The organism is Clostridium sp. DJ247 (assembly GCF_014231265.1).
On the sequence record NZ_JABAIW010000020.1, the window covers coordinates 1 to 57671 of the forward strand.

General features: G+C 28.2%; 65 protein-coding genes, 2 tRNA genes, 1 other RNA gene and 1 pseudogene (1 of these 69 running past the window's edge). 56 read left to right on the forward strand and 13 right to left on the reverse strand.

What is annotated here, in order from left to right; genetic code table 11:
• The first annotated feature begins 119 nt into the window (after positions 1-119).
• From HGI79_RS09625 to HGI79_RS09685, 13 genes are all read left to right on the forward strand, one after another.
• Positions 120-983 (forward strand): glycosyltransferase family 2 protein, encoded by an 864-nt coding sequence (locus HGI79_RS09625; RefSeq protein ID WP_185650509.1) that lies wholly within the window; start codon positions 120-122, stop codon positions 981-983.
• 44 nt (positions 984-1027) lie between these two features.
• Positions 1028-2194 carry a glycosyltransferase family 4 protein gene (locus HGI79_RS09630; RefSeq protein ID WP_207725750.1) on the forward strand — a complete coding sequence of 389 codons (1167 nt, stop codon included), beginning with the start codon at positions 1028-1030 and terminating at the stop codon, positions 2192-2194.
• Positions 2195-2217: 23 nt separating this feature from the next.
• Positions 2218-3540, forward strand: coding sequence for an O-antigen ligase (locus HGI79_RS09635; RefSeq protein WP_185650510.1), 1323 nt, complete (start codon positions 2218-2220; stop codon positions 3538-3540).
• A 55-nt stretch (positions 3541-3595) separates the two neighbouring features.
• Positions 3596-4612 carry a glycosyltransferase gene (locus HGI79_RS09640; protein ID WP_185650511.1) on the forward strand — a complete coding sequence of 339 codons (1017 nt, stop codon included), beginning with the start codon at positions 3596-3598 and terminating at the stop codon, positions 4610-4612.
• Between the two features lie 108 nt (positions 4613-4720).
• The gene (locus HGI79_RS09645; protein ID WP_185650512.1) at positions 4721-5335 is read left to right on the forward strand and encodes a serine O-acetyltransferase; all 615 of its coding nucleotides are present in this window, start codon (positions 4721-4723) and stop codon (positions 5333-5335) included.
• Between the two features lie 66 nt (positions 5336-5401).
• Positions 5402-6382, forward strand: coding sequence for a glycosyltransferase (locus HGI79_RS09650; RefSeq protein WP_185650513.1), 981 nt, complete (start codon positions 5402-5404; stop codon positions 6380-6382).
• Between the two features lie 25 nt (positions 6383-6407).
• Positions 6408-7949, forward strand: coding sequence for a lipopolysaccharide biosynthesis protein (locus tag HGI79_RS09655; RefSeq protein WP_185650514.1), 1542 nt, complete (start codon positions 6408-6410; stop codon positions 7947-7949).
• 71 nt (positions 7950-8020) lie between these two features.
• Positions 8021-9058, forward strand: coding sequence for a polysaccharide pyruvyl transferase family protein (locus HGI79_RS09660; protein WP_185650515.1), 1038 nt, complete (start codon positions 8021-8023; stop codon positions 9056-9058).
• 15 nt (positions 9059-9073) lie between these two features.
• The gene (galE, locus tag HGI79_RS09665; protein ID WP_185650516.1) at positions 9074-10060 is read left to right on the forward strand and encodes a UDP-glucose 4-epimerase GalE; all 987 of its coding nucleotides are present in this window, start codon (positions 9074-9076) and stop codon (positions 10058-10060) included.
• Positions 10061-10109: 49 nt separating this feature from the next.
• Complete coding sequence (gene galU / locus HGI79_RS09670; protein WP_185650517.1) at positions 10110-11045, forward strand: UTP--glucose-1-phosphate uridylyltransferase GalU; 936 nt, start codon at positions 10110-10112, stop codon at positions 11043-11045.
• A gap of 235 nt (positions 11046-11280) precedes the next feature.
• Positions 11281-13215: a heparinase II/III family protein gene (locus HGI79_RS09675; protein ID WP_185650518.1), complete on the forward strand. Its 1935-nt coding sequence runs from the start codon at positions 11281-11283 to the stop codon at positions 13213-13215.
• 111 nt (positions 13216-13326) lie between these two features.
• The gene (locus tag HGI79_RS23225) at positions 13327-13473 is read left to right on the forward strand and encodes an aspartyl-phosphate phosphatase Spo0E family protein (RefSeq protein ID WP_313885201.1); all 147 of its coding nucleotides are present in this window, start codon (positions 13327-13329) and stop codon (positions 13471-13473) included.
• Between the two features lie 91 nt (positions 13474-13564).
• Entirely contained in the window at positions 13565-14662 is a 1098-nt protein-coding gene (locus tag HGI79_RS09685) for an acyltransferase family protein (RefSeq protein WP_185650520.1), read from the forward strand.
• Positions 14663-14737: 75 nt separating this feature from the next.
• Here HGI79_RS09685 and HGI79_RS09690 read toward each other — a convergent pair whose 3' ends face one another.
• A complete protein-coding gene (locus HGI79_RS09690) occupies positions 14738-14896 on the reverse strand; it encodes a hypothetical protein (RefSeq protein WP_185650521.1) in 159 nt (52 codons plus the stop codon).
• A gap of 328 nt (positions 14897-15224) precedes the next feature.
• On the opposite strand from HGI79_RS09690, the gene HGI79_RS09695 reads away from it, so the two are divergent.
• The 5 genes and pseudogenes from HGI79_RS09695 (at position 15225) to tnpB (ending at position 20184) form a co-directional block, all read left to right on the forward strand.
• Entirely contained in the window at positions 15225-15377 is a 153-nt protein-coding gene (locus tag HGI79_RS09695; protein WP_185650522.1) for an aspartyl-phosphate phosphatase Spo0E family protein, read from the forward strand.
• Between the two features lie 92 nt (positions 15378-15469).
• Entirely contained in the window at positions 15470-15712 is a 243-nt protein-coding gene (locus HGI79_RS09700; protein ID WP_313885204.1) for a DUF1016 N-terminal domain-containing protein, read from the forward strand.
• A gap of 903 nt (positions 15713-16615) precedes the next feature.
• Entirely contained in the window at positions 16616-18286 is a 1671-nt protein-coding gene (locus HGI79_RS09705; RefSeq protein ID WP_185650523.1) for a ribonuclease J, read from the forward strand.
• 405 nt (positions 18287-18691) lie between these two features.
• Positions 18692-19090, forward strand: coding sequence for an IS200/IS605 family transposase (gene tnpA, locus HGI79_RS09710; RefSeq protein ID WP_185650524.1), 399 nt, complete (start codon positions 18692-18694; stop codon positions 19088-19090).
• Between the two features lie 9 nt (positions 19091-19099).
• Positions 19100-20184, forward strand: a pseudogene (gene tnpB / locus HGI79_RS09715) (IS200/IS605 family element RNA-guided endonuclease TnpB).
• Between the two features lie 266 nt (positions 20185-20450).
• Here tnpB and HGI79_RS09720 read toward each other — a convergent pair.
• On the reverse strand, positions 20451-20615 hold the full coding sequence (locus HGI79_RS09720) for a hypothetical protein (RefSeq protein ID WP_185650525.1): 165 nt from the start codon (positions 20613-20615) through the stop codon (positions 20451-20453).
• A gap of 382 nt (positions 20616-20997) precedes the next feature.
• Positions 20998-21240: a hypothetical protein gene (locus HGI79_RS09725; RefSeq protein WP_185650526.1), complete on the reverse strand. Its 243-nt coding sequence runs from the start codon at positions 21238-21240 to the stop codon at positions 20998-21000.
• A 1373-nt stretch (positions 21241-22613) separates the two neighbouring features.
• Here HGI79_RS09725 and HGI79_RS09730 point away from each other — a divergent pair.
• The 3 genes from HGI79_RS09730 to HGI79_RS22475 all read left to right on the forward strand — a co-directional run bounded on the left by HGI79_RS09730 (position 22614) and on the right by HGI79_RS22475 (position 23420).
• Positions 22614-22772 (forward strand): hypothetical protein, encoded by a 159-nt coding sequence (locus HGI79_RS09730; RefSeq protein WP_185650527.1) that lies wholly within the window; start codon positions 22614-22616, stop codon positions 22770-22772.
• A complete protein-coding gene (locus HGI79_RS09735) occupies positions 22745-22984 on the forward strand; it encodes a hypothetical protein (RefSeq protein ID WP_185650528.1) in 240 nt (79 codons plus the stop codon). Before HGI79_RS09730 ends, HGI79_RS09735 begins: the two co-directional genes overlap by 28 nt.
• A gap of 79 nt (positions 22985-23063) precedes the next feature.
• Positions 23064-23420: a hypothetical protein gene (locus HGI79_RS22475; RefSeq protein ID WP_207725752.1), complete on the forward strand. Its 357-nt coding sequence runs from the start codon at positions 23064-23066 to the stop codon at positions 23418-23420.
• Positions 23421-23771: 351 nt separating this feature from the next.
• Here the strand turns inward: HGI79_RS22475 and HGI79_RS09745 are convergent, their stop codons facing one another.
• Positions 23772-25058 carry a recombinase family protein gene (locus HGI79_RS09745; RefSeq protein WP_185650529.1) on the reverse strand — a complete coding sequence of 429 codons (1287 nt, stop codon included), beginning with the start codon at positions 25056-25058 and terminating at the stop codon, positions 23772-23774.
• Positions 25059-25468: 410 nt separating this feature from the next.
• Here HGI79_RS09745 and HGI79_RS09750 point away from each other — a divergent pair, with 410 nt between their 5' ends.
• From HGI79_RS09750 to HGI79_RS09760, 3 genes are read left to right on the forward strand one after another with little or no spacing between them, the layout of a single operon-like run.
• The gene (locus tag HGI79_RS09750; protein WP_241428183.1) at positions 25469-26572 is read left to right on the forward strand and encodes an AAA family ATPase; all 1104 of its coding nucleotides are present in this window, start codon (positions 25469-25471) and stop codon (positions 26570-26572) included.
• Positions 26572-28953: a S8 family peptidase gene (locus tag HGI79_RS09755; protein WP_185650530.1), complete on the forward strand. Its 2382-nt coding sequence runs from the start codon at positions 26572-26574 to the stop codon at positions 28951-28953. Before HGI79_RS09750 ends, HGI79_RS09755 begins: the two co-directional genes overlap by 1 nt.
• 42 nt (positions 28954-28995) lie before the next feature.
• A complete protein-coding gene (locus HGI79_RS09760; RefSeq protein ID WP_185650531.1) occupies positions 28996-29805 on the forward strand; it encodes a hypothetical protein in 810 nt (269 codons plus the stop codon).
• Positions 29806-30126: 321 nt separating this feature from the next.
• Here the strand turns inward: HGI79_RS09760 and HGI79_RS09765 are convergent, their stop codons facing one another.
• The 6 genes from HGI79_RS09765 to HGI79_RS09790 all read right to left on the reverse strand — a co-directional run bounded on the left by HGI79_RS09765 (position 30127) and on the right by HGI79_RS09790 (position 35350).
• The gene (locus HGI79_RS09765; protein WP_185650532.1) at positions 30127-30663 is read right to left on the reverse strand and encodes a hypothetical protein; all 537 of its coding nucleotides are present in this window, start codon (positions 30661-30663) and stop codon (positions 30127-30129) included.
• A gap of 4 nt (positions 30664-30667) precedes the next feature.
• Positions 30668-31252, reverse strand: a complete 585-nt coding sequence (locus HGI79_RS09770) for a ComF family protein (protein ID WP_185650533.1) — start codon at positions 31250-31252, stop codon at positions 30668-30670.
• 382 nt (positions 31253-31634) lie between these two features.
• A complete protein-coding gene (locus HGI79_RS09775; protein ID WP_185650534.1) occupies positions 31635-32924 on the reverse strand; it encodes a transposase in 1290 nt (429 codons plus the stop codon).
• Between the two features lie 404 nt (positions 32925-33328).
• Positions 33329-34345 (reverse strand): phospholipase D-like domain-containing protein, encoded by a 1017-nt coding sequence (locus HGI79_RS09780; protein ID WP_185650535.1) that lies wholly within the window; start codon positions 34343-34345, stop codon positions 33329-33331.
• 206 nt (positions 34346-34551) lie between these two features.
• Entirely contained in the window at positions 34552-34899 is a 348-nt protein-coding gene (locus HGI79_RS09785; protein ID WP_207725753.1) for a hypothetical protein, read from the reverse strand.
• 37 nt (positions 34900-34936) lie between these two features.
• Positions 34937-35350 carry a helix-turn-helix domain-containing protein gene (locus HGI79_RS09790; RefSeq protein ID WP_185650536.1) on the reverse strand — a complete coding sequence of 138 codons (414 nt, stop codon included), beginning with the start codon at positions 35348-35350 and terminating at the stop codon, positions 34937-34939.
• 607 nt (positions 35351-35957) lie between these two features.
• Between HGI79_RS09790 and HGI79_RS09795 the strand changes: the two genes are divergently transcribed.
• From HGI79_RS09795 to HGI79_RS09845, 12 genes are all read left to right on the forward strand, one after another.
• Positions 35958-36104, forward strand: a complete 147-nt coding sequence (locus HGI79_RS09795) for a hypothetical protein (RefSeq protein ID WP_185650537.1) — start codon at positions 35958-35960, stop codon at positions 36102-36104.
• A gap of 129 nt (positions 36105-36233) precedes the next feature.
• A complete protein-coding gene (locus HGI79_RS09800; protein ID WP_185650538.1) occupies positions 36234-36758 on the forward strand; it encodes a helix-turn-helix transcriptional regulator in 525 nt (174 codons plus the stop codon).
• A gap of 93 nt (positions 36759-36851) precedes the next feature.
• Entirely contained in the window at positions 36852-37211 is a 360-nt protein-coding gene (locus HGI79_RS09805) for a DUF6075 family protein (RefSeq protein ID WP_185650539.1), read from the forward strand.
• A complete protein-coding gene (locus tag HGI79_RS09810) occupies positions 37211-37351 on the forward strand; it encodes a hypothetical protein (RefSeq protein ID WP_185650540.1) in 141 nt (46 codons plus the stop codon). The genes HGI79_RS09805 and HGI79_RS09810 overlap by 1 nt, the downstream gene beginning before the upstream one ends.
• A gap of 152 nt (positions 37352-37503) precedes the next feature.
• The gene (locus HGI79_RS09815; protein ID WP_185650541.1) at positions 37504-38574 is read left to right on the forward strand and encodes a hypothetical protein; all 1071 of its coding nucleotides are present in this window, start codon (positions 37504-37506) and stop codon (positions 38572-38574) included.
• A gap of 57 nt (positions 38575-38631) precedes the next feature.
• Positions 38632-38772, forward strand: coding sequence for a hypothetical protein (locus HGI79_RS09820; RefSeq protein ID WP_185650542.1), 141 nt, complete (start codon positions 38632-38634; stop codon positions 38770-38772).
• 26 nt (positions 38773-38798) lie between these two features.
• The gene (locus HGI79_RS23230) at positions 38799-38924 is read left to right on the forward strand and encodes a hypothetical protein (protein ID WP_278046698.1); all 126 of its coding nucleotides are present in this window, start codon (positions 38799-38801) and stop codon (positions 38922-38924) included.
• Positions 38925-39079: 155 nt separating this feature from the next.
• Positions 39080-39424, forward strand: a complete 345-nt coding sequence (locus tag HGI79_RS09825; RefSeq protein WP_313885202.1) for a DUF898 family protein — start codon at positions 39080-39082, stop codon at positions 39422-39424.
• Positions 39425-39958: 534 nt separating this feature from the next.
• Positions 39959-40111 (forward strand): aspartyl-phosphate phosphatase Spo0E family protein, encoded by a 153-nt coding sequence (locus HGI79_RS09830; RefSeq protein ID WP_313885203.1) that lies wholly within the window; start codon positions 39959-39961, stop codon positions 40109-40111.
• Between the two features lie 98 nt (positions 40112-40209).
• Positions 40210-40407 carry a BhlA/UviB family holin-like peptide gene (locus HGI79_RS09835; RefSeq protein WP_185650590.1) on the forward strand — a complete coding sequence of 66 codons (198 nt, stop codon included), beginning with the start codon at positions 40210-40212 and terminating at the stop codon, positions 40405-40407.
• A gap of 51 nt (positions 40408-40458) precedes the next feature.
• Positions 40459-40665: an N-acetylmuramoyl-L-alanine amidase gene (locus HGI79_RS09840; RefSeq protein WP_241428184.1), complete on the forward strand. Its 207-nt coding sequence runs from the start codon at positions 40459-40461 to the stop codon at positions 40663-40665.
• Positions 40662-40940 (forward strand): hypothetical protein, encoded by a 279-nt coding sequence (locus tag HGI79_RS09845; RefSeq protein ID WP_185650544.1) that lies wholly within the window; start codon positions 40662-40664, stop codon positions 40938-40940. Before HGI79_RS09840 ends, HGI79_RS09845 begins: the two co-directional genes overlap by 4 nt.
• Positions 40941-41006: 66 nt before the next feature.
• Here the strand turns inward: HGI79_RS09845 and HGI79_RS09850 are convergent.
• Together HGI79_RS09850 and ndk are read right to left on the reverse strand one after the other, a co-directional pair.
• A tRNA-Leu gene (locus tag HGI79_RS09850) sits at positions 41007-41093 on the reverse strand.
• A 240-nt stretch (positions 41094-41333) separates the two neighbouring features.
• Positions 41334-41747, reverse strand: coding sequence for a nucleoside-diphosphate kinase (ndk, locus tag HGI79_RS09855; RefSeq protein WP_185650545.1), 414 nt, complete (start codon positions 41745-41747; stop codon positions 41334-41336).
• 366 nt (positions 41748-42113) lie between these two features.
• On the opposite strand from ndk, the gene HGI79_RS09860 reads away from it, so the two are divergent.
• From HGI79_RS09860 to ssrS, 13 genes are all read left to right on the forward strand, one after another.
• Complete coding sequence (locus HGI79_RS09860) at positions 42114-42806, forward strand: iron-sulfur cluster assembly scaffold protein (protein WP_185650546.1); 693 nt, start codon at positions 42114-42116, stop codon at positions 42804-42806.
• A gap of 21 nt (positions 42807-42827) precedes the next feature.
• A complete protein-coding gene (locus tag HGI79_RS09865; protein ID WP_185650547.1) occupies positions 42828-43829 on the forward strand; it encodes a GGGtGRT protein in 1002 nt (333 codons plus the stop codon).
• Between the two features lie 217 nt (positions 43830-44046).
• Entirely contained in the window at positions 44047-44703 is a 657-nt protein-coding gene (locus HGI79_RS09870; protein WP_185650548.1) for an ATP-binding cassette domain-containing protein, read from the forward strand.
• Positions 44700-45461: an ABC transporter permease gene (locus HGI79_RS09875; RefSeq protein ID WP_185650549.1), complete on the forward strand. Its 762-nt coding sequence runs from the start codon at positions 44700-44702 to the stop codon at positions 45459-45461. The genes HGI79_RS09870 and HGI79_RS09875 overlap by 4 nt, the downstream gene beginning before the upstream one ends.
• Positions 45462-45694: 233 nt before the next feature.
• Entirely contained in the window at positions 45695-48340 is a 2646-nt protein-coding gene (gene polA / locus HGI79_RS09880) for a DNA polymerase I (protein WP_185650550.1), read from the forward strand.
• A gap of 60 nt (positions 48341-48400) precedes the next feature.
• Positions 48401-49024, forward strand: coding sequence for a dephospho-CoA kinase (gene coaE / locus HGI79_RS09885; RefSeq protein ID WP_185650551.1), 624 nt, complete (start codon positions 48401-48403; stop codon positions 49022-49024).
• Between the two features lie 23 nt (positions 49025-49047).
• Complete coding sequence (locus HGI79_RS09890; protein WP_185650552.1) at positions 49048-49608, forward strand: lytic transglycosylase domain-containing protein; 561 nt, start codon at positions 49048-49050, stop codon at positions 49606-49608.
• A 123-nt stretch (positions 49609-49731) separates the two neighbouring features.
• Positions 49732-49814, forward strand: a tRNA-Leu gene (locus tag HGI79_RS09895).
• 31 nt (positions 49815-49845) lie between these two features.
• Positions 49846-50016, forward strand: coding sequence for a hypothetical protein (locus tag HGI79_RS09900; RefSeq protein WP_185650553.1), 171 nt, complete (start codon positions 49846-49848; stop codon positions 50014-50016).
• Positions 50017-50228: 212 nt separating this feature from the next.
• Positions 50229-50384 (forward strand): hypothetical protein, encoded by a 156-nt coding sequence (locus HGI79_RS09905; protein ID WP_185650554.1) that lies wholly within the window; start codon positions 50229-50231, stop codon positions 50382-50384.
• Between the two features lie 57 nt (positions 50385-50441).
• On the forward strand, positions 50442-50801 hold the full coding sequence (locus tag HGI79_RS09910; protein WP_185650555.1) for a hypothetical protein: 360 nt from the start codon (positions 50442-50444) through the stop codon (positions 50799-50801).
• A gap of 111 nt (positions 50802-50912) precedes the next feature.
• A complete protein-coding gene (locus HGI79_RS09915; protein WP_185650556.1) occupies positions 50913-51563 on the forward strand; it encodes a hypothetical protein in 651 nt (216 codons plus the stop codon).
• A 784-nt stretch (positions 51564-52347) separates the two neighbouring features.
• Positions 52348-52539: non-coding RNA, 6S RNA (gene ssrS, locus HGI79_RS09920), on the forward strand.
• A 113-nt stretch (positions 52540-52652) separates the two neighbouring features.
• On the opposite strand, the gene HGI79_RS09925 is transcribed toward ssrS, so the two are convergent.
• A complete protein-coding gene (locus HGI79_RS09925) occupies positions 52653-53021 on the reverse strand; it encodes a hypothetical protein (protein WP_185650557.1) in 369 nt (122 codons plus the stop codon).
• Positions 53022-53515: 494 nt separating this feature from the next.
• Between HGI79_RS09925 and HGI79_RS09930 the strand changes: the two genes are divergently transcribed.
• From HGI79_RS09930 to radC, 7 genes are all read left to right on the forward strand, one after another.
• Positions 53516-53986 carry a chemotaxis protein CheX gene (locus HGI79_RS09930; RefSeq protein ID WP_185650558.1) on the forward strand — a complete coding sequence of 157 codons (471 nt, stop codon included), beginning with the start codon at positions 53516-53518 and terminating at the stop codon, positions 53984-53986.
• Between the two features lie 68 nt (positions 53987-54054).
• Positions 54055-54492 carry an ACT domain-containing protein gene (locus HGI79_RS09935; protein ID WP_185650559.1) on the forward strand — a complete coding sequence of 146 codons (438 nt, stop codon included), beginning with the start codon at positions 54055-54057 and terminating at the stop codon, positions 54490-54492.
• 143 nt (positions 54493-54635) lie between these two features.
• Positions 54636-55136, forward strand: a complete 501-nt coding sequence (locus tag HGI79_RS09940) for a GNAT family N-acetyltransferase (RefSeq protein WP_185650560.1) — start codon at positions 54636-54638, stop codon at positions 55134-55136.
• A 140-nt stretch (positions 55137-55276) separates the two neighbouring features.
• Positions 55277-55987, forward strand: a complete 711-nt coding sequence (locus tag HGI79_RS09945) for an SPOR domain-containing protein (RefSeq protein ID WP_185650561.1) — start codon at positions 55277-55279, stop codon at positions 55985-55987.
• A gap of 188 nt (positions 55988-56175) precedes the next feature.
• Positions 56176-56436 carry a DUF4321 domain-containing protein gene (locus tag HGI79_RS09950; RefSeq protein ID WP_185650591.1) on the forward strand — a complete coding sequence of 87 codons (261 nt, stop codon included), beginning with the start codon at positions 56176-56178 and terminating at the stop codon, positions 56434-56436.
• 11 nt (positions 56437-56447) lie between these two features.
• On the forward strand, positions 56448-57023 hold the full coding sequence (locus HGI79_RS09955; RefSeq protein ID WP_185650562.1) for a Maf-like protein: 576 nt from the start codon (positions 56448-56450) through the stop codon (positions 57021-57023).
• 13 nt (positions 57024-57036) lie between these two features.
• Positions 57037-57671, forward strand: partial view of a DNA repair protein RadC gene (gene radC, locus HGI79_RS09960; RefSeq protein ID WP_185650563.1) — the 5' portion only. Its footprint extends 52 nt past the window's final position; only the first 635 of its 687 coding nucleotides appear in the window; it begins with the start codon at positions 57037-57039; the stop codon falls past the right edge of the window.

Here is a 57671-nt window from a genome sequence, read left to right on the forward strand (position 1 = left end):
AAATGGTATTTAGATAATCAAGAGTGGATGAAGAATGTAACCTCTGGGGATTATCAGAAATATTATGAGAAAATGTATAAATAATAATTTAGTAAAATATCGAGTATAAGGAGAAAGATATGGTATCTATTATTATACCTACTTATAATAGAGCAAGCACATTGAAGAGATGTATTGAAAGTTTATTAGATCAAACATATTCAGACTTTGAAATAATAATAATAGATGATAACTCAAGCGATAACTCAGAAGCAATAATAAAAAATATAGGTGATCCAAGAATAAAATATTTAAGGCATGGAAAAAATTTAGGAGCTAATGCAGCTAGAAATACAGGAATAAAACATGCAGTTGGTGAATTAATTGCATTTCAAGATAGCGATGATGAATGGTTTAACAATAAGCTTGAGATACAGATAAAAGAACTAAAAGAAAGTGGAGCTGATATTGTAGCAAGTTCATTCATTAGATACATGGAAGGAAAAAGAACGGTTCTCCCAAAAGAAAATATTAATGATGAAGAATTAAGCAAGAGACTATTATATAAGAATTATATTAGTACTCAAACTATTTTAGGTAAAGCTAATTGCTTTAAAGATAATGAATTTGATAAGAAGTTGCCTAGATTTCAAGATTGGGAGCTAATGATAAGATTATCACGCCAATATAGAATACATTTTATAAAACAACCTTTAGTAAATGTTTATGTACAAAAAGATAGTATTACAAAGCAACCGCAGAAAGCTATTGATGCAATAAATATAATAATGAAAAAACATAAAGAAATTATAAATGAAGATAATAGAGCTTTAGCAGCATTTAGTAGTTTATTAGGAGATATTTATTTGCAAATGAGGGATTTCAGTAAGTGCTATTATTATGAATCACTTAAATATAATAAAATAAATTATAAAACTTATATAAGATTGATTATCTATATAATAAAAAAGATACAATTTAATATTAGCAGTGTGAAATTATAGAACATTAAAGAGGAGTAGGTAAATTGATTAAAATTTGTTTTATTATGAATAATATATTTACTTTAGGCGGAGTTCAAAGAGTTGTATCTGTATTAGCTAATGAGTTAAGTAAAGAACATGAAATAGATATATTATGTATTTCAAAGGAGAATAAAACTAATCGTGCTTTATATAATTTAGATGCAAAAATAAATGTAGAGTTTAACTATAAATTGAACAAAACAAATATATTAAGCAAGGTTTTAGGAAAAATAGTAAAAGATATTAATAAAAAGACTGGAATATTGAACAAAGAGAAATATTATGAAAAATTAAATAGTATCTATTTTCCAGATAAGGTAAAGAAAAACTTTACTAAATATTTAAATGATAAACAATATGATATAGTTATAGGGGTTGAAGGATTATTTAGTATCTTATTAGGCTCTATTAAAGAAAATTTAAATTCAAAAGTTTTAGGTTGGCAACATAATTCTTATGATGCATATTTAAGAAATACTAATAGATATTTTTGGAATTTAGATATATTATTTGATAAGTACATAACACGACTTGATAAGTATATAGTACTAACTGATAATGATAAAATTACATTTAAAAAAGAAAAAAATATAGAGTGTGATGTAATATATAATCCACTTAGTTTTGAATCTAATGAAAAATCTACTTGTAGCAAAAAAAATATTTTGTTTGTTGGAAGATTAGTAGAACAGCAAAAAGGATTAGATTTACTTATACAAGCATTTAACAAAGTTTGTTTAAAAAATAAAGATTGGATATTAAAGATAGTTGGAGATGGATCTGATAAAGAAAAATTAGAACAATTAATTGAAGGTTTAAAATTAACTGAAAGAGTTAAGATTGAACCACCTACAAATAATATAAAAGAATATTATTTAGACTCTTCAATATTTGTTTCTTCATCAAGATGGGAGGGGTTTGGACTGGTAATAACTGAAGCTATGGAGTGTGGGCTGCCAGTAGTTGCATTTGCTAATTCGGGTCCAAGAGAAATAATAACTAAGAATTATGAAAATGGAATATTAGTGCCCTGTGAAGATGTTGATTCATTAGCTAATGCAATACTTGATTTAATAAATAATGAAGAAAAAAGAAAAAAAATATCTAAGTTAGCTATAGAAAGAGCAAAGGATTTTTCATTAAGCAAAATATCTAAGACGTGGAATGATATTTTTAATGCACTAATTTAAAATATTAGTATTGGAGATATAGAATGAATATAAAAGCTTCTATAGTATTAGTTATAATAACTATCATTATGTTTATTTTAAATAATTCAAATTATTTGAAAAATAAGAAATATATAAATGTAATAATATTACTATTTTCAACATGTTTAGCCATATCAGTTAAGATTGATTATAATCAATATATAATCGGAAAAAATGAATATGTACATATACCATTAGCGTTATTTTTAATTGGGATAATAGCTATTTTTACTATTAATCATAATACAAAAAAAATAGGCTTAGATAATATTCTTATGATAATTTTCTTAATTACTATTTTTATATCTTATGGAAGTAATCAAATATATGATGTAGTTAGTTTTTGGACAATTGTTTCAACTTATTTAAGTATTTTTTTTATTGGATTCATATTTAAAAATATTCAAGAGTATGAATATTACAATATAACCAATTTCTTTAGTTATATTGCAATTTTTAATGGGATATTAGGAATAGCACAGTTTATAACAAATAGGAAATTGTTATTTGGACAATTTAATGATAATATTTACTACTTGCAAGGAAGTGAACTTGTAAAAAGAGTGGTTGGAATAGCTGGTACAAATAATGCTGGAGGAAATTTAGGATGTATATTATTTGCAGTAGTATTTTTTAATTATTTGAAAAGAAAAAATACTGTGAATCTAACGGCACTTATACTTACTTCTATTTTTTCAATATTAACATTAACTAGAATAGGATATTTGGGAATAATTATTGTATTATTTGTTAATTTTATAATGTCTAAATGGAATTCAATGAGTAATATAGTAAAGAAAATGTTGATAATTGCTATGTGTGCAATAATAGTAGTAATAATAATAGTTACTTTTGGTGATAAAATTAACTATATACTTTTTGAACAGAGAGGTAATACTCAAGATTCTAGAAAAATTCAATTTGATTTTATATTTAATAACATTATGAAATATGTTGGCTTTTTCGGTGGAATTGGAGCAGGGCAATACAAATATTATGCATACTATTTTATTGGCTATAATGACATAGATATACATTCTGAATATTTAAATATTATGGTGGAAAATGGGGTATTAATGTTCATATTATTTATTGTTCTAAATATATATTTGCTAGTACATGCATTTAAAAAATGTGATGATAAAATTGAGCAAGCATTTATAGTAGGATTGTTTTTAGCAAATTTAGTCTGTTCTAATTTTAATCCTAATCAATACTACATAATAAATAATTTATTATATTATTTACTAATATATTGTTTTGTTTATAAGAAGAAATCAAATCTTAAATATAAACTTAATCTTTCAATGGAATCAAGTTTGTAATTGTAATAGTAGATAAATTTAATATAAACAATTTTAGGAATCTGGGGGTGATTTATTGATTAAAGTAAGTATAGTAATACCTATATACAATGCAGAAACTTATTTAAAAAAGTGTTTAGATAGTGTAATTGGGCAAACACTTCGAGAAATAGAAATTATATTAGTTAATGATGGATCTTCTGATAATAGTATAAATATATGTAAGGAATACTCTAAAAATGACAAAAGAATTAAAATAATAGATAAAAAGAACGAAGGAGTTTCTAAGGCAAGAAACACAGGTATTCTATATGCTAAGGGAGAGTATATATCATTTATAGATTCAGATGATTGGATAGAACATAATATGATTGAAGAACTCTATAACTCGGTAACAGCAAATAATGCAGAATTTTGTATGTGTAACTATGTTAAAGAAAATGACGGTAAAAGTCTATGCATAGATTCTAGTATACATAAAAAAGTTTTGGAAGGAAAGGATATAAAAAATTACTTACTGCTTCCACTAATAGAAAGAGAAAATAATGAAAATCAACACATTTTGGGAGACTTTAGGTCACCTTGGAGCAAACTTTTTAAAAGAGATATAATAGAAAAGTATAATATAAAATTTGAAAAAGATTTAATTATAGGAGAAGATTTTATATTTAATCTAGAGTTTCTAATTCATACAAATAAAGCCGTTATAAATCAAGGATTTTATTATCATTATTTGATTAATACTAATTCTGCAACTATGAGGTATAAAAAAGATTGTTGGAAATCAATCTATAGAAATATCATTTTATATTTAGAAGATTTTTTAAAAAATAATAGTTTATATTTAGAAGCTAAAGATAAAGTAAGTAAGTTAATTGTAAAATATTTTTTAATTTCCATAATGAATGAAGGGAGAAAGGATAACCTTAAAAGAAGAGTGGAAAAAATAAATACTATTAGAGAGATGTGTGAAGACAAAATTATTATGAATTCTCTTAAAAGTGTTGATTTAAATTTATATGGAAAAAGAAATAATCTTATTTTATTTTTAGCAAAGTATAAACTTTCATATTTAATTTACATAATAATATGATATTTATCTAGAAATAAACAAGGAAATATATGAAAAAAACACAGCATATGTTTACAGTTATAAAAATTGTAAAAAGTAGGTAAAACAATCTATTGTAGGGAGTAGAATATGGGGTACAAAGATTTAATTTACACACTATATTGTGATTTCTATAGACAAACAGGACAAGAGCTTACAACAATAAAAGTATTTAAGTATATATTTTCAGTTTCTGTGGAACCAGGATTTAAATATATATTTTTAATGAGAATATGCAAATATTTTCACATGAAGAAAAAAAATATTATAGAAAAAATATTATTTAAAATTTTAAAATTTAGATTTAGAAAATTACAGTATAAATATGGCATAGATATACCTTATGTTACTGAAATAAAAGAAGGTTTTCTTATTAGTCATTTTACAGGAATATTTGTAAATAGTCATGTGAAAATAGGTAAAAACTGTTCAATTTTGCAAGGGGTAACCATAGGAAATAATTTATATAAAGGTAGGGAAAGTTTGGCTGTAATAGGCGATAATGTTTTTATTGGTGCGGGAGCTAAAATTATTGGTCCAGTAACTATAGGTGATAATGTAACAATAGGAGCAAATACAGTAGTAACTAAGGATATACCAGATAATAGTGTTGTTGCTGGAAACCCAGCACAAATAGTGTCTAGAAAAAAATCAGTTGATATAAATAGAAACTATAAGGTGAGAAATGAGTTTTTGCTTCACTAGAAATCAATTTATAGAAATACAATATAATACTATTACTTTAAATTAGATATATTGTGGAGGGAGTTAATGAGTAAAATAAGTATAATAGTTCCTATATATAATGTAGAAAAATATCTTGAAAAATGTCTTAAGTCAATATTAGGACAAACCTTTAAAGATTTTGAATTAATATTAGTTAACGATGGCTCACCTGATAACTGCGGATGTATATGCGATATATATTCAAAACTTGATTCTAGAATTAGAGTTATACATAAAGAAAATGGAGGGTTAAGTTCTGCAAGAAATGCAGGGATAGATCTGGCAACTGGAGAGTATATTGGATTTGTAGACAGTGATGATTGGATAGATGTAAATATGTATGAGAGTTTATATTCTATAGCAAAAGAAACTGATGCTGATATAGTTCAATGTAGATTTAAAGAGTCATATGATGAAGAAATAAATAATATAAAGAATAACACTAATAAATTTAAATGGGTGGACAAGTTTGATGCTTTAAATAATCTTATTGCTTATGGTGAAACGCATGTTCAAATGGTAGTAGCCTGGAATAAACTATATAAGAAAAATTTATTTAATGGAATTAGATTTCCAAATGGTAAGATACATGAAGATGAATTTACAACATATAAACTTTTGTATAAATCAAATAAAATAGCTCTAACAGAAGATGAGTTATATTATTATAGACAAACGCCTAATAGTATAATGAATGCTAAGTTTAATAAGAAGCGTTTGGATTATTTAGAAGCCTTAAAGGAAACTCTAAGTTTTTTTAAGGAAGTAAATAATCAACATTTATATGATATGACTACAATTAGATATGTTGATAGCTTAAAGAAATATTATTTTAAATGCAAAGAACTGCTTGAAGATAACGAACAAGCTTTGAGAAAAATTAAAAATAACTATAATAAAATTTTTAAAGAATATATATGTAATAGTAGTTTTGGGGTTAAAAACAGGTTAGGAGAAATATTATTTTTTATAAATCCGAAGGTTTATAAAATTCTGCAAAGCTTAAGAGGAAAAGAAACATATTAAATATATAACATTAGGAGTAAGTAAGGTGAAAAATAAACAATTAGCAATAAATATGATAGCTAATATCTTTGCATTTATTGTGAATATAGGTATTAACTTCTTTTTTACACCATATTTAATTAGAACTATAGGAAAGGAAGCTTACAGCTTTTTTCCACTAGCAAATAACTTTATAGGATACGTAAACATAATTGCAGTTGCGTTAAATTCTATGGCAAGTAGATTTATAACCATTAAAATTCATGATAATGATGACGAAGGAGCAAATCGTTATTTTAACTCTGTATTAATGAGTAACACAGTTCTTGCATTAATACTGACATTACCATCAATGCTTTTTGTACTATTTATAAATAGAATTCTACAAGTTCCCATTGAAATATTAAGAGATGTACAATTCTTATTTGGATTTGTATTTTTAGGAATGATATTAAGCATCTTAACATCAGTTTTTGGAGTTGCAACATTTGCTAAAAATAGATTAGATTTGTCTTCTAAAAGAAGCATTGAGTCAAATTTTATTAGAGTTATAAGTTTAATCCTGATGTTTAGTTTGCTCAGTCCTAGTGTTGCATATATTGGTATAGCAAATTTTATAGTCATTATATTTATATTAATTACTAATATATACTATACCAAGAATTTATTACCTGAAGTTGCAGTAGATAAGAAATATTTTGATTTTAGGGCAGTTAAGGAATTGCTTTCATCTGGAGTATGGAACTCAGTAAATCAGTTAAGTGTTGTGTTATTAACTGGATTAGATTTACTAATAGCAAATATTTTTATAGGGGTAACAGCAGCAGGAGAATATTCTATAGTTAAAACTGTTCCTAATTTTATTCAACAATTAGTGGGAATGTTAGTAGGAGTTTTTATTCCACAGTTTACAATATTATATGCACAAAAAAAACACGAAGAGCTTTTAGATAATATTAATAAGTCAATTAAATTTATGGGTTTAATTATAACAATACCTATAGCTTTCCTAATTATATTTGGAGATACTTTCTTTAGTTTATGGGTTCCAGGAGAAAATTCCAGTAAATTATATTTGTTGTCAAATTTAACTATTATTCCAATGATAGTTACTGGTAGTATTAATACTATATTTAACGTCTATACAGTAACTAATAAATTAAGAATTCCAGCTTTAGTTCTACTTACAACTGGAATTATAAATACAGCTGTAGTTTTTATACTCCTTAAAATAACTAATTTAGGAATTTTAGCAATTCCAATAACTTCATTTATTATAGGATTATTGAGAAACTTGATTTTTACTCCAATATATGCTGCAAGATGTCTAGAAGTAAAGTGGAATACATTTTATAAAGCTATAGCTAGAGGTTGTATTTGTGCATTAACAATGACGGTGTGTTGCTATATTTTCAAGTATAGTTTTGCCATAAATTCATGGATTATGCTTTTAGTAATAGGTGGTATATGTTCGATAATTTCTTTAATTATTAATATGTTTATTGTATTTAAAAAAGAAGATAGAAATGAAATTATGAAAAATATCTTCATATTATTACATATAAAGAAAAGTAAAATTAAAAATTAATAAGAATATATAAGTTATGGTTATACACTAGTATAGAATTAATTTAATCATAAAAAATGGAGGGAATAAGTTTGGGATTAAAAGAAAAGATAAAAACCATAGTTAACATTATATCTGGCATAAGAAAAATAAATAAATATAAAGAATATAAGCATCAAAAAAAGATTATATATTTATTGTTACCTTTACATGGAAATATGGGAGATCAAGCTATTGCATATGCAACTTTAAAATTTTATCAAGAACAATTTCCAGATTATAAGATTATAGAATTCCCTAGAGATAGTATATATTCAGAATATTTTGCTATAAAAAATTGTTTAAATAAAGATGATATTATTGTTTTACATGGTGGTGGTAACATGGGTAATCTATATATACAAGAGGAGAAGCCACGACGTTTTATTATAAATAATTTCAGAGATAACATAATAATATCTATGACTCAAACAATAAGCTTTACAAATGATGAATTTGGTAGAAAAGAAAAAGAAAAAACTCAAAAAATTTATAATAAAAATAAAAAATTAATTTTATTAGCTAGAGAAGATACTTCATATAATGAAATGACTAAATTATTTAGTGCAAATGTAATTAAGGTTCCTGATATAGTATTTTACCTTGCAGATACAATGGATAGTGATAAAAATAGAACTCTTATTACTACATGTTTAAGAAACGATAAAGAATCTATTTGGAAAAATAAAAAAGATAAATTTATAGGAAGATTGAAAGACGAATATAATGATGTATTTATCTATGATACTGTGATAAATAGACAAGTTACAGTTAAATCTAGGATACCTGAGTTAAGTACTATGTGGGATAAGTTTAAAAAGTCAAAAGTAGTAGTAACAGATAGATTACATGGGATGATATTTTGTGTAATTACTAAAACGCCATGTATAGCGTTAAAATCTCTAGATCATAAAGTAGTAGAAAGTTATAAGTGGATTAAAGATTTAGACTATATAGAATTAGTTGATGATTTAGACTTTGATAAACTAAAACCTATTATTGAGAAATTTAAATCGAAACAAGTTAATAAGAAATTAGGATTTAAATGTAAATATTATAATAAATTGGTTAAAACATTGAAACAAGTATAAAGGGAGAACAGTTTTATGAGTATTTTAGTTTGTGGAGGAGCAGGCTACATAGGAAGTCACATGGTAGCTGAGCTCTTAGAAAAAGGTGAAGATGTTGTAATAATAGACAATTTTCAAAAAGGTCACAGAGATGCCATACTTGGTGGTAAAGTTTATGAAGGAGATTTAAGAGATAAAAAAATATTAGATAAAGTTTTTACTGAAAATAACATAGAAGCAGTTATTGATTTTGCTGCAGATTCTTTAGTAGGTGAAAGTGTAATTGAACCATTAAAATATTTTAATAATAATGTTGGTGGTACTATAAATTTATTAGAAGCAATGAAAGATTATAATGTTAAAAATATAGTCTTTTCATCCACAGCGGCTACCTATGGAGAACCGGATAGAGTACCTATAGAAGAGGGAGATAAAACTTTTCCAACTAATCCTTATGGTGAGTCGAAACTAACAGTAGAGAAAATATTAAAATGGTGTGATAAAGCATATGGAATTAAATATACTGCTTTAAGATATTTCAATGCTGCGGGAGCACACGTAAGCGGTAAAATAGGAGAAGATCATAAACCAGAATCTCACCTAATTCCAATTATACTTCAAGTTGCTTTAGGACAAAGAGATAAAATAATGATTTATGGTGATGATTATAATACAGAAGATGGAACTTGCATAAGAGATTATATACATGTAACTGATTTAGCTAATGCTCATTTGCTTGCAGTAAATAGATTAAAAAACGGTGGACAAAGTATTATTTGTAATCTAGGTAATGGAACTGGATTCTCAGTAAAACAGGTTATAGAAGTATGTAGAAAAGTTACAGGATGTAATATTCAGGCTGAAGTTGCACCGAGAAGAGAAGGTGACCCAGCTATTCTTATTGCTTCAAGTGATAAAGCTATGGAACAATTAGGTTGGAATCCTAAGTATAATTCAATTGAGACTATTATAGAAACGGCGTGGAATTGGCATAAGAATCATCCTTATGGATATGAAAAGTAATCATTTATTAAACTTATTTTATAAATAATAAAAGAGAGGGTGTAATATAATGAAAGTTAAAAAGGCAATAATTCCAGCAGCGGGATTAGGTACAAGGTTTTTACCAGCGACAAAAGCTCAACCAAAAGAAATGCTGCCAATAGTAGACAAACCAACAATTCAATACATAATTGAAGAAGCAGTAGCTTCAGGTATTGAAGAAATACTAATTATAACAGGTAGAAATAAAAGGGCAATAGAAGATCACTTTGATAAATCTGTTGAGCTAGAAGACGAGCTTAAAAACAATGGTAAAGAAAAGTTGCTTGAATTAGTACAGAATATATCTAATATGGTTGATATCCATTATATAAGACAAAAGGAGCCTAAAGGTTTAGGACATGCTATAAGTCGTGCTAAAACCTTCGTAGGAGATGAACCCTTTGCTGTTATGCTAGGTGATGATATAGTTGATAGTAAAGTACCATGTTTAAAACAACTAATAAACTGTTATGATGAATATAAAACCTCCATATTAGGAGTACAGCCTGTTGCTGAAACACAGGTATCTAAGTACGGTATCGTAAAGGGTATGGAAATTGAAGATAAGGTTTATAAGGTGAAGGATTTAATAGAAAAACCTAAGGTAGAAGAGGCACCATCTAATATAGCTATTCTTGGGAGATATATAATAACTCCTAAAATATTTGAAATACTTGAAAAAACTAAACCTGGTAAAGGTGGAGAAATACAGCTAACTGATGCACTAAAGGAGTTAGCAAAACGAGAAGCTATGTATTCATATTGTTTTGAAGGAAAAAGGTATGATGTAGGAGATAAGTTTGGATTTTTACAGGCTAATATAGAATATGCTTTAAAACGTAATGATTTAAGAGAAGATCTCATCGCTTATCTTTCAAATATTAAAGAAACTAAGGATTCTAAAATAGAAGAATTTTATAACAAAGAGACTTTAATAGAAAAAGAAGCTGCATTATCTAAATAAAATATAAGCTTACTTTTGACTAAAAATTAGATGTCAGACATATATGAATTAGGTAAGTAATTATATATACTTAAGATTTAGAATAACTTTAATAAACCTAAATTTACACTATATTAATGTAAATTTAGGTTTTGTTTTCATAATGTCAATTCACCATCTTTAAGTGATATTTTTTACTCATTATATACAATTCATGTGTTCCATTTTAGACTTTGGAGGTATAGTAATTATAATTATGAAGAAAAATCGCTTTAAACTAATTAGTTTACAACTCATCTGTACAGTTCTTTTAATGATATCTTCTGATTTAATTGGAAGCATTAATAATTTTAATTATATCCAAAGTAGTAATGCTAATGTAGTTATTAAAAGTATTAAAGAACATCCAAGAATTATTGCTAGTAAAAATGATTTTAATAATCTAAGAAGAATCATAAATACTGATGATCATGAAAAACTATGGAATAAAAAATTGAAAGTTTCTGCAGACAAAATACTTAGTGATTCAACAGTTAAGTATGAGTTAGAAGATGGTATAAGACTTTTGCCTATAAGTAGACAGGTACTGGAAAGAGTGTATATTTTGGCAATTATGTATAAATTGCATGGAGATAGTAAATATAAAGATAGATTGTGGAAAGAAATTGAAGCGGTAAGTAAATTTAAAGATTTTAATCCTAAACATTTTCTTGATACAGCAGAAATGATTAATGCACTAGCTATTGCATATGATTGGCTTTACTATGATTGGAATTATAAACAAAAAGAAATCATGAGAAATATGATAATACAAAACGGTTTGAATCCTGCTCTAAAGTTATATATGAGTGACTCTAATGATAGTTGGTGGAAAAATAGTGAAACAAATTGGAATCTTGTTTGTAATGCTGGTGTTGGCGTAGCAGCTTTGGCCATAGCAGAGGAAGAGCCAGTAATGTGTAATACCATTTTAGAATATGTAATAAAATCTACTCCAAATGGTATTAAGGGATATGAACCAGATGGAGCATGGAATGAAGGTACAGATTATTGGCAGTATGGGACCGTATATTTAAGTTTACTACTTTCATCAATGGAAATTGCATTAGGAACAGACTTTAATTTATTAAGTAGTTCAGGATTAAAAAAAACTGGAGACTTTATAATTCAAGCATCTGGACAAGAAAAATATAGTTTTGGATATGGAGATAGTAGTGGAAGGAAAGTTTTAGGACCAGAACTGATGTGGTTAGGTAAAGTATATAATAAGCCTTATTATATATGGAAGAGAACCATAGATGCAGATAGTAGTCCAACACCATTAGATATGTTGTGGTATGCTAGTAAAATTTATAGTAATACTAAGAGAATTGAAATGCCTTTAGATAATTATTTTAGAAGGTCAGAAATAACAACTTTTAGAAGTTCATGGAATAATACAACGGGAATATTTGCAGCAATTAAAGGGTTTAACTTCGAAAACAGAAGCCATACTGATCTTGACACTGGAGATTTTGTAATACAAGCTAATGGTGTACAGTGGGCCGAAGAACTAGGAAGCGATAACTATAATTTATCGGGATATTTTAGTACGAATAAAAATAACTTAAATCGCTGGGATTATTATAGAAAAAGAGCAGAAGGGCAGAATACCATAGTTATAAATCCCAATAAAGGACCTGATCAAAATCCTAATGGAGTAACCAAAGTAATTTCTTTTAAGAGTATGTCAGATAAAGCATTTTCTATAATTGATACTACACAAGCATATAATGATGCAATTAAGACTTTAAGAGGATTAATGATATTTGATAAAAGAACAAAAGTTCTGCTCCAAGACGAAATAGAGCTTAAAGATTTTGGAGATGTTTGGTGGTTTATGCATACCAGTAAGGATATATCCTTAGAAGATAATGGACAGACTGCCGTATTAAGTGATGGAAATAAGAAGCTTTGGATTCATATTATATCTCCAGATAAAAATTTAAGATTTACTGAAACAGCTGCAAAACCTCTTAATTCCTCACCAAATCCAATAGGACAAAGTAAAAATGAGAAAATAAGAAAGCTTGTCATTCATGTAAATCATGTAAAGAAATTAAATATTGCTATAGTATTTGTTACTGAAGATAACAATACTAGAATTAATAATATTCCCAAATTTACACCTTTATATTTATGGGATAAGTAGCAAGCTTAAGATGGCAAGTCTTTCCGAGCTAAGCTAGTATTCGCTAGAGTAATGTTAGATTAAAATAATCGGTATCAAGAAGTATTTAGATAAAAAATGGAGGTGCTTATAGTGGAAGAAGAATTACTTAAAAACATAGAAAAAATAAGAGACTATATGCATGACTTGATAAGCGAAAAAGGCAGTTTAACTGATCTAGAAGTGGTATTAGCAAGCCAAATGCTAGATTGTGAATTGAATAAGTACAATAAGTTGTAACTAGAACTTTAGTATATATAAATAGAATAATTATTATGAAATAGAGTTCAAATTATGAGCTGGATTTTTTCGTATAAAAGGGGGAAATTAAATGGAAATTCCAAGAAAAAAAGCATATCTTAATAATATATCGTTGTTAAGAGTCTTTGCTATTTTAATAGTTGTTTTAGGACATAGTATGATTGTTTATCAATACAAGTGGGGCATTTATACACCAGTTGTTAAATCTAGTTTTTTTAATGCATTAAAAACTTACATTGACACATTTCAAATGCCACTTTTTATATTTATTTCAGGGTATGTATATTATTATTCTAGAAAAGAGTGTGGGAAGTATAATAATTCTATTGAGTTTTTAGTTAGTAAGGTTAAAAGATTATTAGTGCCATATATGTGTATTGCATTAATATATGTATTACCAATTAGAATGTTTACTAGTTATAAAGGTTACTATGGAAATAATGTATTTGAGATAATTTATAAGTATTTTATTACTGGATTGGATGTTGGACACCTATGGTATTTATTAGCCATATTTGAGATATTTATAGTTTTTTATTTATTTGAATCTATAATTAATAAAATAGGTATACCAATTAGTTTTGTTATTATAGCTTGTGCAAATATAATTAGTTTTAAATTTCCAAATATATTTCAAATTTCAAGCTTAATACATTATTTTATGTTTTTTTATTTAGGCTATATTGTTAGGAAGTGTGAACTAATTTTTACTAATAAGTTAAAAGAAAAAAATAAAATATATTTAACTGTAACTTTGTTTATTTTACAGATTCTATTTTTATTTATATATTTGAAATTCCACAATACTAGCATAATTAGCACATTATTTAAAAATATAATTTATTTATTAAGTAATATATCTGGAACGCTTTTTTATTTTTTATTTTTATCATTAATAACTTTTAAGCATAAAAGTTTAAATAGTAATAAAGTTTTAAAATATTTAGATAGAGAGAGTTTTTCAATTTATCTTTTTCATTCCCCACTAATTTACATAATATTAAAGTATACTGCAAATAAAAGTATTTCTCCATTTTTAGTAGTACCATCAATATTTATTATTATTTTATCTGTCTCACTTATTATATCTTATATAATAAATAAGACAAAGGTATTAAGATTTATGATTAGTAATCCAATAAATAAAAAAAACAGTATGAAGATTTAATAGAAGTATATAAGAAGGTAGAAAAAGTATCTGCAATAGATGACAATGTTTTTATTGGAGCAGGTACTAAAATTATTAAGAACTTGGTCTAACCAGGTTCTTTTTAAGTACATCTATAGTATCAACAAGAGTGTTTAAAGATTTGGAATCATTAGCAGTAGCTAGTTCAATAGAATCTAGTCTTTCAGTAAGAGTCTTATTATTCTTGTCTTCAGAGAAATAAATATAAAGCATATAAATGGGGATTTGAATATAGAGCTTAGAAATAAATATAAAGACAAAGTAAGATAGGCTGAGCGAGTAACGGAGGTACTATTCCAGTAAGGAGTAGTACCTTTTTAGTTAACTCTAGGTGCTTGTTTTTATTATGAAATTATATTATCTAACATATTTTTTCATCTATTTAGAAAATATTCAAAATTTTATCAAAGATAATTGAAATTTTATGTTAAATGTTGTATAATTTAATTATAATTAGAAAATAATTATAAGTTTATAATAGTTAAAACTTTATAGTAGTTTATACTATAAAATATTCATATAAAAAATGGGGGTGCTTATAGTGAAAGAAGAATTAATTAAAAAAATAGACAGAGTACGAGACTATATGCATGACTTGATAAGCAAAAAGGACAGTTTAACTGATCCAGAAGTGGTATTAGCAAGCCAAATGCTAGATTATGAATTGAATGAGTATAATAGGTTATTTAACTAGAACTTTAAAATACATAAATAAAATAATTATTATACAATAGAGCTCAAATTATGGGTTCTATTTTTTCGTATAAAAGGTGGGAATAAAATGAAATAGTTAATGCTATAAATAAGAGTAAAAATAAAGTTGCGACAGCAGTTAATTCTGAAATGGTTATACTTTATTGGAATATAGGAAGAATAACAAAAACAAAAATACTTAAGACTGCTAGAGCTGAATATGGAAAATCAGTAACTAAGAAATTAAGTAAAGAGTTAACAAGAGAATATGGAAAAGGATATTTTAAAGAAGCACAAATAGCTATATCTATTATGGATGAAGCTATAATTAAATAAGCTTTATAGGTAGAAATGTGGCTTATAGAGTATATGATTCAAAGATACAGGTAAAAAATAAAAAAATTTGCTTATATTTAATTGAATTAGGTAATTAAGTATAGTATATTACTTATAAGAGGTGATAAAAATGTTATCACCAAAAGTAAATTTTGATACTATGAATAGGAGAGTAAAGAGGGGGGATACTAGAGAGTTTCGGGAAAAATTATAGAATTCTTGCACTTTATCCTAGCTGTTTTAATTAATTTATACAATACTAACTGGTAATTATGAAAGAAGATGAATGAATATAAATTGATCTAATTATTGAAGCAAGTACATTATATTTATTCAAGTTTTTTCATATACAGTAAATAATAAAATTGAGTTTGCATTATTCTGTAATGAAAATATAGTTTATCTATTAAAGGCTGTTTCATTATAGTAATAGATATTGTATAAAGAAAAAAATGCGTTGAGAAGATATATTAATATAAAATGGAATTTATTATTGATACAGTAACACTAAATTAATTTTTACTCTTTTGCAACATTGAATAATTGTTTTTTATTTTATATAAAAATGAAATTAAACTGTCAGGGGAGAGGTAGACTCTGATAATTATTAATGAACTGCATAGAGAAAATTATTTATAGAGAAGTTTTTTGCTTTAGTGATACTGTTAATCGGGTTTCTAGTAAAAAATATCCACATTTGATAATATGTGTGGATAAAAGCAATTGTATAAAATTTTAAAGAAATATTAATTATTGTTCCTAATATTATAAAGGGACTTGTTTGGTAATGTGGTTAATGAAATAAACTTAAGAATTTATTTGAAAACTTTATAAATTATAATAAAAATTTAATGGTAAAGGGACTTTAAGTAAGGTCAGCTTATTTACCAGATAGGAGATTATATGATAACAAAAAATAAAACTAAGGTAAAGGTGATTCCACTAGGAGGTCTAGGGGAGATCGGGAAGAACATTACAGCTATAGAATATGATAATGAAATAATTGTCATTGACTGTGGTTTAGCTTTTCCTGACGCGGAAATGTATGGTATTGATTTAGTTATACCAGATATAACATATTTATTGAATAATAGTGAGAAGGTAAAAGGCTTTGTGTTAACCCATGGACATGAAGATCATATAGGTGCTCTCCCATATGTTTTAAAACAACTAAATGTACCGGTTTATGGCACAAGGTTGACCTTAGGATTAGTAAAAAGTAAGTTGGAAGAACATAATATGCTTTCTGACTGTGCTCTTTTGGAAGTTAAACCAGAAGAAGAGTTTAAAACTGAAAACTTCAGAGTTGAATTTATACGAACCTGTCATAGTATTGCAGATGCCTGTGCACTAGCTATACACACTCCAGAAGGTGTTATAGTTCATACTGGAGATTTTAAAATAGAGTATACTCCTATAGACGGAGAAGTAATAAATCTTCAACGTTTTGCAAAGCTAGGAAATCAAAAAGTACTACTATTAATGGCAGATAGTACAAACGCCGAGCGTCCAGGTTATACAGTTTCAGAGAGACTAATAGGTGAAAATTTAACTAAAATTTTTGGCGATGCAAAGGGTAGAGTAATTGTTGCTTCTTTCGCGTCAAATATTAATAGAATTCAACAGATTATTAATTCATCTTTGTTTTATGGAAGAAAAGTGGCCTTTAGTGGAAGAAGCATGGAGAAAATTTCAAGCATAGCTATGGAATTAGGTTATATGCAATTGCCTCAAGATCAACTTATAACTGTAGATGATATTGATAAATACCCTTCTGATAAAATAACTATTATAACCACAGGAAGTCAAGGAGAACCAATGGCTGCACTTTCAAGAATTGCATATTCAAACCATAAAAAAATTACTATTGAAAAAGGTGATTTAGTAATTATTTCTGCTTCACCAATTCCTGGAAATGAAAAACTTATATCGAAACTCATAGATGAACTTTTTAAGAAGGGAGCAGAAGTAATTTATAATGCTTTAGAAGAAGTCCATGTTTCGGGTCATGCTTGTCAGGAAGAGTTGAAATTGATGCATACTTTAGTTAAGCCTAAATTTTTTATGCCTGTTCACGGTGAATATAGGCATTTGAAACAACATGGATTGCTAGCTGAAAGTTTAGGAATGGATTCGAAGAATATATTTATATTAGAAACTGGTCAGGCACTAGAGTTAAGCAGAGCTAATGCTAGAAAATCGGGAAGAGTTACTTCAGGCGCGGTTATGATAGATGGTCTTGGTATTGGTGATGTAGGGAATATAGTACTTCGAGATAGAAAACATTTGTCGCAGGATGGTATATTAACAGTGGTTGTAACAATAGATAAAGCATCATTTAGTATACTTTCAGGACCTGATATTATTACAAGAGGATTTGTTTATGTAAAAGAATCTGGAAATTTATTAAATGAAGCAACAGAAGTAGTAAAAGCAGAGTTAGATAAATGTATGGAGAAAAAAATTACGGAATGGTTAGTAATAAAGTCTAATATAAAATATTCCTTAGGAGAATTCTTATATAATAAAACAAGAAGAAGACCTATTATTTTGCCAATAATTATGGAAATCTAAATAGAATTTACTATACTTAGTATTATTTGCCTTAAAGCACTCCATAAATGTGAGAAAATCACTTAATTATGGAGATTTTTTTTGTATTTTTCAGCAATTAGATTATTTATCTCTTTGATGCAATAACAAGTATCTATTAATTTAACTTTGTGCCGAAGGAGTGGCATCGTTAGTATCCGCACTCCTTAAAGTGGCTTAAAATCAAGTGTTAGGCTAATTATAGTAAATATATAAAAGAGTTATTCAGCCTTAAAAAGAGTGATTGCTCTTAAATTTTTTTAGAATTTTAACCTAATGTGCGGAATTCTCCTGTCCTCTGTAGGCGGGAGATGGATAGCACTTGCCGACAGGCAACAAATGTGGTAGTCTATATTCAGTTGCATATGCTGAAAGGTAGTGTTATCAATGAAATTAGACAATAATAATCATTCAGTATTCTTACTAAATTATCATTTAGTATTAGTCGTAAAGTATAGACGAAAAGTCATAGATAATACAATATCGGATAGATTAAAGGAAATATTTGAGCATATATGTCCTAAATATAATATTACTTTAGAAGAATGGAATCATGATTTAGACCATATACATTTGCTTTTTAGGGGTTCCCCAAATACTGATATATCAAAATTTATTAATGCTTATAAAAGTGCTAGTAGTAGATTGATAAAAAAGGAATTTTCACAAATAAGAAAACAACTATGGAAGGAATATTTTTGGTCAAGAAGTTATTGTCTTATAACAACTGGTGGTGCTCCTATAGATGTAGTTAGAAAATATATTGAAAACCAAGGAATGAAGTGAGGTGATATTGTGCTGAAAGCTTATAAATATAGGATTTATCCTAATTTAGAACAAGGAATATATTTAGCAAAAACTTTTGGATGTACTAGATTTATTTACAATAAAATGTTAGCAGATAGAATTAAGTCCTATGAAAATAGAGAATTAGAAATTAAAAATCTAAAATATCCAACACCAGCACAATATAAAAAGGAATTTCCATGGCTAAAAGAAGTTGATAGTTTAGCTTTAGCAAATGCTCAACTAAACTTAGATAAAGCATACAAGAATTTTTTAGAGATAAGTCTATAGGATTTCCTAAGTTCAAAAGTAAAAAAACTAATTATAATAGTTACACAACTAATAATCAAAATGGAACAGTATATATCGAAAATGGCTATATAAAGTTACCAAAATTAAAGTCTATGATTAAAATAAAACAACATAGACAATTAAATGGAATAATTAAGTCTTGCACTATATCACAAGTGCCTAGTGGTAAATACTTTATATCAATATTAGTTGATACTGAAAATATACAACTTCCTAAAAATGATAATAAAATAGGCATAGATATGGGACTAAAAGATTTTGCTGTATGCTCTAATGGTGATATATTTGATAACCCTAAATGGTTTAGAAAATCTGAAAAAAGGTTAATAAAACTTCAAAAAGACTTATCAAGAAAACAAAAAGGTAGCAATAACAGACGTAAAGCTAGATTGAAAGTTGCAAAGATACATGAGAAAATAGCGAACCAAAGAAAAAATTTCTTACATGAAATCTCAACTAAAATTATTAGAGAAAACCAATCAATAGTTATAGAAGATTTGCGTGTAAAAAATATGCTAAAGAATGAAAAGTTATCAAAAGCGATAAGTGAAGTTTCTTGGTCAGAGTTTAGGACAATGCTAGAGTATAAAGCTAGTTGGTATGATAGAGAATTAGTCATAGCTCCAGCAAATTATGCTAGTAGTCAGTTATGCTCTGAATGTGGATATAAAAATGGAGATGTAAAAAATCTAGCACTAAGAGAATGGACTTGTCCTAATTGTGGAACACACCATGATAGAGATGTAAATGCTAGTAAAAACTTACTAAAGTTAGCTGTATAATATGGTAATTATCTGAGGTTGGAACGACCTTATTAGCGTGGGTAAACTTGCTCCACTAGGAGTATTGACCACGAAGCCCCCACTTCAACGAAGTAAGTGGGGAGTAGTTCACATATAAAGCTGGCAGAGATAAGGTACAGGCCTTGCAAAGTGAAATATCAGCTCTACAGAGTATTTATTGGAGACAGGAGGATATATAAAAAAGAGGATACATATCTAAAAATATATATCCTCAGATTATTTAAAAATCTATACTAAGTTAAATGTTACCAGAATCTCCTATGAGGGAAAAACGGGAAAAATGGAAAAAATGGAAAAAATAGAAAAAATGGGGAAAATCTTCTACGAGGGAAAAAGAATGGATTGGGATTGCCTCCCCAATAACCATCTTCTAAATAATAACCATCTTCTAAATAATAATCATCTGGCATAATAGTCACCTCCTATATTGAAAGACTGATTATTTAAATCAGCCTATGTTCTTTAGTAAAACAAATGGGACTATTATATTTAACTTATACTTTATTTATATTCTGTTATTTTGAGAATGTTACTCCAAAGTAATATTTTTTATATAGGTTAGTAGAACTATGAAAATAATAATTATGAGTTGTCCTAATAGGAGTTTATGATCCTCAAATAAAATTGGAGCTAGGTATAAAGTAGATAAAGTAACTGCATCTAAATATATAACTAAAGATGGAGAAGTAAGTAAAGAGGATGCTGTAGTAATAGAAAAGTAGGACACATAAAGATTAACTGCGAACGAATATATTGATAGTTTGGAAAAAAAACACATAGATTGTCTATGTGTCAAAGATCATTTTTGAGTTGATTAATTTGATTTTGGAGATCTTCAATTTGCTTTTGTTTTTCTTCTAAAGACTTAAGATTTTGTTGTTGAGCTGCAATAGAAGATATTATAGATCCAACTGCAGATACGAAATTACCCAATACGTTATTTTCATCTGCTGATCTTTCTTCTGAAAGTGCAAATGCAACTAAATTTGCCAAAGCAAGCAATTCTTTAGGACTTAGTGAATCAAAAAGTGACATTATAACTCACCTCGAATTAATATATTATATTCAGATGATTTGGGCGTAGTTACACTTAAGAGACTGTATTTCAAAATAATCTAATAACGTACTTCAATTATTAAATCTATGAGAAATCTTGGTGTATTAACTATAGTAGTTATAGGAATAACAATAGCATTATTTAGAGCTGCAGATAAAAAAAACCTAATGGTGTATGTGATATAGAGTGTGAAGATTGTAGTGAAAATGATTGGTGTGCACTATGCAATATGAAGGAGGACAAGTAATGAAAAATAGAGTAAACATACTACAATGACCTAAAAAGTCATGTAGAAAACGCAATAAGTGATGTAACTAAGTTAGAAACAGCTCTTATAGATATAGGGGATAATGATTAATGAACTAAGCATAAATTTATTTGGCATAGATGGCATGAAGTTAGATATGATATAAACATGATAAAAAGATGATATTTTAATGATAATATGGACATGTTAAAATGATAGTGTGGAAAATTAGTTAAATAATTCCAAGGGATGTGTTGCCACTTAGGGATTACATACTGGTGGCAACAGTACTAATAAGCACTTAGAAAAACCTAGGGGCTTATTTTATTTATAAAATACTAAAAGTAAAGTTTAATTTTTAATAACTTAATAATTTATTAATATTTTATTTGATAATATTGCAATAATCACTAGTATAATGTATAATAAGAATTGTCCTAAGTTAACATAACTTAGAGGAAACTAAATGAAAATAGTAATTCAGTCCCTTTAGAAGCATTAGTAGGAATACTAGTGCTTATTTATTTCACAAAATATTAATAGTATTATAATAAAAATTACATAAATTGGTATTAATATGTATATGAGGGCAAAGCCGCAATACCTCAACGTATCCTTATTAAAAGCATCAGTAGAAATACTGGTGCTTATTTGTTTACAAAGAATTCTTATAAATGAAATAAATATGTAACAATTGTATTTTATAATAAAGTTGTGGGTTTTCATTAATCGTATCCCTGCGCGTATGTATGCGAAGTCCTTTTTAGTGAGGCACTTGGTTAACTCCAGGTGCTTATTTGTTTACAAAACCTTAGGAAAGTAAATAAATAATATATAATAGTCCCCCTGTTATATATATAAATAAGCATTGGTAGAAATATCAGTGTTTATTTTTATTCAAAAATAGTTATCAACAACATATTGTGTATAATGTGGATAACTAATACTATATATTGAGTAAGGAAGTGAGAATATGCTAAGTATCTATACAAGTTATAAATGTAGGACATGTAAACTAGAATTTGTATTACTAACAGAAGATGTAGACAAGATGGCAAAAGGTAGATATTTAGCAGGTTATCAGATAGTGTAGTTAACAATGATATGGCAAAAAATATAGGTAGTGCAGTAATAGATGATATATTATATAAATTAGCTTTTAGCAATTTTAAATTAATAGGAGATCCTGAGATAAAATCTATTAGAGTAAAATCTGTTACATATTCTAGTAGTGATTGCCCAGCAGAGGTTATAGTATTCTAGCATCTATTATACCTAATACTGATAATAAAGAACAAAAAAATGTAGATCGATTTATTAGGGAGGAATTAAAGAAACAAGGTATAGCTATAGAAGAAAGAGATAGTACGAAGTGGAGCTTTAAAACGACTGTGTTAATATGGCTGAGAAATGAAGTAGGGCATACAACAAAAGAGCCTGTATCTAAATTGATGCAGGCTTTAGTTAAGATGTAATAAATGTAAATGTTATGTAACAATTTTCCGATATAGACATAACATGATATAGTAATGAAGTTATAAAAGGAGATTATAGATGAATATGAATTACATGATGCCTCCATGTATGAATTATATGAGGCCTATGAGGAGTCCTTGCGATAAGCACATGATGCCAACGATGAGCCCTGGTGATAGCCACATGATGCCAAACATGAGCCCTTACGGTAGCCACATGATGCCAACAATGAGACCAGAGTATTTTCTAGAAAGAGTTCGCCCTCTAGTTAGATATGGGCTAAAAGAAGCAGAATTTACAAATCCAAAACATGCAATGACTGAAGTAACTTTAATTGCTTATCTAATGGGGATGGGATATGATATTAATACGGCACGTACATTAGTTGAATCTTGGGAAATAGATGAGGTATTTCCGGAAGAAAGAAAAATATAGATCCATAGTATATAAAGAAACAGACTGGGTATTCTTTTCCGAGTTATTAACTTTTTAGGTTGTTAACAAAATAAATGAAAAGAGGTTGCTAGAATTTTATCTAACAACCTCTTAACCGTTAATTTAACTTAGTGCCGAAGGAGTGACACAAGGGTTATCCACACTTTTTTTATAGTGGTATAGAATCAAACTTTAAATTAACTTCTATATCATCTTCATAAATTATAACAGAATCTACATAACTTGCAATGAATTGTTTTACCTCAATTAAGTCCTTATTAAGCACATGGATTCTTTGCTCCTGAAGCTTCTTATCTATTTGCTCAGGAGTTACTGCTTGTGACTCTAATTTTATTTTAATAAGCTCATATTCATATTTAATTCTTTTAGTTCTTCATCCAGTTCAGAAAGTCTCGTCTTAAAAATAGGTTGATCATAGCCTTTAGCTATAGCAGCTACTATATTATTTTGTTCAAAATTTATTTCATTGATTTTTGATTTTAGTGAATCGAGTTTTTTAGCTTCTGACTGTCTTTTAGTTTTTAAATAGTCGTTGAGTTTATGACTTAGATCAAGTAGGACTTTTTTACTAAAGATGTTATTAATTAAATTATTAAAAACTATTTCTTCTAAAGCATCTTTTTCTATTTCTTTATTTCCACATCTTCCATTGCATCTATACATAACATATATCTGACCACTGCCATTATGCTTCCTATTACCGCAATAAGGCTTACCACAGCAGCCACAATAAATGAGTCCACTAAGTAAATATAATTCTTTAGCCTTAGTTGTTCTTTTCTTTAAACAAAGCTTTTCTTGCACCTGTATAAAGGTTTCAGTATCTACTATTTGTGGTATGCCACCAGGGATAGAAATAACTTCATCTTCAGATTTTCGGGAGCGGTTATTTCTTTTACCATCAATGTTTCTGGAGTTTCTTTTATTAAAAGTATATATACCAACATACTTTTCATTACTAAGAAGATCATGGAGGGTAGGCTCTGTGAAGTTACCGCCAAATCTTGTTTTAACTCCAAGATTAGTAAGAGTCTTAATTATATCTTTATACTTTGTACCATCAAGAAACATCTTAAATATCATCTGAACATAAGGAGCTTCATTTTCATTTACTATATAAGTCTTAGTTATAGGATCTACAGAGTAACCAAAGAGAACATGTCCACCATTAAACTTACACTTATAAGCATTCTCTCTCAAACCCTTCATAGTCTCTTTAGCCAAGTTTAGAGAGTAATATTCAGCAAAGCTCTCCAGTATACCTTCCATGAGCTGACCTTCAGGAGAATCGTCTATAGACTGTCCTGAGAACACAACTTTTACATTACATTTCCTTAAACTATATTTATTAATAGCGGATTCAATTCTGTTTCTAGCAAATCTATCTACCTTATGGCATACAACTACATCAAATAAACCTAGCTTAGCATCCTTAAGCATTTGCTGGAAGGCTGGTCTATCATCTGTTTTACCTGATATAGCTTCATCCATATAATCTTTTACTATTTCTATATTATTTTTCTTAGCATAATCATGATTAAATCTTATCTGTGCCTCTATACTTTCTTCTCTCTGCATAGTAGAGCTAAATCTATTATACGTAACCCCTTTTAACATACAGGTTCCTCCTAATCAAAAAATAATAAAAACCCAATACACAAGTGTATGGGTTTCGTGGAATCTGTATCTTAAAAGTGAAAATAACTTTCGTGGGTTTCTTTATATTAGGATAGCAGAGGGGCTTACTTATGTCAATAAAGAAAAACTTTTTAGATAAGATTGATTTCAGTTATAAATTTATGCTCTATAAAATAAGTTATAGACCTAATGTATCTAATTCGTTCTAAAGAATAATACTAAATTTTATACTTATAATATTTTTGATTATGTACAATAAAAACACATAATGCGTTAAAAAAATAAGGTTATGTGTTAAAAAAATGAGGTTAAGCGTTAAAAAAATACATGAAAGTGTATATTTTCTCTTGGGTTTGTGATAATATATAGGAAGATAGAGGTGAAAATAAATGAAAATGATACCAGAATTATTAAAAATTATTGAAGGAGGTTTAAATAAAGACACAAGTTTGGTAAAAAGTTATGCTACTTTAATGGCTGAAAAATTTGAAAAAAGTGGTGAAGAAAAAGTGGCTGAGAGGATAAAAAAAGTATTAGAGAAGTCTTCTATACATCCTGTATACTTGGATGAATTTGTTTCAAAGCCAGTTGATAGAGATAGTAGATTAGAAATGGTAGATGTTGAAATTACACCACCAATTCCAGAAAAAATTGTTCTACCTAAACATATAAGCAATCAGGTAGAAAATTTTATTAGTTCTTTAAAGCATAGAGATGAATTTATCAAAATGGGTATAGATTTACCAGAATCATTATTATTATATGGTCCTCCTGGATGTGGAAAGACAAGTGTTGCTAGATACATATCCAACAGGACACAACTTCCTTTAGTTGTAGCAAAATTAGATGCATTGGTTTCATCACTACTTGGAAATACGGCAAAAAATATAAGTAAAATTTTTAATTATGCTAAAAATAGACCTTGCATTTTATTTTTAGATGAATTTGATGCTATTGCAAAAGCCAGAGACGATAAGCATGAAGTGGGTGAATTAAAACGTGTTGTAAATAGCCTTTTACAAAATATCGATGAATTTAATAAGGAAAATATATTAATTGCTGCAACTAATCATGAAAATATGCTAGATCCAGCAATTTGGAGAAGATTTTCAAATGTTATAAATATCTCCTTACCTGATGAAGAAGAAATTATACAATTACTATTTATGTTTCTAAAAGAAATAGATGTTGAGTTTAAGGATGATGCAAGACAGTTAAAGATTATAATAAAAAATTTAATAGGTTTATCACCAGCTGATATTAAAACTCTTTGTTATAATACTATTAAAAACATTATAATAAATAATCAAAAAAGTTTAAGTTACGGAGCATTTTTATATAATATTTATTTGCATAAAAATATTTCTTTTTCAGATAAAGAAATAATTAATTTTCTATATGAAAATGATGTTAAACAAAAAGAAATAGTAGAGATACTAAATGTTTCTATAAGACAAGTTAGAAAGGAAATCAAAGGTGGAGGTGAAATTTAATGAAAGATAACAAATTGCCTATCAAAATTATAAGTAAAAGAGAAATTGTTGATGAAAGAAAAACAGAAGGTGGGGGTGGAAGTGAACCACCGAGTTTTGTACTAAGTGGGAAGAGCCTCAAGCTAAAGGCCGAACTGTTACAAAAAGATTTGGTTAACTTAAAAAATGATGTAAAAGAAAGTTTTCAAAAATACAGAGATTTGCCTGTAGTTATGAAGGCTAAAATTAATGAAGATGCAACAGCCAAGTCACATAGGGAAGAATTACAAAAATTAATTGTAAATAACGATGCTACTAGAGTATTTGGACTAAGTGAAGATTATGAATTATTGGTGAGGGTTGATAATTTAGCTGAACTTAATAATATTGAAAGAAATATCAATGACCTTGATAGAAATTCCTTAGCAATATCAGGCATTGAATATATGAAAATTTTTCAACCTGTTGTTGATTTAAGTAATATTGATGAAACTAATAAGGATAATAATTATAAAATTAGATTACAAGATTTTAATAATAAGCAGTTAAATGAATATGTAGAAAAAATATTTTTGCAGATACTTAAAAATAATAACATAAAGTTTTTGAATAAGACAAAATATACGAAAAAGTTAGTTATATATAAGGTTACTTGTGATTCCATAGATAGCTTGGAAAGTTTAGCTGATTTCACCCCTGTAGCTTCAATCGAGCCAATGCCAAAGTTTGCAGTTGGAACAGATAGTTTTTTTGATGACAGCGTATTTGAAGTACCAAAATATGAGGACGAAGTAAAATATCCAACTGTTGGAGTCCTAGATTCTGGAATAGATAGGTTAACTCAATTAGGTCAATGGACTATGGAAGAAGGTTTTACTAGTGTTCCTAGTAAATATGCAGATTATTCTCATGGAACGTTTGTTGGTGGTATTATAGCATTTGGAGACTTATTAGAAGATAAAAAATATACAGGTGTAAATGGATGCAGGTTATTTGATGCGAATATAATACCTGATAAAACCAAATTTCAAATAGATGAGGATGATTTGGTAGATAGTATCAGGGAAGCTATTGATGATGCTAATATTGAACAAGGGCTTAATATAAAAGTTTGGAATCTATCACTTGGATCAATTATTGAGTGTTCACTAAATAAGTTCTCGGATTTTGGAATAGCTTTAGATAGTATTCAGAAGGAATATGATATTCTAATAGTTAAATCAGCTGGAAATTGTAAGAACTTCTTATCGGGGAAGCCAGTATCGAGAATCGCAAGGGGAGCAGATTCAGTCCGAGCTCTTACAGTGGGTTCTATTGCTCATGAAAAATCTGTAAATGATCTTTCAGATTTAAACCATACATCACCTTTTAGTAGGATAGGACCAGGACCAATGAATATTATCAAACCAGAGCTGGTGCATTATGGTGGAAATGCTGGAATTAAAAATGGAAAGCTTTGTTTTTCAGGAGTTAACTCTTTTTCAAGAAGTGGAAATGTTATAAAAAATATTGGAACAAGTTTTTCTACCCCAAGAGTTAGTGCAATTGCTGCTAGTTTATCAAATAAAATAAATGAAGAATTTGATCCACTATTAACTAAAGCTTTAATGATCCATTCTGCAAAGTATCCAATAGAAGTAGAAATGGATATAAATGATAAATTAAATGAATTAGGATTTGGAATACCTAAGACTTCTGACGAAATTTTGTTTAATGATAAGGATGAAATAACTTTAGTAATTAGGGATAGTTTGACAAAAGGTGAATATATAGAAATTGCTGATTTTCCATATCCCAAATCACTAGTTGACGAAGGATCAGCATATGAAGGACAAGTTTTTTTAACTGTAGTTGCAGATCCAATATTAGCAGAAAGTGAGAATGCTGAATATTGTCAATCAGATGTTGAAGTTAAATTTGGAACTTATGATGAAAAAGAATTTAGAGATACTAGTATTCCAAGAATAAAAAATGAACTTGGAATAGTTGGAAACAAGAATTTATTAACTTCTAGCTTATATAGTAAGAAAAAGTCTCCTAAGGATAAAAAAGAATTTGCAACAACAGAAAGAATGAAAATAAAATATAGTGATAAATACTATCCGGTAAAAAAGTATGCGGTTGATTTATCAGAATTGACAGCTGCTAATAAAGAAAAATATACTGAGACACCAAAGTTATGGTATATGAGGATAGAAGGATTATACAGAAAGTTTGCAGAAGAATTAGGTAAAATAAAAAAGCAGACTTTAACCCAAGAGTTTTGTGTAATTTTGACAATTAGAGATCCTAAGAAAAGAGGAAAGGTTTATGAAGAAGTTGTAGAACATTTAGATTCATACAATTTCATTCATAGAGATATAAATGTTACTCAGAATATAGATATATCTATAGAAGATTAATAAACTTAGTTTCACAAAACATTGATCATTGGAGGTAAACTTATGATAAATCCTGTTATATCATATATTTCTCAGAATGCTGCTGATATTATAAAAGATATTATATTTGCATTTATTGGCGTGTTTCTTGGAATAGTTTTTACGCCTAAAGATTCGGATCAAACCAGAAGTAGTAATATAACATTAGTCCAAGCTAAAATAATAATTCAACAAATGATTTTATATGATAACACACAAACAAATACTCAACAAGTCTCTAATAACCCACAAACTTCTAACAATAATGATGATTCTTTATTTTATATAATGATTGCAGTAATATTTATATTATATACAAAATATCACATAGTGATGATAAATTATTTTACTGCGTTTACATTATTAGCTTTAACATGTACAATCACTATAGCTATTAAGCTACATATGAATAATAATCTTGATAAATTTAATAAACACTGGCTAATATTATTATTTTTTATTATTTTAATTGATTTTGCAAATCTAGTTCTGATGTCAAAACAGAGTGTTATAACTGGCGGAAATATTTCCTCATTTCTTAAGGTTTTATACTATGTTTTAGGTTTTATTATGTCTATAATTCCTAATATATTTATGATATTAATTTTAATTCATTTATTTGCATTTAACTCGTTCATTGTTAGAAGAGGAAAGATCTCTTTATATTTTTTAAAAAAGACAAAGTCGTTTACTAATTCACCTAAAGCATCAACAGCATTTATCACACTTTTTTCTATTTTAACAGTAGCACTTTCTTCAGGAGTTGCCTACAATCTTATCACTTACTTAAATGAAAAAAATGTTAATAGTTTTATAAATAATTTTTCTAGATAAATTATGTGAAATTTATAGATTTAGGAAATTCAAAAGCCAAAGGTAGTTTATCTTTGGCTTTTGAATTTATAACATAAAATATAGTTTTTTAAAGGATTCATATAAAGTAAAATACTTAACAACTAATAAGAATATAGAAAACATAAATAGTATTGGTATAAACAAACTAACTGAAATAGTAAAAAAGAAGGATAAAGAGCAAATGTAAAATTTACTTTTAATCCTTTCTTGAACGATATAGTTATTTTAAACACTATAGATAATTAAAATTAAACATTATTGCAAATATAAATTTTAAATTACCTGTTATGTGAAACTAGATTATAACTTAATATCCATGGATAACTGAGAAGAACTATTTATAAACTCATTAAAAATTTGTTTAATACTTATATCGCATTTACATATTAATTCGCCTATATCATTTATTGATTTAATTGTGTAAAAAGTTTTTTCGGGTATGAAATACACTAAAATATTTTTATTTAACATAGCAAGATTGATTATATTATTAAATGTGCCTTTACTTTTTCCATTCCATATCATAAATCCGTAATCAGCTGATTTTGCCATTTCTAAGTCTTTTGCAGCATAGTAATCAAACCCTTTTTTATCTGAGCTAACTTCTACTTTAATTACTTCCCATTTTCCAATGTTGTTCCTTGCATTTCCTTTAGTTGCATAAACTTTAATTCTATTATAATTTAATTCATAACAAAACTTTTGTATAGCTTTATCAACACCATTAGCGTCTCCGACTAATATAGTAAAATTATTAAAAATGATATTTTTTAGTCGTTCTTTTACATGCTTATTTAATAGTGAAACAGCTCTGGGACCTGCTATAAACACATTCATTATATCACCTTCTTGTTTTAGTCATTGTTAACACATAAATGTTTAATATATTTGGGTCAGTTCTTAATACTTTACATGCTTCAGTTAAAGTTGCACCTGTTCTAAAAAGATCATCAATAAGCAATATACTTGCAGTTCTAATGAATTTCTTGTGTTTAGATATAGAACCGGAAATAGCATTATATTTCTGGGAAACGTCAACATTTTTTGATTCTAAATCAGTATCTTTAGATAATATATCACATGTTACTGGTATATTCAATTTTTTTCCTATACTTTTGCTTAATTCATAAACAGGTTGAAAAGGTCGATTTTTTCTAGATGGAGGTATAGGTATTATTATATCTACTTTTTTATTTACATCCCAGTTCAAAAGAAAAGTACATGCTAAGTCTGTTATTTGTGAAATTTTATCTTTATTTTGATGATATTTTAAATCATAAACGAGCTGACCAATATCGCTTCTTACTGTATCAAATTGTGGACGTCCAAAAGCATCATCACCAAGATAATTACTCGATATAGTATGAAAATCTAATGCATAACCTTCATTCCAGTTTCCTGTTATAATAATTGGATTAATTGTCATTTCATGTTCCCCCCTACATTTATTTGAAAAAGAATTATTAATTGCATAAAATAGCAAATTAATTGAAATATTTACTATGCACACTATAATTCTACATAAAATGTAAAAGTCCTCTAAAAAGGATAAATAGCAATCTAAATTACTATTTATCCTGGATTTTATTATCTGTTATCTTAAATACCTAGATTTCGTACAAATATAAAATTCATATTTGTATATAATTACCTGTTATTATTATCAAAAATATCCCATAGACATCCAATATTTTAGGTGGAGCCTGCTGGAATAATATGATAAGTCTAAAAATGACAACACTAAAGAAAACTAAAATTTAGTTTCTAATTTTGGATTATATTGTATGATTGAGCTACTTTATTTGACTTCATATATTAAAAGTGAGCTGTTCATATTTAGGGGTGCAAAGTGCGTTAGCAATTAGAGTTGATAGCTTTGTTAACGGTGGAATATTAACTTTAATTCCTTCAGCAGTTCTTTTAACAAAGCCTTTTATATTACCAATACTTTTAACTAAAACTCTTACCCCTACGGTTTCAAGTTGAGTTCCATATAAAACTATGGATTTAAACTGGCTTATCAGATTGTGAGTTATAAATACTAGCCATAAGAAACTATAGATACCATAAAACTTTGAAGTTCTAAGGTTTTTTATGTTATATACATTCTTAGCCATCTTGAAGAAAGCTTCTATAGTTTGACGTTTATTATAAAAGTGAAATAGTTCTACTGAACTCATCTCGCGTTTACTTATATTGCTTACAAGTAAAGAGTATTTTAATTTCCCTTTTTTAGATAACGTCTGAACTATAATATACCTAACACCGTTATTTTCAGGAAGCTCATATACCCATGCAGCCTTATCGGCTTGAGTGTATTCTGAATAAGATATATTTTTTGCAAGGTTCTTAGCCTTAACAGTAGAATATCCTTTGGTAATAAACTTTAATTTAGGAATGGAAAGTAACTTTTCAATATTCTCCAATGAACCAAAGCTACTATCTGTTCTTAAAATTAAATTGCCCTCACGAAGTTGATCCTTGTATTTAGATAGAATAGATGTTAGTAAATCAACATAGTGCTTATTACAATGGGTACTTCCTAAATCTAAGAACATGGCTACTGTTTCAGAATGTTCTCCTGTAAATGCGGCAGCTAGTTGATAACCACTTTGATTTTTCTTTTTAGCAAAGTAACCTTTTTCAGCTAACTCAAAAGTCTTACCATTAGCAATTAGCCCTGTTTGGTCACAGTCTACGACCACTCTTTGAGTGGAGTGAATAGAATTGTTGTGTTCCATAAAAAGCTGGTGATGAATATTTTGCAACTGACTAGTACTGTCAGAATCCATACGTGTAAGTAATAAGTTAATTTGTGATTGGTCTGGAATTTCATCCATATCAAACATATTTGCAGCAAGCTTTTCTACACCAAGTTTTTCATTGATATCTTTTGTGGTTTCACAACCAATTACTATAGACATCATAGTAATAATAAGCTTTTGATAAACTGAATACTTTACCTTTTTCATTTTAAGTTTAAAATTTTCAAAGGGCTTAAAAAAGTTGATTTTCAAACCAAACTGCATAACTGCAACTAGCCAAGTGGAAGTAGTTTCTTCTTTACAGTTATCTTGAGAATAGGTAATATTATTCATAGGGATAGTACCTGCCTTTCTTTAGTTTTTTGTGGTAAGAAAATTATACTTCAAGGCTTGGTATTATCCTTTATTTATTTTTTGGAAACTAGTTTATGGAAAACTATTAAGTTTTGTTTGTACAAAACTTAGGTAAATAATTATTAAGTAAGAAAATTATATATTTGCTTAGATCTTTGATATATTTTATAATTTTAACAAACTCGCTATGATACTCTACCTAGAATATTAAATCTTAATTGAAAGTATATATAATCATTTTAGAAGGTTTATTATTTAGGGGACTAGATATGAATATTCATAAATATCTTATCTTATATTATGAAAATAAAATATAGTTACAATTCTAGCATATATTAAAATAATAGCTAAAAAACCTATTTTATATACAAAAAAAATTTTAACTAAAGAATATCTTTTAATTTTACTGAACTAGACTTTCCGCCCAAATTACACATATATGAAAACTCATCCAATAGATAGGCATTCATAAAATCCTTTATAAAGCAGTTAACACAGATATTTTTTTCTTCTCCAAATTTAATACCATACGGTTCTTTTGGATTTCTTGTAATCTCTTGAGTTAAATAAATAACTTCATTTTTTCCACATACATCACATGTACATATATAACTTTCTTCACTAGGATTGCTACAGCACCACATACCTAATTCATCGTAATAAATGTTATAACTTTCCCAACCGATTTGATTAAGTATATAGAGTTCATTTAATTTATCTCCAATACAATCATAACAGTAAGAGTTTTTATCTTGTCCACTTTTTAATATTATGTATGCATTATTTTTACCACAGCTTACACAAGTATGAGATTCTCTACTACATTCAGCTGTTAAGTATTTTCTCGGATCGTTAACTGTACAAAATTTATCTTCATCTAGGGTTACTATATAATGACTCAGTGGATCAGTTAACTTAGAATTACATAGGCTACACTTACTACCACGTATTTTATCTATACCTCCCATAATCCAAAGTCTTGTGAATTCACGCTCCAACTCTTTTACAATTAAAGGTTCATCAATTCTTAATGCATATTCCCAGTTATCTTCTGTAGCTGCCTTAGTAAAATTATATGATCCAACGTAAGCTATGTTATCTAGTATTATGAATTTATGATGCATATTGCTATATGAAGTTTCATCTCCCAAAATCACAGTATGAATATCATATTTATTTGCAATTAGATTAGATATTCTTTGTTTATATTTTGTATCTAGCTTATTGAAAATAAATCTTGCATGATATGCTGCAGATTCTTCCATTGCAGTAAGAAAATCTTCATCACTAAAATATGCCATGCAAACGAGAATTCTATATTTTGTATTCTTTATATCATTTATTATATTTTCTTTTATTTCACATTTAGATCCCGGTCGAGTGAAATATATTTCTAGCATAAAAAACTCCTTTCAATATTTTGTATAGGATTATATTATAACATGTACATACTTCCATATATGACTTATAGTTCTATATATCACAAAAAACCTTCATAAAAAGACAAAAAAGAATAAATAGCAATTATAAATTTACTATGTATCCTTCTTCGTATTACGAGTCAACTCCGCATAAGTCTCAATAGAAGACCTTATAATCTTTAACATCATTTTACATATATGTATTTAAGATCCAATGTCATCTCGTCAGCATCTCTCTCTATATATGTACGATGCATATCCACACCTATAATATATCCCATCTCAGGCATATCAGAGACTATATGTTTTATTTCATGTACAAAAGTATGACATTGAGTTTCATAACTTACATTTCCATTTAAAATTAAATGATAATTATTACGCCTACTTAAATACACAAAACCTAATACACTTGCAGGCATATTAAATGCTACAGAGGTTTTAACATTATACGCATTCATAACCTCATGAAAGGGGATATCCTCATTTAAAAGCGATTTTAACAAAGCTTTATCAAGTATTTCTATAGACAATAAAAGCCACCTCCACGGATGTAATAATTAAAAGATATTAGCCATCATTTCTATCTTCTTCATCTTCAATTGCTTTTATAATTCTCATTATTTGCTTTATATCCTTCGGAGCTAGATCTTTAGTTTGCTTAAAAAGTAGTTTTAAATCTTCTCTCTCTTTTAATACGTCCCAAAATTCAGTTAGTTCTTTATCATCATCTAAAGCATTGGATATTTTATCTGTGGAACTATTTCTTACGTCGGTAAGTCCCATTAACCAGTCTAGAGATACATTATAATCAAGAGCTATTCTTTTCTTTAATTCATCATCAGGTTTACTAGATCCTGATTCATACTGAGATATTGTTGACTTTTTCAAATTATACGGTTTCCCAAATTCTTCTTGTGTTAAATTGTTTTCAGTACGAAGCATCTTTAATCTTTTTCCTAATATATTTTCATTATCATTCATTTTTATCCCTCATTTAGTTTAAAAATATTAAACTTTATATTTTTAATAATAGCATAAACAAAATAAATATTGCATAATAGTTTTAAAAAATTAAACTTTAATATGAAAAAGTATTGACGGTTTGAAAAACTAAAACTAAGGAGGTGATAAAATGAATTTACAACTTCTAGCTAAAATAAGAGATAAGAAAGGATTTTCTCAAGAGTATATGGCAAAAAAATTAAATTATTAAAGTAAAGGAAGCTATTGTCTTATAGAAAATGGTAAATCAAAAGTTACAGTAGATTTAGCTGTAAATATAAAAAATATATTAAATTTGAGTGAAGATGAATTTAAAGCTATTTTTTTTGAAAATAAAGTTCTAGAAACTCAAACCGAAGTGATCACACAAACTCAATTAATATAATGAAAGTTTAAAAAATAATTCATAAGTAAACAACTTTTCAATTCATAACCTTAAAATTCAATTCAAAAGGTTATAAAAATAAAGTCACATCAAAAACAACATAAAACTTAAAAACTAAATATGATTTAAAAATTTAATAAGGGTTTCGTGGAACAAAGTAAATATCTTAATAAAACATTTTATAAAGCGAGGTACTTTACAGTGAAAATAATTTTAACAAGAGATGGAATTGAAAAAAGTAAAGAAAATACAGGGTGTGTATTTGATGAAGGCCCTGCAATAAAATTCTTAGCTGAACTTTTTAAAAATAAAGAAATAGAAGTTAAAAGAGAGGCTAGAAATATGTAGTCCACGCTGAAAGGCATTTGGAGGACTACGGAGGGAGATAGGAAGTTTTTAAGAACTGTATCTAACTATATTATAAATGCTTAAATTACAAATAACTATGAATTGAATTGCAGAAAGAAGGGAAAAAACTTGTATAAAGATTCTAGAAAAAAGGCTGGTTTAAGTATGGAGGAAGCTGCATTTAGACTTCATATATCAGCTAGAACATTAAGTAACTATGAAGATAACAAGACCATTCCTTCACCAGAAGTAGCTTTATTTATGGCAAAAGAGTACAAGCAACCATTTATAACTCAGTTTTATTGTAAAGAGTGCTGTGCCATTGGAAGAGCTTACAGTTATGAAATATTAAACAACATAGATTTGGATTTATCCAGTGTTTTAATGAGTTTACAGACAGAGGTATATGAAGCAATGCAGGTATTACCTAAGATGTTTAAGCTTATAAGAAATAAAAAACATAGAGAAGATTTTACAGATGGAGAGTGGAGAGAGTTTATTACAGCCTTACATGAATGGATTGATTTAGAACATAACATTGAGTGTTTAAAAGTAGTTTTTAATCAGTTTTCAGATGTGGCCACCATAATACAAGAACACAATAAAAAGTGTATTGATAGACATTATGCAGATAAAAACAAAGCAATGGTATAAAAAAAGAGCACTTTGCAGAGTGCCCAAAAACAAATTTTCGTTATCCCTATTATAAGGGAATATAAATTATTAATCAAGAGAGGAGATCTTTTTATGAAGTTTCTTTCAAAAGAACATGAAGAAAGATTTAATCAATGTATCTTAAAAGATAGAACAGCATCTACAGATGTAGAAAGATATGCATTATTTTATATACTGTCAGGAAGTAAGGATATATGGAGAAAAGGTGTAGAAAAGTTTTATAGCTTTGAGAATCAAGGCATCTTAAAGAGCGGTTTAAGAATTGACTTATGCACCAGTAGCAGAGCTTCAATAAAGTTAGCCTTTAACCTTTATAATGGAGCAACCATAGGTAAGGATATATCTGTTATGGATATATTCACATCACTGGATACAGAAAATAAGAAACTAGCTTTAACAGCAATAGAATACAGAGTTATGGGGTGTAAGTAATGGCTGAAGTATTAGAAAACATTATAGATATGATGCACAATGCTCCAGATAAAAGATTAGAACTAGCATACGTTATTGAAAAGTATAGAGAAGATGGAATTATAACTTTTCTTCCTTTTAGAGCAGTTAAAACTACTTGAACAGGATATTAAAAGAACTGTTAAAACAAAGAGCTGAATTAAAACTTATATGAGCTAAGGTATATAGTTTTTGTACCTTAGCCCTTATAGTATGGCATACAGTAATAGGTCGCAGATTAATACTAGCAATTTTAGGATAGGAGAGGATTTTTATGGCTCAATTTAGATATGTTTATACAAACTTTTGGGAAGATCCAAAGGTAAGTGAAAGTTTTACACCAGAGGATAAGCTTTTCTTTTTATACTTACTTACCAACCCACATACAACTCAAATAGGAATATACAGAATAACTAAGAAAGTTATAGCCTTTGAAATGGGTTATTCCATTGAATCTGTAAATAGTTTAATGGTTAGATTCCAGGATCATCATAAGATCATTAAATATAATGATGAGACTAGAGAACTAGCAATTAAAAATTGGGGTAAGTTTAACCTTAAAAATGGTGGTAAACCAATAGAAGACTGTGTAAAAAAAGAATTTAAAGAGATAGAGGATAAAGCTTTATTACTTTATGTTTTAGACAGCATTAATAATATAAAGATAAAACAGCTTTTTATTGAGGAATTAATTAAGTATGGAGTAATAAGTAATCCTAATAATACAGATGATAATGAAGTTGTTCCTAGTGACGTTAACGAGGGGTTACACGATAAGGATAACGGTACGTGTTACGATACGTCGCCCATAGGTGGACAAAAAGAAAACAAAAAAGAAAATGAAAATAAAAAAGATAATATATATAATAATTTTCAAAATATAAACAATCCTGTGAATATTGTGGATAATGTGGATAACTTAAATAAAAATTGTGACTTAAATTCATCAGATGAATCATCTGATACTCGAAGCACTGTACCCTATGATGAAATTATCAACACTTTTAATAGTATTTGTGTAGCTATGCCTAAGGTTGAGAAGTTATCTAATGCTAGAAAAAGAACTTTAATAGCTCACTGGAATGAGTATAGAGACATAAATGTTTTTTCTAAGTTATTTATTAAAGCTCAACAAAGTGATTTTCTTTCAGGAAGAAGTGGAAGATGGCAAGGCTGTAGTTTTGATTGGCTTATAAAAAGTTCAAATATGATTAAGGTGTTAGAAGGCAACTATGATAACAAGGCACAAGTAGTCCAAGATCCTAAGGGTGGAACTTTTAATAATTTTAAACAAAGAGATTATGATTTTAAGAACTTAGAAAAGCAGTTGTTAGGATGGCAATAAAGCTATGGTAGCTTTAACTGATCTTGAAAACAGTTATTAAAAACCTTGGATTAGGTATTGGATTATGCTCTTAGTATGCAGGATGCTATAGGTTATAAGTATCCAGAGGAACTTAACTTGTTAAATGCCTGTAGGATAGTTGGAACTTTAAAAGAGCAGGAGAGGCTTAAAGATAAAGCTAGAATAGGTACAAGCTAGTAAATTCTTTTAAAGAAGGTGTAAATATGCGGTTCTATGATAAGTTTAAAAACATTCATGAGATATTAAAGCTGTATGGATGCAAGGCAACCTATAAAGAACATGGAGAATATTCGAAAGAACTTGTCAGCGTATTAAACGTAGAGCCTTAAATAAAATAATAATAAGTGTATATGGAATATAAACTATAAAGAGTTGCTTATTCGAATCCCAATACCATATTTTGAGGTGTTTTGTAAAAATAATATAAAAATAGAGGAATTTTTATATTTTATAACGAATATGGGATATAAAAGGGGGTGAAAATGTGAGTGAAGTAAGTTTAAATGTAAATATTAATAATTCAACATCAACTCAATCATATTTTGATGGAGGACTTTTACAATTAATAGGATATAACATATTAGGAATTATAATAACAGTATGTACACTAGGAATCTGCTTTCCATGGGCAGTATGTATGCAAATTAAGTGGAAAATAAAGCATACAGTAATTGAAGGAAGAAGATTGAGGTTTGATGGCACTGCTATGGGTCTATTTGGACTATGGATAAAGTGGTGGATATTATGCATAATAACCGTTGGAATTTATTCTTTTTGGGTAGGAATATCGTTAGAAAAGTGGAAAACAAAACATACATATTTTGCTTAAAATAGAATAAACATCAATCAATTATCTAAAAGTGTACTAGTATAATTGCTAGTACCTTTTTATTTGTAAAATAACATTTTTTATAAAAGTTAAAATAATAAAAAATAAGCTTGCTTGTAAGGTGTGGTTTATAAAAATTAAATGGAGAAGTTATGTAATATGTGTATGTAATATAGTTGTTTTATTGACGTAATAGTGTCTAGCTAGTGGCTGTTCAATAGGTATGACTTATTAGTATAATGTTATTGTGGAAAAAATAAAAACAGATGTGCAACAATAGGGATTACATATTGGTGGTACAATAAAGCACTTGGTTAACTCCAGGTGCTTATTTTTATTATGAAATCATGGTAGCTACTATATTTTTGATTTATTTAGAAAATATTCGAAATTTTATGAAAAATAATTGAAATTTTATGTTGAATGTTGTATAATTTAATTATAACTAGGAAATAATTATAAGTTTATAATAGTTGAAATCTTATAGTATTTTATACTATAAAATATTCATATGAAAAAATGGGGGTGCTTATAGTGAGAGAAGAATTACTCAGAAAGATAGAAAAAACAAGAGACTATATGCATGACTTGATAAACAAAAGAGGAAGTTTAACTGATCCAGAAGTGGTATTAGCAAGCCAAATACTAGATTGTGAATTGAATGAGTATAATAAGTTATTTAACTAGAAATTTAATATACATAAATAAAATAATTATTATGCAATAGAGCTCAGATTTTGGGCTCTATTTATTTTTGCAAAAAAGGGGATGAAAATATGTGGACCATGAATGAATCTGAAGCGTTAAAACTAGTTGCAACGCAGGGTGTATTTGCTCTGCTTTTTTGTTACTTACTTTTTTATGTACTTAAAGAAAACTCAAAGAGGGAATCAAACTATCAAAATATTATTAAAGACCTTACTAATCTTCTACCAAGTATAAAGCAGGATGTTGAGGAGATTAAAAATAAAATATTTAAATAGGCTTTAACAATTCACAAGTAAAAACATAGTTTAAAGAGGAGGGTGATTTTTATGAGTAAATTTGCAATTGATCCTGGTCATGGAGATGTAAATGGGAACTTAGGAGGGGACGGCGGAGCAGTAGGATATTTAAATGAGCAAAACTGTGCATTAGATGTAGCAAATAAGGTTATATCTAAGCTTCAATCTTTGGGGCATGAAGCATGGAATGTAAGACCTTCTAGAGCTTCAAGTGTTACGGATAGCTTACAAAGATGAATGATTTATTAAAACAAATAATTGCAGATGTATGTTATATAGGAGTTACAACTATAGCTGGAATAGCTACTTACTATGGAAAGAAATTTATAGATAGTAAACAGGATCTTATAGAAAAACAAAAGGAAGCTTTAAAGCAGCAGATAGGAGATGCACAATATAAGAAAGATGTAGATACTGCAAAAAGGATAGTAAGCTCAGGTGATATTTTCGACATAATAAAATCTGTAGTTGCTGATATGAATAAAGATAAAGAGAAAAAGAAAACAGCTTAAAATGTAGTCTGTACTATTTCACAAAAAATAAGAAATCCACACTTTATAAAAAAGTGTGGATAACCATGGTGCCGAAGGCGGGACTTGAACCCGCACGTTGTTGCCAACGACGGATTTTGAGTCCGTTGCGTCTGCCAATTCCACCACTTCGGCAAGGAACAAAACTATAATAGCATATAGAATAAACATAGTCAAGGGGTAAAATTCATTACAAAGTATTTTATATAAAGTGAAATTTCAATCAGATAGGGTTTTAACCCAACTAAACGAATAAAGAGACGTAGCCACCCTTTACTCCAAATTTGGAGAAGATAGGAGTATTAGAGTGGGTAGTCATCGGATAAACTATGTCATAAAATTCTTAACACTTTTAATTATCAACTTTTAAAAATGTTAAATATCAATTTCAGGAAACCAAAGTTTAAGTTCTCTTTCTGCACTATTAGGACTATCAGAAGCATGAACTAGATTCCTATTTTTTTTATTACCAAACTTTCCTCTAATGCTGCCCATGTCTGCATCTAAAGGATCTGTAGCACCGTTTACTTTTCTAGTTAAATTAATAGCGTTTTCACCTTCGATAATCATAGCAATAATTTTGTCTTCTGTAAGATAACTTATCAAATCATTAAAAAATGTTTTATCTTTATGTTCTATATAGTGTTGTTCTGCAGTATTGTAACTTGCTTCTATCATTTTTAGAGCTGATATAGTAAGATTTTTTTCCTCATAAAAGTTCACTATTTTACCTATAAGTTTTCTTTTCACTCCATCTGGTTTAATTAATACAAGGGTTTTTTCAAACATGCAACCACCTCCTTATTTAATGTATATGAAGGATATTGTATCATAAATTACAAAGGTTTTCATAAAATTTTTTATTATTTAGATTATATTGGTATAAATAGTATAGTTATTACTTATTTATTAATAATATTTATATTTTGTCAAAATTTTATGTATATAGCTTTTGTTTCAATTTTTCTACAAAATCTATTGTGATAAGAACCTAGATTTGTTAAAATGTAATTGTAAAAGAAATTGTTTTTTTATGTATTCGTGGGAACGAATTTAACCCAGTGGGTTAAAATAGTACATTTAGAACTTAACACCTAGTAATAGGAGTTTGTTCTGAACAACAATAATTTTATCAAGTAGGAAGGAGAATAAAAAATGATTTATTCAGCAGAAGTTGAAGGAATGAGTTGTGTAGCTAAAGGCCCAAATCATGGACCAGCACCAATTCCACAAGAAGGAAAATGGGTACAAGCTAAGGAAGTAAAGGATATATCAGGTTTAACACACGGAGTAGGTTGGTGTGCTCCACAACAAGGTGCTTGTAAGTTAACTTTAAATGTTAAAGACGGAATTATAGAAGAAGCATTAGTTGAAACAATAGGATGTTCAGGAATGACTCACTCAGCAGCTATGGCATCAGAAATACTTCCAGGAAAGACAATACTTGAAGCGCTAAACACAGATTTAGTTTGTGATGCTATAAATACAGCAATGAGAGAACTATTCTTACAAATAGTATATGGAAGATCACAGACTGCTTTCTCAGAAGGTGGACTACCAATAGGAGCAGGTCTTGAAGACTTAGGAAAAGGATTAAGAAGCCAAGTTGGTACTATGTACGGAACAAAGGCTAAAGGAACTAGATACTTAGAAATGGCTGAAGGATATGTTACAAAAATAGCTTTAGATGCAGATAGCGAAGTTATAGGATATAAATTCGTTCACCTTGGAAAAATGATGGAAATGATAGGAAAAGGAATGGACGCTAACGAAGCTATGGAAAAAGCTACTAGTCAATATGGTAGATTCGATGAGGCTGCAAAAGTTATCGATCCAAGACATGAATAATATATAAGGAGGACGCGAAAAATGGCATTATTTGAAAGTTATGAAAGAAGAATTAATCAAATCACACCAGTGCTTGAAAAGTATGATATGAAGACTTTAGAAGAAGCTAAAGCTATTTGTGATGAAAAAGGAATAGATGTTTATAACATAGTTAAATCAACTCAGCCAATATGTTTTGAAAATGCTTGTTGGGCTTACATATTGGGTGCTGCTATAGCTATAAAGAAAGGCTGTACAAAAGCTGCTGATGCTGCTGAAGTTTTAGGAGAAGGAATACAAGCTTTCTGTATCCCAGGTTCAGTTGCTGATGACAGAAAAGTTGGTTACGGTCATGGAAATTTAGCAGCTATGCTTTTAAGAGAAGAAACTAAATGTTTCGCATTCTTAGCAGGACACGAATCTTTCGCTGCTGCAGAAGGAGCAATCAAAATAGCTGAAAAAGCTAATAGAGTTAGAAAAGAACCATTAAGAGTAATATTAAACGGTCTTGGAAAAGATGCTGCTTATATAATCTCAAGAATAAATGGATTCACATATGTTCAAACTAAGTTTGACTACTATACTGGAAAGTTAGAAATAGTTAAAGAAAAAGCTTATTCAGACGGACCAAGAGCAAAAGTTAAATGCTATGGTTCAGACGATGTTAGAGAAGGTGTTGCTATAATGCATCACGAAGGAGTTGACGTATCAATAACTGGTAACTCAACTAACCCAACTAGATTCCAACACCCAGTTGCAGGTACATACAAGAAAGAATGTGTTGATCAAGGAAAGAAATACTTCTCAGTTGCATCAGGTGGTGGTACTGGAAGAACTCTTCACCCAGACAACATGGCAGCAGGTCCAGCTTCTTATGGTATGACAGATACAATGGGAAGAATGCACTCAGATGCTCAGTTCGCAGGTTCTTCATCAGTTCCAGCTCACGTTGAAATGATGGGACTTATAGGTATGGGTAACAACCCAATGGTTGGAGCTTCTGTTGCTGTAGCTGTTGCTATAGAAGAAGCTATGAGCAAATAATAAATAACTTGCTTCTAAAGCATGAAGAAAGTGCAGTATTAGATTCTGTATTACTTCATGCTTTTTTTCTACTTTATAAAATTTTTAGTAAAGGTAACTTAATGGATAAAAATAAAATATTAAAGTAAAAAAAGATTTACGTATGTCTTCAAGTATAGAAGAATAAAAATTTAAGGAATCGTTTAAGCAAAATTAATAGTTAAAGAAGGTGTGCCAATTGTCCTTACTTAATTTTGAAAAGGTATCATATATTAATGAAAATAAAACTATATTAAAGGACATATCAATAAATATTAATTATGGAGACTTTATCTCTGTAGTAGGTCCTTCTGGAAGTGGAAAAAGTACATTTCTAAAATTATGTTCACAGCTTATAAGTCCTACTGAAGGAAATATAATTTTTAAGAATAAGTCCTATATGGAGTATAATCCAATAGAATGGAGAAGAAGTATAGCTTATTGCTTTCAAACTCCTTACCTTTTCGGAGATACTGTCATGGATAACCTAAACTTTCCATATTCAATAAGAAATACTAAGGCGGATTTAAAAAGAATTCAAGAGCTTTTGTTAATTTTTAGGGTTAACGAAGATTGCTTAAATAAGAAGGTAAGGAATCTGTCTGGGGGAGAGAAACAAAGAATCGCACTTATCAGGACTTTGTTGTTTAAACCAGAAATACTTTTGTTAGATGAGGTTACTTCAGCCCTTGATGTAGAAAATACTCAAGTTGTTGAAAATGTAATTCAATCTTTAAATAAAGAAGGGATTACTATTCTATGGATAACTCATAATCCTGAACAAAGTAAAAAATATGCAAATAAAATACTATCTATAGAAAATGGTAAGATAAAATCTTTGGAGGTTTTAAAATGAATGGTAGCATAGCAATGGATATTTCTTCACTTTTAATTTCTTCATCACTTGTATTGGTTTCTCTTCTTTTCTCATATTTTCAGAAGCTTAATCTTGAAAAGGAAACAATTGTTGGTGTAATTAGGGCTGTAATTCAATTAGTCATTGTTGGTTACTTACTTAACTATATATTCGGTTTGAGGAGTCCACTTTTTACTACATTTTTATTAATATTTATGATTTTTAATGCTTCTTATAATTCTGCAAAAAGAGGTAAAGGAATAAAAAATGGCTTATTGATATCTTTTATCTCAATAGCTGTAGGAACCACTACTACATTAATAATTCTTATATTTTCAGGAGCTATCAAATATGAGCCTTATCAGATAATACCTGTAAGCGGCATGATTATAAGTAATGCTATGGTAGCTTTAGGATTATGTTTTAAACAAATGAGAGAAAACTTTAAAAGCAAGAGAGAAGAAGTCGAAACGAAACTTTCACTTGGAGCAGATATTTTACCATCTTCTATAGAAATAATAAGAAACTCTATTAAGACTGGAATGCTTCCTACAATAGATTCTACAAAAACCTTAGGAATTGTATCATTACCAGGTATGATGACTGGACTTATTTTAGCTGGTACTTCGCCAGTTAATGCTATTAAATATCAAATAATGGTTACCTTCATGCTTCTTTCAACTACATCCATAGCTTCTTTTATAGCTTGTTATCTATGTTATAAAAGTTTTTTTAATAACCGTAAGCAGCTGATTTAAGCAAAGAGTATGGCACAAAAGTATCTAAACTTCAATGAAATATAAAGAATAAAATGTAGGAAAAAATAGAGAATAAATCTATAAGGTGCTATAATATAGAAGTTAGGAAATAAGGCTAACCAATGAATGATATATTGTAGTATTTTTACCAATAAAAGTATTAAAATGAAATATGAGGAAGTATGCTATTATAGTAATATTTTTATACAGGTCAATAAATTGGAGGTAAACATATGTCTAAAGAAAAATTGCTAATACTAGATGGTCATAGTTTAATGAATAGAGCCTTTTATGCACTTCCACCATTAACTAATTCAGAAGGGATACATACTAATGGAATCTATGGTTTTACAACAATGCTTATGAAAATGAAAGAAGAAATAGAGCCCAATTATATAGTATGTACCTTTGACAGAAGTGCACCTACTTTTAGACACAATGAGTATAAAGAATACAAAGCTGGAAGAAAGAAGATGCCATCAGAATTAGCTGAACAGTTTCCAATAGTTAAAGAACTATTGAAACTTCTTTCAATAGATATATTTGAAATAGATGGATTTGAAGCAGATGATTTGATTGGAACTTTATCAGCTTTTGCTGAAAAAAAAGATATAGAGGTTTATATAGTTACAGGGGATAAAGATTCTCTACAGTTAGCTACAGATAACGTGAAAGTTGTAATAACTAAAAAAGGTATCACAGAAAAAGATATATACGATAGAAATAAAATGATTAAAGTATATGGTGTAACACCAACGGAATTTATAGATGTAAAAGGACTTATGGGAGATGCATCAGATAACATACCAGGAGTACCTGGTATTGGAGAAAAGACAGCTGTTAAGTTAATAAAAGAGTACGGAAGCATAGAAAATGTACTTCGGAATATAGATAACATTAGTGGAAAAAAAATAAAAGAAAGTTTAACTGAATATAGCGAGCAGGCTATATTTAGTAAAAAGCTTGCTACAATTAAAACTGATGTGCCAATAGAAATTGATTTGGATTCTATAAAATCTAAAGAGGAATATAATGCTGAAGGCTTGAGAAATCTTTTTAAAAGACTTGAATTTAAATCATTAATAGATAAAATACCTGAATCAGAGACTTCCGCAGAAACAGAAAAAACAGAAGAAATTAAAGTAAGTTTTGAAAAAGTGGAAAGTTTGGAAGCTTTAAAGGAGCTTATACATAAAATAAAATCAGCCTGTAATCATCATGAATTTCTATACATAACTTTTAAAGTTGAAGAAGCTAATATCTATTCCAAGAGCCGGATAGAAAAAATATTTGTTAACTTAAAAGAAAATAATTATATAATATATTTACAAAGTTTATATAGTTATAATGAACAAGAAACTAAAGAATTGCTAAAAGCTATATTTGAATCTAAGGATATAAAGAAAGTAAGTCATGATGTAAAAATTCCTCATACAATACTTCATAAGATGGGAATAGATTTTATAGAAGTTGAATTTGATTCAAAAATAGCTGCCTATTTAATCAATTCTTCCAAGGGAGAATATGAGCTTGTAGATATTATACAAGAATATTTTAACAGTGATTTATCTGGAGAAGAGGAAGAACTTCAAGTAAAAGAAACATCTATGCTGCCTAAAATCTATGAAACATTGAAAAGTTGTATAGTTGAGAATAATATGGGGAGTTTGCTATATGAGGTTGAACAACCACTTACGGATGTTCTAGCATCAATGGAGTATGAGGGATTTAAGGTAGATAAAAAAATATTAACAGAACTTGGAGAAAAGTTCAGGCTAGAAATAGAAACAGTTCAAAAAGAAATTTATAGTTTGTCAGAAGAAGAGTTTAATATAAATTCTCCTAAGCAACTTGGAAAAATATTATTTGAAAAATTAGATCTTCCGGTAATTAAAAAAACGAAAACAGGATATTCAACTAACGCAGAAGTACTAGAACAGCTTTCAGATAAGCATCCAATAATAGAAAAGGTAACTTACTATAGACAACTAAGTAAACTTTTCTCAACATATATTGAAGGCTTAAAGGCTGTAATTGATGAAGATGGTAAAATTCACTCAAACTTTAATCAAACTGTAACTACAACAGGAAGACTTTCAAGTACAGAACCAAACTTGCAAAACATACCTATAAAATATAAAATGGGAAGAGAAATTAGAAAAGTATTTGTCCCAAATGATGAAAACTGTGTTATACTTTCAGCTGACTATTCACAAATAGAACTAAGGATACTAGCACATATTGCCAATGATGAAAACCTAATAGACGCCTTTGTAAATCATAGTGATATACATACAAAAACAGCTTCAGAAGTATTTAGAGTTCCTATTGATGAAGTTACACCAACACAGAGAAGTAATGCAAAAGCTGTAAATTTTGGTATAGTTTATGGTATAGGAGATTTTAGTCTTGCTAAAGATTTAAAAATATCTAGAAAAGAGGCAAAGAACTATATTGATGCTTATTTTGATAGATATCCAGGAGTAAAGAAGTACTTGGAGGATATCATAAATCAAGCAAAAGAACTTTCATATGTAACTACAATTTTGAATAGAAGAAGGCTTATACCAGAAATAAAATCCTCTAATAAAATTGTTAGATCTTTAGGGGAAAGGCTTGCTATGAATACTCCTATTCAAGGAAGTGCAGCTGATATTATAAAAATTGCTATGATAAATGTATACAAGGAACTCAGTAATAGAAAATTGAAAAGTAAAGTAATACTTCAGGTGCATGACGAACTTATTGTGAACACATACAAAGACGAACTGGAGACTGTAAAAGCTATAGTAAAAGATAAAATGGAAAATGTATTTGATTTAAGAGTGCCTCTTGAAGTGGATATTAATATTGGTGCAAACTGGTACGAAGCTAAATAAAGTGGGATTATAATGAGATAGGCTATTTGCGGCGGTTGTGTGGGATAAAGAGGTGGTTGTATGATAAAAATAGGTCTTACAGGCGGTATTGGCAGCGGGAAAAGTACAATATCAAATATGCTAAAAGAAAGAAAATTTACAGTTATAGATGCAGATGTGGTAGCTAGAGAAGTATTAAAAATATATCCTGAAATACTCCTAGAAATAAAAAAAGAATTTGGAGAAAAATTCTTTGATGAAGAAGGCACACTAAGGAGAAAAACTTTAGGAGAGGTTATATTTTCTAATGATGAGAAAAGAAAAAACTACGAAAAAATAATAATGCCTTTTATAAAAAAGGAGATCTTCAAAAGAATTGATCAATGTGAGCAAGAAGGAAAACAAGTATGTTTCGTAGATGGTGCTACTTTAATAGAAAACAGAGTTAATGATGAAATGGACACAAATATACTGGTTTATGTTGATTTAGAATCGCAAATAGACAGGGTAAAAAGCAGGGATAACTTAACGAAAGAACAAGTTATTAATAGAATTAAGTCGCAGATGCCACTAGAAGACAAAAAGCTATATGTAGATTTTATAATTGATAACTCAGGTACTATAGAAGAAACTAAAATAAATTTAGATAGGACATTAAAAGAGATTGGCAAAAAATATAGGGGGGTGGAGTGTCTTAAAGCATAAAAGCTTATAAGACATATTGTACATTGAAAAATATAAAAGGATTAATATGGATTATATTATTAGCAGTAATAATTATGAATGCAAAAAATATAGCAAGACAATTTTTTCCTATTAAATATACAAAATATATATTACAATATTCGAAGCAATATGATTTAGATCCATATTTAGTATCAGCAGTAATAAAAACTGAAAGCAACTTTGACAAAAATGCCAGATCTAATAAGAATGCATGTGGACTTATGCAAATAACGCCAGATACTGCTCAATGGGCAGCAGAGAAAATGAATATAAAAAATTTTGATAAAAAAATGCTTAGTGACCCGGAATTTAACATAAAAATGGGATGTTGGTATTTAGATAACTTAAAAGAGGAATTTGGTGGGAATATAGATGTTGTATTAGCCGCTTATAATGGTGGAAGAGGAAATGTTGAAAAATGGCTTAAAAATTCTCAGCATTCATTAGATGGAAAAAATCTTCATTATATTCCTTTTAAAGAAACTGATAAATATGTAAAAAAGATTAGAGTAAACTATAGAATCTATAAATATTTATACAAGGATAATCTAAGCAAAACTTAGGTTATCCTTGCTTTTTTCGTTATTTTCCTATTGACGTTTTAAATATACCGTAGTAAAATCTTATTAGTCGATAGGGTGTACGAGGAAATAGCGAAAAAATCGTGTAGGTATCGGCTTAAATATGCGAGAGTGGCGGAATCGGCAGACGCGCACGTTTGAGGGGCGTGTGGGAGACCTTACGGGTTCAAGTCCCGTCTCTCGCACCATTTTTATATTAAAACCGTTGAAAATACTGGTGTGAAACACGTTGTAAATAGCAACACGTTTATTGAGAAAATAATCAATAGGCATGTTGCTATTTTTTTTATTAGACATATTTCTATTATTCCTATAAAGAATGAAGAAGTAAAAATAGTATCTTATTCTGATGGTTCAATAGTTGTACATGTTCAAGAAACAATATACTAAAAGATATGTGGTGTAATAAAACATTAAAAGAAAGTTATATACAGAATGATAACAGATATCTTATAGTAGAAGTTATTAATGAATAGTATTATAGAGAGAAATTGATCTGATTAATACAAGCACTCAATTAATTTGGGTGCTTTTCTCTTAAGTAATATTTTTACACTTATACACATAGATATTACTAATAAAAATTAAAATAGAGGTTAAAAATGTTTGATATTTTTATGTTAGGTGCAAGTATAATTTTTCTTATAATTGGATTGATTGATTATAGAAAACATAAACGTAATGGTTTTTTAGTAGCTAGTGGAACAATGATGTTTGGATATATTTTCGTAAAAGTTATAGATACAATATTTAAATAATGCTCTAAGAATAAAGTCCCATTCCTTTTAATATATATGATAATGAGGTGGTATTTTATGATTAGTGATAGCGAAGAAAGATTTGATACTGAAAAGGATGAATTAGTCTGGACTAAAATTGTTACAATAAATCCGTATCCACATCATTTTGAAAGTAGTTATCATGTTGTTAAGTATTATAAAACAGAGGATGATGAAGAATATTATTTGTTTGAATACATTATGGCGGATAACAAAGGGGCAATAGTAAATAACTTTAATGGATCGTATTGGAAAGCAGTAGTTGAACAATTTGATATTGCTGATAATACTTATATATATTCTCAGGATGTTCACCATAAGAGTAATTATGGGCTAATAATAAGAGGAAAGTTTATAAAGCAACATATAGAAGAATATATGAATAGAGTGCCTTAAATATATGAATAGAGTGCCTTAATTGGTACTCTTTTTATTTTGTCTAAAAAAGTTATAGTATAAGTAAATATGTTATAATACTCCCATATAGTAATTTTATGGGGGTTTTTTATGTTTTGGAAAAAGAAAAAAGAAGAAGAAAGATTTTATAGAGACTGCCTAGATTTATATCAAGAAGAAATAAAAGATAATGTGAAAAATAAGAATGAGCATGATGACATATTAGAATTGACTAAAAAGATAAGAGATGATTATATTGAAAGAATAAACAACAATGAATTAGATATAATGTCTGAAAAGATAAGACTTGAGCATAGTATAGGAAAGTATAATACAACGTTTATGGGATATTCTGCAAATTTATATATAGGAATAATATCTGGTATTTTTGGATTTTATTTTCAAAGATCAGGTATATTTAATAACGTAATCAAAATAAAGGGATTTTCAGACTCGGCAAATCAAACAATAGGTGTTATTGCTAACTTTATAACTTTTATGATACTAATATTTGTTTTAACTGCACTTATGGGTGATAAAAGTACTAGAAAAAGTAAAAAAGTATCATTAATCAATAATATTAGATTAAAAGTTCTAGAAGATATAGAAAAAGGGAATAGTTTAAAGAAGAATTCATCATTGGATGAAGTAGCTGCTACTACTGATGATATAGAAAAAGATATTATTAGTAAGAGAGATAGTAGAGGAATAAGATGGTTAGTAAATATTATGCCTATAATAAAGATTGGAAGAAGAAAATAGTTTAAGATTATTTTATTACAAATAATTTCATAATCTCTAAGGTAATAATAGAGTTGCCAAGCAAGAAGTATCTATAGGTAATACTTTTATAGATTTAATTAAAGGTATTTTTGGACTAGTGTTTTGGGGAGGATTATTATATTTTGTGTGAAAAATATGAACAGAATTATATAGACATAAATACTTAGTGGAGAAAAATATGTACTTGACATAAAATAAAAATAGTATATAATTATAAATATCAGTAGAAAATAATTATTAACAAACACTGCTTGTTTACATTATAGTCGTTTATACATTCCCTGTATAATATAATCCCCCTTACCTCATTATAACAAGGTACAATTAATTTTGTACCTTATTTTTTTGGTATATTATTAAGTAGTAACAACTATATATAATAGGTAGGGATTTTTTAAAACTATAATATATATTTTAATTGAATTATTAAATTTATTATGTTAAAATACATTCAGAGGAATAATAGTAAGCGTATTGCAAAATGATGTTTTTAACATGTTGAAGTGTTGATATATAATGGTTTAACGGTGATTAAATCAAAGTCACGTTTGAGGGGTGTGTGGGAGGAGACCTTACGGGTTCAAGTCCCGTCTCTCGCATCATTTTTATATTAAGCAGCAGGGATATAAATAAGAAAAGGTGCTAATATAAAGGTTTTCATAAAACTATTGACGGCTAATTAAAGTTGTAGTAAAATAATTTTAGTTACAAGATGTTGTTTATTAAAAAGGATTATATTTTTAACTAAGTAATAAATAGTACACAATTTCTGAAATATTCGTTAAGCTCTTATTTTGAACCTACATTACAAGAACGGGAGTTCAATATTTAGATGAGTATATGTACTTTCATGTGAGTCCTTTTACGGCATTGAGGGCGATAGAAACATCTGTGAGAACACCCACCTATCGAGAGATAGGTGTCAAAATTAGAGTACCGGTATTTTGGATATAATATGGATATAATATATTTTATTGAGAGGTAGAAATACCTCTCTTATTTATTTTGTAATCTCAAATAAAGATCTGGAAGCTTTTGTTCCAGACCTTATAGTTATTTTATAAATGTCTATCTTTTATTTTGTCTAGATTGTTCATTAAGCTGTCTAGTTTCCTGAAGGTCAGCGTTATTTGAGTTGCTGGATATAGAGCTTGTAACACCAGATGCTGCAGAACCTGAAGCAGATCTTGATTGAGCATTAAGCTGTTTAGTTTCTTGTAGAGCTGCATCGTTTTTAATATTAGTTATATCACTAGATGTATTACCAGATGTAGATGAACCTAAAGCTGATCTAGATTGTTGATTAAGTTGTCGTGTTTCTTGTAAATTAGCATTATTTGTGCTGCTAGTTATGCCGCTGGAAGCATTACTAGTAGTGTTTCCAGATCTAGATTGTTGATTAAGTTTTTTTGTTTCTTCTAAATTGTTATTAGTCATTGATTTTCTCCCTTCGATTGTTAACATATATTAGCATATGAGATTATCTCATATAACTATTTATATAATTCCCTATGAGAATAATGATATTCAAGATACTATTCACATTAATAGATATATAAGGGAATTTTATAGGATAAGAGTAAAGGTATCAAATACTTTTAAAAAAGCTTTATTGATATTTATGCTTACGTTATATTTAATAAAATATATGGTTGTTCCAAAACGAGAAAAATAAAAATTTCGCTAATTGTAGATCTATAACTTTATTCATTAAAAAAATATTGTTTTATAAAAAACTATTTTAACGAAAAAAGTCTTTTAATATAGGCATTATTTTTGTAAACTAAATATATATTACAAATTCCTATATTATAGAAATAAACTATAGGTTAATGGAAAAATATAACATCAATGTTATTTAAAACTATAGATATATAATTATTTAAATTAATATATAGTGTATACTAAATAAAAAAATTGGAGGAAGAATAATGAATGAAGAATATGTAAGGCATGCAGACCCGTTTATAAAGGCAAGTCAGGAAATTTTATTACAGGTTGCTAATGAAGAAACAGAAATTGGAGAAATATTTTTAAGAGATTCATCTTTTAATGGAGATAATGTAATTATTGTAATAGGGTTAGTGGGGGATCTTCACGGACAGGTTATTTTTAGTTTATCACAGGATTTAGCATGTAGTATTGCATCAAAAATGATGTGTGGAATGCCTGTAACTACACTAGATGAAATTTCAAAATCTGCCGTGGGAGAGCTTGCTAACATGATCTCTGGAACCGCTGCTATGATATTTTCTTCTAATCAAATTAAACTAGACATAACACCACCTACGGTGATGGTTGGTAATAGTATTGAAATATCTACAACTAAATCAAAATCCGTAAGTGTTTCTTTAAAAATGAAAAATGGACATTCTTTTAATATAAATGTTTCAGTTTCATAAGCTTATATGTTGAGGAATATTACATATATTAATAGCGTTAACTATAAAATTGAGGTGAAACAAATTCTATGAGTAGTAAGTACTTAATAATTGATACATCAATACTTCCTGATGTATTTGTAAAAGTTATAAGAGTAAAAGAGTTGTTAAGAACAGGTGGCGTAAAAGATATATCAGAGGGTGTAAAACAGGTTGGCATAAGCAGAAGCACTTACTATAAATACAAAGACTTTGTATTTACTCTATCTGAAGGAATAATTGGACATAAGGTTACCTTAGGTCTAGTTCTTATACATCAAGCTGGAGCTTTGTCGAAAATTTTAGATAAAGTGGCTTTTAAAAAAGGAAACATACTAACAATTAATCAAGATATTCCTATAAATAATGCTGCCAGTGTGACAATTACTTTAGATGCATCCAAGCTAGAGGTAGACATTAACGAATTTGTAGAGGAGTTAAAATCTATTGAAAATGTTATAAAGGTTGATTTAATAGCCGTAGAATAAGGAATGCAGTTGAATATATTTATTTAAATACCACCTTACTCAAAAGTAATTATTTATAAAATGTTCATACATAAAAGGAATTTAAAGTTTAATGTAGAATTTAAAATTTAAGTACTTTTTATTAATGTAAGTGAGGTGAAGGTATGATAGATATAGAAATCACATTTAACGATATCAGAGTTACAAATATTGAGAAGAAAGATTTACCTCAAATACATACATGGATGAAACTAGAGAATCAGTTCATAGATAAAGAAAATAACCTAAAAAATTTAAATGAACGATTTCTAGAGAGCTATATAAGTGAATGTGAATTTTTCCTAAAGATAAATAAGGCTAATACACTTATAGGTATAATAAAGGGTAGATTAGAATTTAAAAGTCTCAATGAAATGTGGATATGGTTTTTCTACTTAAATGATGAATATCATTCAACAGGACTAAATTATGACATAATAAATAAATTAATGAACTACTTTTCAGAAGAATATGATGTTAGTATATTTTTCACTAGATTATTAAATAATGACTGTGAGAATGTTAATTTTTGGAAGAATACAGGTTTTCATATAGTTAGAATGGTAAAAAGTTTTTATGACATAGGTGGAAAATATATGGATATGTTAATAATGAAAAAAGAGTAAAGTACTCCTCTAGGTTTTCAAGGACATACTTTAATTTTACATAGTTAAATGTAATAAATCATTAATATATTAAATATTAATATATTAATGAGATGTAAAATTTTATGTTATCCTTATAATTAAAACTTGGAGGTGAAACAGTGAAATACACACGATATGATTTAAAAAAGGCAAATAGTGATAAGACTTTAATAGTTATGATGTTCTTTATACTTATCCTAGCTTTTGTGTTAGGAACTATTATTTTCAGATTGTTAGTTAGGAGCCCTGACAGTTACAATAATAAGTCTGATATTAATGCTAATGCTTCAAACAATAATAATAAGTCAGTTAACAATAATATAAGTAAGTTAGTTAAGTTTATAATTGTACAAGGTGGAATTTATCAAAATAAAGAAAATGCAGATGCAGAAAAAATTTTGCTAAATCAGTATGGCACGCCATTTAGCGTTGTTGAAGGTAACAAAACTAGAGTATTACTTGGAATCTATTCAGAAGAACAGGGACAAAAAATTATAAAATCGCTTACAGATCAAAAAATAGACAATTCTAAAATTACTATAAATATAAGTAATAGTGATTTGTGTGATTCTGAAATCACAGAAATAATTAGTGCTAACTTACAGATATTAAATAAACTTGCAGAAAAAAACGTGAAATCAATACAAACCGATGAAATAAAAAAATGGTGTTCCTCTTTAAATAAAGTAGATGAAAATAGCAAAAATATATCTATATTGAATGATTTAAAGGACAATATTAATAAAATGCCTAAAGATTTATCTAAGGACAAGGCAGAAGAAAATTATATATATATATATAATTTAATGAACAAAATGAAATTAGAATAGTTCTTAGCAGGTATAGAAAATCCTTCAGTGGATTTAATACCTGCTTTGTTTTTATAGGGGAATTTTTGTAATCATTACATTTATATCAATTATTTTAAAAATTTTATTAAACCATATTCTACATACTTGTTTATGTTTTTATTAAATGTTAAACTATAAAAGATATATTATTAAGGTAGGGGATGTTTGTGAGAGGGGCTGAAAAGAGCATAAGTTTCCTATGGTTTGTAATATTTTTAGGGGCAATATGTGGAAGCCTTGTTGGGGATATATTAGGAAATAACGTGAGAATTTTAAATTTTTTGAAGAATTCTTATGCCATAGGAACGTCAACACCTAGTGTATTAGACCTTAAAGTCGTTATTTTAACTTTAGGTTTAAATTTAAATATTAATATTATGACTATAATTGGTATAATTATGGCTATAATACTATACAGGAGATTTTAGGAAGTGATTTAATGAAAATTATTTTAGCATCAGCTTCTAGTAGAAGACAAGAACTTTTAAAACGGTTAACAGAAGAATTTTCGATTATTATAAGCAACTTCGATGAAAGCTCAGTTAACTTTAATGGTGATTGTGGTTCTTATGTAGAAGAGCTTGCCCTAGGGAAAGCAAAGGATGTGAGCTATAGGGTAGAAGGTAAGTCTATCATAATAGGTTGTGATACAGTAGTATCTTTTAAAGGTAGGGTTTTAGGAAAACCTAAAGATAAGGATGAAGCATTTACTATGCTTAAAGCATTAAGCGGAAATGTACATCAAGTATATTCGGGTATAGCTGTTATAAACAAGTTAACAGGTAGAATTATAAAGGATTTTGTTTGTACCGATGTAAAGTTTGATATTTTATCTGATAATCAAATAGAGAAATACATAGAAAAAGAAGAATACAGTGATAAAGCTGGTGCTTATGGAATTCAAGGTTATGGAGGAGTTTTTGTTGAAGAAATTCGTGGATGCTACTATAATGTTGTAGGGCTTCCTTTAAATAAACTGCTTAAAATGTTAAAGGAGATGGGGGTAAATCTATAAAAGGAGTTAAAATATGAATCAAACACTTAAAATTTTAGATTTGCCTGAAAATGAAAGACCAAGAGAAAGATTGTTGAGATATGGTGGTGAAATTCTATCTAATGCAGAACTTCTAGCAATAATTTTAGGATCAGGAAGTAAAAAGGAGAATGTCTTAGATTTAAGTAACAGAATTATTAAAGAAAAGGGCGGGTTAAGAGGGCTTATAAATTCTAATATAGAGGACTTTATGACTCTTCATGGCATTGGCAGGGCTAAGGCAGCTCAACTTATAGCCCTATCTGAGCTTTCGAAAAGATTTAGATCTTATAGAGATGGCAGTGAATATAAGATTTCTAACCCAAAGGATGCGGCAGAGTTAGTTATGGAAGAAATGAGAAGTTTAAAACAGGAACGCCTAAAGGTAATCATGCTTAATACTAAAAATATTGTTGTACATATCAAAGATGTTTCCGTTGGAAGCTTGAACTCTTCAATTGTGCATCCAAGGGAGGTATTTTGTGATGCTATTAGAAAAAGCAGTGCTTCCATAATTATATGTCATAACCATCCTTCAGGAGACCCTTCACCTAGTAATGAAGACATAAATATAACTCATAGATTGAAAGAGTGCGGCAAATTATTGGGAATTGATTTATTGGACCATGT

Excerpts from the sequence above, each read along its gene's own strand:
- HGI79_RS09835 (WP_185650590.1), top strand. The coding sequence starts at position 40,210 with ATGAATGAATCTGAAGCGTTAAAACTAGTTGCAACGCAGGGTGTATTT.
- HGI79_RS09810 (WP_185650540.1), top strand. The coding sequence starts at position 37,211 with ATGGCTGAAGTATTAGAAAACATTATAGATATGATGCACAATGCTCCA.
- HGI79_RS09760 (WP_185650531.1), top strand. The coding sequence starts at position 28,996 with ATGATAAATCCTGTTATATCATATATTTCTCAGAATGCTGCTGATATT.
- HGI79_RS09840 (WP_241428184.1), top strand. The coding sequence starts at position 40,459 with ATGAGTAAATTTGCAATTGATCCTGGTCATGGAGATGTAAATGGGAAC.
- HGI79_RS09845 (WP_185650544.1), top strand. The coding sequence starts at position 40,662 with ATGAATGATTTATTAAAACAAATAATTGCAGATGTATGTTATATAGGA.
- HGI79_RS09675 (WP_185650518.1), top strand. The coding sequence starts at position 11,281 with ATGAAGAAAAATCGCTTTAAACTAATTAGTTTACAACTCATCTGTACA.
- HGI79_RS09685 (WP_185650520.1), top strand. The coding sequence starts at position 13,565 with ATGGAAATTCCAAGAAAAAAAGCATATCTTAATAATATATCGTTGTTA.
- HGI79_RS09690 (WP_185650521.1), bottom strand. The coding sequence starts at position 14,896 with ATGCTTTATATTTATTTCTCTGAAGACAAGAATAATAAGACTCTTACT.
- HGI79_RS09875 (WP_185650549.1), top strand. The coding sequence starts at position 44,700 with ATGAATGGTAGCATAGCAATGGATATTTCTTCACTTTTAATTTCTTCA.
- HGI79_RS23230 (WP_278046698.1), top strand. The coding sequence starts at position 38,799 with ATGCGGTTCTATGATAAGTTTAAAAACATTCATGAGATATTAAAGCTG.
- HGI79_RS09755 (WP_185650530.1), top strand. The coding sequence starts at position 26,572 with ATGAAAGATAACAAATTGCCTATCAAAATTATAAGTAAAAGAGAAATT.
- HGI79_RS09730 (WP_185650527.1), top strand. The coding sequence starts at position 22,614 with ATGGCAAAAAATATAGGTAGTGCAGTAATAGATGATATATTATATAAA.
- HGI79_RS09915 (WP_185650556.1), top strand. The coding sequence starts at position 50,913 with ATGTTTTGGAAAAAGAAAAAAGAAGAAGAAAGATTTTATAGAGACTGC.
- HGI79_RS09805 (WP_185650539.1), top strand. The coding sequence starts at position 36,852 with ATGAAGTTTCTTTCAAAAGAACATGAAGAAAGATTTAATCAATGTATC.
- HGI79_RS22475 (WP_207725752.1), top strand. The coding sequence starts at position 23,064 with ATGAATATGAATTACATGATGCCTCCATGTATGAATTATATGAGGCCT.
- HGI79_RS09790 (WP_185650536.1), bottom strand. The coding sequence starts at position 35,350 with ATGAATGATAATGAAAATATATTAGGAAAAAGATTAAAGATGCTTCGT.
- HGI79_RS09815 (WP_185650541.1), top strand. The coding sequence starts at position 37,504 with ATGGCTCAATTTAGATATGTTTATACAAACTTTTGGGAAGATCCAAAG.
- HGI79_RS09645 (WP_185650512.1), top strand. The coding sequence starts at position 4,721 with ATGGGGTACAAAGATTTAATTTACACACTATATTGTGATTTCTATAGA.
- HGI79_RS09865 (WP_185650547.1), top strand. The coding sequence starts at position 42,828 with ATGGCATTATTTGAAAGTTATGAAAGAAGAATTAATCAAATCACACCA.
- HGI79_RS09860 (WP_185650546.1), top strand. The coding sequence starts at position 42,114 with ATGATTTATTCAGCAGAAGTTGAAGGAATGAGTTGTGTAGCTAAAGGC.
- HGI79_RS09745 (WP_185650529.1), bottom strand. The coding sequence starts at position 25,058 with ATGTTAAAAGGGGTTACGTATAATAGATTTAGCTCTACTATGCAGAGA.
- HGI79_RS09780 (WP_185650535.1), bottom strand. The coding sequence starts at position 34,345 with ATGCTAGAAATATATTTCACTCGACCGGGATCTAAATGTGAAATAAAA.
- HGI79_RS09770 (WP_185650533.1), bottom strand. The coding sequence starts at position 31,252 with ATGACAATTAATCCAATTATTATAACAGGAAACTGGAATGAAGGTTAT.
- HGI79_RS09635 (WP_185650510.1), top strand. The coding sequence starts at position 2,218 with ATGAATATAAAAGCTTCTATAGTATTAGTTATAATAACTATCATTATG.
- HGI79_RS09940 (WP_185650560.1), top strand. The coding sequence starts at position 54,636 with ATGATAGATATAGAAATCACATTTAACGATATCAGAGTTACAAATATT.
- HGI79_RS09930 (WP_185650558.1), top strand. The coding sequence starts at position 53,516 with ATGAATGAAGAATATGTAAGGCATGCAGACCCGTTTATAAAGGCAAGT.
- HGI79_RS09650 (WP_185650513.1), top strand. The coding sequence starts at position 5,402 with ATGAGTAAAATAAGTATAATAGTTCCTATATATAATGTAGAAAAATAT.
- HGI79_RS09910 (WP_185650555.1), top strand. The coding sequence starts at position 50,442 with ATGATTAGTGATAGCGAAGAAAGATTTGATACTGAAAAGGATGAATTA.
- HGI79_RS09935 (WP_185650559.1), top strand. The coding sequence starts at position 54,055 with ATGAGTAGTAAGTACTTAATAATTGATACATCAATACTTCCTGATGTA.
- HGI79_RS09625 (WP_185650509.1), top strand. The coding sequence starts at position 120 with ATGGTATCTATTATTATACCTACTTATAATAGAGCAAGCACATTGAAG.
- galE (WP_185650516.1), top strand. The coding sequence starts at position 9,074 with ATGAGTATTTTAGTTTGTGGAGGAGCAGGCTACATAGGAAGTCACATG.
- ndk (WP_185650545.1), bottom strand. The coding sequence starts at position 41,747 with ATGTTTGAAAAAACCCTTGTATTAATTAAACCAGATGGAGTGAAAAGA.
- coaE (WP_185650551.1), top strand. The coding sequence starts at position 48,401 with ATGATAAAAATAGGTCTTACAGGCGGTATTGGCAGCGGGAAAAGTACA.
- HGI79_RS09925 (WP_185650557.1), bottom strand. The coding sequence starts at position 53,021 with ATGACTAATAACAATTTAGAAGAAACAAAAAAACTTAATCAACAATCT.
- HGI79_RS09630 (WP_207725750.1), top strand. The coding sequence starts at position 1,028 with ATGAATAATATATTTACTTTAGGCGGAGTTCAAAGAGTTGTATCTGTA.
- HGI79_RS09705 (WP_185650523.1), top strand. The coding sequence starts at position 16,616 with ATGATAACAAAAAATAAAACTAAGGTAAAGGTGATTCCACTAGGAGGT.
- tnpA (WP_185650524.1), top strand. The coding sequence starts at position 18,692 with ATGAAATTAGACAATAATAATCATTCAGTATTCTTACTAAATTATCAT.
- HGI79_RS09750 (WP_241428183.1), top strand. The coding sequence starts at position 25,469 with ATGAAAATGATACCAGAATTATTAAAAATTATTGAAGGAGGTTTAAAT.
- HGI79_RS09725 (WP_185650526.1), bottom strand. The coding sequence starts at position 21,240 with ATGTCACTTTTTGATTCACTAAGTCCTAAAGAATTGCTTGCTTTGGCA.
- HGI79_RS09775 (WP_185650534.1), bottom strand. The coding sequence starts at position 32,924 with ATGAATAATATTACCTATTCTCAAGATAACTGTAAAGAAGAAACTACT.
- HGI79_RS09955 (WP_185650562.1), top strand. The coding sequence starts at position 56,448 with ATGAAAATTATTTTAGCATCAGCTTCTAGTAGAAGACAAGAACTTTTA.
- galU (WP_185650517.1), top strand. The coding sequence starts at position 10,110 with ATGAAAGTTAAAAAGGCAATAATTCCAGCAGCGGGATTAGGTACAAGG.
- HGI79_RS09765 (WP_185650532.1), bottom strand. The coding sequence starts at position 30,663 with ATGAATGTGTTTATAGCAGGTCCCAGAGCTGTTTCACTATTAAATAAG.
- HGI79_RS09720 (WP_185650525.1), bottom strand. The coding sequence starts at position 20,615 with ATGCCAGATGATTATTATTTAGAAGATGGTTATTATTTAGAAGATGGT.
- polA (WP_185650550.1), top strand. The coding sequence starts at position 45,695 with ATGTCTAAAGAAAAATTGCTAATACTAGATGGTCATAGTTTAATGAAT.
- HGI79_RS09905 (WP_185650554.1), top strand. The coding sequence starts at position 50,229 with ATGTTTGATATTTTTATGTTAGGTGCAAGTATAATTTTTCTTATAATT.